We start from the raw sequence: 55,499 nt of genomic DNA on the forward strand, positions 1-55,499 counted from the left end.
GCCGAGACGAAGGAGGAGGAATCCATGGCCTTTCAGCATAGCCCTGGAACCGGTCCCCCTTGGAAGGGAAGGCCCTCCCTCAGACCGAGGAGACCTCGCGCTTCAACACCTTGGCAAACCACCAGCGGAGGCCCACCAGCAGGAATCGCCAGTCCTTGAAAAATTCCGGCGGCTTCCCTTCCACCGCATGCCCCAGGAACTGGAAGCACCAGCCCACGCCGAAGAAGAGCAGGCCGACCTTCCAGAAGCCCGGGCTCAGTGGAGCCGCCAGCAGCAGGAGGACCGACAGGGCCACCAGGGGGATCCCGACGGTATGGCAGGCCCGGTTGACGGGATGCTGGTGGCTTTGCGCATAGGCCTGGATCCATTCGGCCATGGGTCTGGTTCCGAGCATGGGTATCTCCTGGCACTGCGAGGCATCGTGCCCGGCGGGGCGGATCAGGTCACTTCAGTTCGAGTTCGAAGGGCAGCCGGGCGTAGACGCCCTGGGGATCGTTCAGCGAGGTCAGCAGGTCCAGCTGGTGCCGGAAGCCGTCCACGAGGCCGTCCACGGGACCCGGCTTCGCCAACTTGCGGGACTTCCCACCCAGGTTCTTCAGGAGCTCCTTGAGGGCGTCCGGCTCGCGCTCCGGCCCCACGACCTGGTAGTCATCCCCGGCCTTGATCCGCGAAGCCGCGTGCTTCACCGCCGCCTCGAGCCCCCCGATCTCGTCCACCAGCCCCAGCTTCACGGCCTCGTGACCGGACCACACGCGGCCCTGGGCGATCTCGTGGACCGCCTCCTTCTTCATCTTCCGGCTGTCGGCGACCTTGGCCACGAACTGCTCGTAGATGCGATCCACCAGGCCCTGGATGCGGGCCAGCTCCAGGTCGTTCTTGGGGCGGGCCAGGGTCATGGGGTTGGCCAGCTTGGCCGTCTGCACGCTGTCCCAGGTGATGCCGTGCTCGTTGGCCAGCTTCTTCACGTTGGGCAGCAGGCCGAAGACGCCGATGGAACCGGTGATGGTGCTGGGTTCCGCGAAGATGCGGTCGCCATAGGTGCTGATCCAGTAGCCGCCCGAGGCCGCCAGGTGGCCCATGGACACCACGAGGGGCTTCGCCTTCTTGGTGAGGATGACTTCGCGCTGGATGAGCTCCGAGGCCGCGGCGCTGCCGCCGGGGCTGTTCACGCGGAGCACCACCGCCTTGATGCGGTCATCCAGGCGCAGGCGGCGCAGCTCGCGGCTGAGGCGCTCCCCGCCCACCTGGTTGGCCTTCCCCTCGCCATCCACGATCTCGCCTTCGGCCACGACGACGGCGATGCGGGTCTTCCCGGTCCTCGCCTCGCCGGCGATGCCGGCGTAGGTGGCCAGGGTGATCTGGGGGAAGTCCTTGTCCTTGGGTTGCTTCCCGGCCAGCTTCTTCAGCTCGTCCAGCACCTCGTCATAGGGTGCGATGCGGTCCACCAGGCCCAGCTTCTTCGCCTCCTCGGCCTCCACGAGCCCCTTCTCGTCGGCGATGACCTGGAGGTCCGCGGGGGCCTTCTTGCGGTCCCTGGCGACGGTCTCCTTCCACTCGCCCCAGATGTCATCCAGCAGCTTCTGCACCTGCTCGCGGTTGGGGTCACTCATGCGGTCGGTAATGAAGGGCTCCACCGCGCTCTTGTACTTGCCCACGCGGGTGACCTGCACCTCCACGCCGTACTTCTTGAAGGCCTCGCCGAAGAACATGGGCTCGCTGGCCAGGCCGTTCACCTCCATCTCGCCGAAGGGGTTGATGAACACGGTGGTGGCGCCGGCGGCCAGGTAGTAGTCCCGCTTGGCCCAGCCCAGGTTGTAGGCCAGCACGGGCTTCTTGGCCTTGAACCGCTGGATGGCCTCCCGCAGCTCGCGCAGCTGGGCGGGGCCCGCCCCCTGGAGGCTGCCCGTGAGGAACAGCGCCGTGATGCGGCTGTCCGAAGCGGCCCGATCCAGGGCATCGATGGCCGCGGGCAGGGACTGGGTGCGCGCCCCGCCGCCGCTCAGGGCCTCGCTAAGGGCCTCGCTGGGCTCGGGATCGCGGTCCGCGTCGGACAGGCTGGTGTCCAGATCGAAGACCAAGACGGCCTTGCCCGGCACCGTGGGCTTCCCCGAGGATCCGATGGCCGCCAGCAGCCCGAAGAACAGGAAGATCGCCAGTCCGCCGGCCACCATCAGGGCCAGCAGCGCAGCGAAGAAACTCTTGAAGAAGTCCTTCATGACGGCTCCGGGAAGACGGTCCAGGATCGCATATCTCTGGGGCTACGAACGGAGCCGGGCTGCGAGGGCGAGAAAGCCGTCCAGGGTCTTCGGCACCGCCGCGGCGGTGCGGGGATCCGTCGGCACCCCCCGGGCGTCGAGCTGCTGGTCCGCGTGCGGGACCGTGATCGCGCCGGGGTAGGCCAGCGCGCCCATGTTCGCCAGCGTCGCCCGCCAGGCCACCAGGCCGCGGGCCCCGCCGAAGGCGCCGGGGCTGGCGGCGCACAGCAGCACCGGCAGGCCCTGCCAGGGGCTGGGGCCCATGGTGCTGAGCCAGTCCACCACGTTCTTCAGGTGGCCCGGGATGCCGGCGTTGTACTCCGGCGACACGATCAGCAGGCCCTGGGCCGCGTGGAGGGCGGCATGGAGGGCCTGCGCCTCCGCCGAGGGCGCCACGCCATCCTCGTAGAGCGGCAGGCGCAGGGCCGCTCCCGTGAAGGCGGAGACCTCGTGGCCCCTCGCCTCCAGCTCCGTCTCCAGGTGGCCCAGCAGGCGGGTGTTCAGGGACTCCGGGCGGAGACTTCCGCCCAGCAAGGCCATGCGCATGGTTCCTCCTCATCGGCCTGAATTGTGACCTGGATCAATCTTTACTTAATCGGTAAACTTTAAGCCCCGAGGAGGAAGTCGTGTCGAACTACCCCGAATACATGGTCGCCCCGATGCGTGAAGAACTGGTCCGGGAGGGCTTCCAGCAGCTCCTGACCCCGGCCCAGGTGGATGAGGCCCTCCAGCGCCCCGGCACCACCCTGCTGGTGGTGAACAGCGTCTGCGGCTGCGCCGCGGCGGGCGCCCGCCCCGGTGTCACCGAGGCCCTGCGCTCCCAGAACCTGCGCTTCGACCAGCTGGTGACCGTCTTCGCCGGCATGGAGAAGGACGCCACGGCCCAGGCCCGGGAGTACTTCGAGGGCGCCATGCCCACCAGCCCCCAGGCCGCCATCTTCAAGGACGGCCAGCTGGTCCACCTCATGCAGCGCCAGGATTTCCTGGCCCACAGCCCCGAGGAGATCGCCGCCACCCTCACCGAGGCCTACCGCCAGACCGTGGCCGCAGGCTGAGGAAGGCCCGCGGGACTTGAAGTAGGCTGGGTGTCGGAGAACCCGATGCCCAAGCCCCTGTCCCACTTCAGGATCGTGGATCTGTCCTGTGTGCTCGCAGGCCCCTTCTCGACCCAACTGCTGGCGGACTTCGGCGCCGAGGTGCAGAAGCTGGAACCTCCCGAGGGCGATCCCACCCGGGGCTGGGGCCCCCCCTTCGAAGACGCGGAATCCGGCGAAAGCGCCTACTTCCGCTGCGCCAACCGGGGCAAGCAGAGCCGCACCATCGACCTGCACACGGAAGAAGGACGGGCCGACCTCTTCGAGCTGCTGAAGGACGCCGATGTGCTGGTGGAGAACTTCCGCGCCGATTCCGCGGACCGCCTGGGCCTGGGCTGGAAGCGGCTCCACGCGAAATTCCCCAGGCTCATCCTGGCCTCCGTGCGGGGCTTCGCCTCGGATGTGACCGCCTCCCGCCGGGCCGGCTACGACTTCATCATCCAGGCGGAAAGCGGCTGGATGGCCATCACCGGTGAACCCGACGGCCGCCCCATGAAGATGGGCGTGGCCCTGGTGGACGTGCTGGCGGGCCTCTACTGCGCCAACGGCATCCAGGCCGCCCTGCTCCACCGGGAGCGCACCGGCGAGGCCATGCACATCGAGGTGCCCCTCATGGAAGCCGCCCTGGCGGGCCTCGTGAACGTCGCCGCCGGCGCCCTCATGACCGGCCAGCGGCCCGGACGCTGGGGCAACGCCCATCCCCAGATCGTCCCCTATCAGACCTTCTGCTGCACGGACGGCGACGTGGCCATCGCCGTGGGCAGCGACCGCCAGTTCGAGGTGCTGGCCATGTGGCTGAACCTGGACCTGGAGGCCCGCCCCGAGTGGCGGAAGAACCGGGGCCGCGTGCAGGACCGCGAGGAGCTGGTCGCCCTCATCGAGGCCCGCACCCAGGCCAGCACGGTCGAAGAAGTCCTCGCCTTCTGCGAAGCCAACGCCATCCCCGCCAGCCGGGTGCGGAGCGTGGACGAGGTGCTGTTCCGCCACGGCGGCGAACTCCACAACCTGCTCCAGCCCCTGTTCGAATCCGAGACCGGCGAGATGATCCCCACGCTGGCCACGCCCCTCCTGCTCAACGGGGAGCGCCCCTGCGCGCCCCTCCCTCCGCCCCGCTGGAACCCGTGAGGTCCAATCGCCGCCACGCCCCGCGCCTGGTGCCCCTGGGCGCCCGCCAGCCGGACCAGAAGGCCCTGGCCCGGCTCCGCCTGGCTTGGTCCTTCGTCGTCGGTCCCGCCCTGGCGGACCGCACCCGCCCTCTGCGTGTGGAGCGGAACGTGCTCGTGATGGGCTGCTGGGAGCTGACCCGCATCGGCCCCCTCCGCGACGCCGCCACCGCCGTGTGGCCCCAGATCCGCGACCGCATCCACCGGGCCCTGGATCTCAGCCTGACAGGCCTCCAGATCGTGCCCTGCGACCCTCCGCCGGAAACGCCCGCCCAGGCCCAGGATCCCGATCCCCTCCGCCGCGCCCTGCGCCTGCTCGAAGCCCGCCGCAAAGAGCGCGTCCGCCTCGGCCTGGAGAAGGAATAGCCCCAGACTGGACGCCCCCGGCCGTTTCCAGTACAGTCAAACCTTCGTCGGGGCGTGGCTCAGCCTGGTAGAGCGCTCGGTTCGGGACCGAGAGGTCGGAGGTTCGAATCCTCTCGCCCCGACCAATAAGAAAGGGGCCTGCGGGCCCCTTTCTTATTGGTCGGGAGCAGGCGAGAGGATTCGAACCTCCGAGTGGGACCGCCCGAGGCGTGCCTTGATGGCACGCCGAAGCGGGACCGGCGGCTGGCAGAGCCAGACGCAGTTCGAATCCGGGGCCTGGGTGGGTCGGAACCTCAGAAGGGTAAGCGGCCAACCTCCGAGTGGGATTTCGAAGGCGCCACTAGATGTGGCGCCGTAGAAAGACCGGCACACGGCGAAGCCGGGTGCGTTCGAATCCGGTGCCCTGGTGGGTCGGCGCCTGATACGGAGAATGGCCAACCTCCGAGTGGAATCCTGGAGCCGTCTTGCGGTCAGACCACCCAAATGCCCCAGGCAGGCCACCTGGCCTTTCGTGATCCGCCTTAGCCCCGCTCCCAAGCTACAATGACCGGTTCCGCCCGCCGGGCGGGGAGTCCACCCGATGAGCGACGCCTGCACCATCATGACCACCTGCGGCAGCGAGGAGACAGCCCTGACCATCGCCGCCGCCCTGGTGGATCAGGCCTATGCCGCCTGCGTGAACATCGTCCCCAGCATCAAGAGCTACTACTACTTCAAGGGCGAGACCCACCTCGATGAAGAGGTCATGCTCATCATCAAGACCACCCGGGAGCTCTTCCCGCAGGTATCGGAAGTGATCACCGACCTGCACACCTACGAAGTCCCCGAGATTCTTATGTTTCCCGTGGAGGCCGGTTCCGAGGGTTTCCTCGACTGGATCCACCAGAGCGTGAACCGGCTCGCCTGACCCTGCTTCGACCAGCCCCCGGGAGTCCCCCCATGGAACAGACCCTGTCCCTCGAATTCCTGCGCGTGGTCGAACAGGCGGCCATCGCCTGTTCCTCTTCCACCGGCCACGGTCGCCGCAAGCACAGCGACAAGCTGGCGGTGGAGGCCATGCGCCACGCCATGGAGACCGTCCGCATGGATGGCACCATCGTCATCGGCGAGGGGGAGCGCGACGAGGCGCCCATGCTGTTCATCGGCGAGAAGGTGGGCATGGGGGCTGACCTGGATGGCGACCATCCGGCCGTGGACATCGCCGTGGATCCCCTCGAGGGCACCAACCTGTGCGCCACCGGCGCCCCCAACGCCATCGCCGTGCTGGCGGCCACGGAAAAGGGCGGCCTGCTGCACGCGCCGGATCTCTATATGGAGAAGCTCGTCGTGGGGCCCTCCGCCAAGGGCAAGGTGAGCCTCGACGCCCCTGTGCAGGAGAATCTCGAGATCATCGCGAAATCCCTGGACCGCCAGGTGTCCGAGCTCACGGTCAGCGTCCTGGACCGGGACCGCCACGCCCAGCTCATCGCCGACATCCGCAAGGCCGGCGCCCGCATCCAGCTCATCGGCGACGGCGACCTCAGCGCCGCCATCAGCGCCGCCGTCAGCGGCACGGGCATCCACGCCGTCATGGGCACCGGCGGGGCCCCCGAGGGCGTCCTCTCCGCCGCCGCCCTGAAGTGCCTCAACGGCGAGATCCAGGGCCGCCTCAAGGTGGACACCAATACCGCCAGCCGCGAGAAGGCCGAGGCCATGGGCGTGGACTTCAACCGCATCTACTTCACGGATGACCTCTGCCCCGGCAAGCAGATCGTGTTCGCCGCCTGCGGCGTGACCCACGGCAACCTCCTGAAGGGCGTGCTGCACTTCGGGCACGGCGTCCGCACCTCCAGCCTCATCCTCACCTACGGCGCGCGCCAGGTCCGCTTCATCGACACCGTCCACATGAAGGAAGGCGAGAAGGTCACGGTCCGCTTCTAGGCATCGGCCTTGCGCGAATCCCTCCGCACCCGCCTCTTCCGCTGGGCATTCAACGTCTGGCCCTGCTTCCGGGGCACGGGCGCCCGGGTGGCCTTCATCGCCTCGGACTGGTCGGAGATCCGCGTGCGCCTGCCCCTCTCCTGGCGCACCCGGAACTACGTGGGCACCATCTTCGGCGGCAGCCTGTACGCCGGCGTGGACCCCTTCTACATGCTCATGCTGATCCACCTATTGGGGCCGGAGTACGTGGTATGGGACAAGGCCGCCTCCATCCGCTTCCGCAAGCCGGGCCGCAGCACCCTCTTCGCCACCTTCCGGGTGGATGAGGCCGAGGTGGCCGAGATCCGCCGCCTCCTCCGGGACCAGACCAAAGTGGACCGCACCTATCCCGTGGAGTTGCGCGACGGCCAGGGTGTCGTGCATGCGGAAGTGCAGAAGGTCATCCACATATCCCGTCGAATCCCTTCCTGATAGGCTTTTGGCATCATCTTACGAGGTTATTCATGGCTTCCCCCTTTCGCGCCTCACTCTGCCTCTGCCTGGGCTTGGCGGCCTTCTCCCTGGCCGCCCAGTCCAAGCCCGGCGTGGACCCGGCCAACCTCGACGCCACCGTGAAGCCCTGCGAGGACTTCTACCAGTACGCCAACGGCGGCTGGCTGAAGACCCACGGCATCCCCGCGGACAAGGCCCGCTACGGCGCCTTCGAGGAGCTGAACGAGCGGAATCGGGCCATCCTCCAGCAGATCCTGAACGAAACCAGCGCCAAGACCACCTGGGCCAAGGGCAGCGTCCAGCAGAAGGTGGGCGACTTCTACGCCTCCGGCATGAACGAGGCCGCCATCGAAAAGCGCGGCCTGTCGCCCCTCAAGCCCGTGTTCGCCACCATCGATGGACTGAAGGACGCGAAGCAGCTCCCCGCCCTGCTGGCCAAGCTGCACAACCAGGGCCTCTCCGGCGGCTTCGGGTTCTTCGTGGGCCAGGACATGAAGCAGTCCACCCGCTACATGGGCAACCTCTCGCAGGGCGGCACCGGGCTGCCCGACCGGGACTACTACCTGAAGGACGACGCCCGCAGCAAGGAGATCCGCGCCAAGTACGAAACCCACATCGCCAAGATGCTGGAGCTGGCGGGCGACGCGCCCGGGCTGGCCCGGGCTCGCGCGAAGGTGGTACTGGATCTGGAGACCCGCATGGCCCAGGCCCAGTGGAGTCGCGTGGAGATGCGGAATCCCCAGAAGCGATACAACAAGCGCACCCTGGACCAGCTCGTCGAGGAAGCGCCCGGCTTCGACTGGAAGGGCTATCTCAAGGCCCGCGGCGTGAAGCTGGCGGATCTCAACGTCAGCCAACCCTCCTTCTTCCAGGTCTTCGGCAAGCTGGCTTCCGAAGTGCCCGCTCCCCAGTGGCGCACCTACCTGCGCTGGCACGCCGTGAGCAGCTGCGCGAGCCTCCTGCCCAAGGCCTTCGGCGATGAATCCTTCGCCTTCCAGGGGAAGGTGCTGAACGGCACGCCTGAGCAGGAGCCCCGGGCCAAGCGCATCGAGGCGGCCACAGATCGCTCCCTGGGCGATGCCCTGGGCCAGCTCTACGTGAAGGTGGCCTTCCCGCCTGAATCGAAGAAGCGCGTGCTCGAGATGATCGAAAACATCCGCGTGGCCCTTCGGGAACGGATCACCGGGCTGGATTGGATGGGGTCCGAAACCAAGCAGCAAGCCATGAAGAAGCTCGATGCCATCGCCGTGAAGATCGGCTATCCCGACAAGTGGAAGTCCTACGCCTTCGACATCAAGCGCGACGACTACTTCGGGAATACCCGCCGGGCCGCCGCGTTCCGCGTCCAGGAGAACCTGGCCAAGCTGGGCAAGCCCCTCGACCGGAAGGAGTGGAACTGGACCCCGCCCACCGTCAACGCCTCGTACAACCCCTCCATGAACGACATCACCTTCCCCGCGGGCATCCTGCAGCCGCCCTTCTTCGATCCCAAGGCCGATGACGCGGTGAACTACGGCTCCCTGGGCTTCGTGATCGGCCACGAGATCACCCACGGCTTCGACGACAGCGGCAGCCAGTTCGACGCCGAGGGCAACCTGAAGAACTGGTGGTCCGAGGCGGACAAGAAGGCCTACCAGTCCCGCACGGACCTGGTGGTGAAGCAGTACGACGCCTACGAGCCCATCAAGGGCGAGCATGTGAACGGCAAGCTCACCTTGGGCGAGAACATCGCCGACATCGGCGGGCTGAAGATCGCCTTCGCCGCCTACCAGAACAGCCTCAAGGGCAAGCCGGTCCCGGCCCCCATCGACGGGTTCACCGGCCCCCAGCGCTTCTTCCTGGGCGCCGCCACCGTGTGGCGCAACCACATCCGCGAGGCGGCTCTCTCGCTGCGGCTCAAGACCGATCCCCACAGCCCCGGCCGGGAGCGCGTGAACGGGCCCCTCTCCAACCTGCCGGAATTCTACGATGCCTTCGGCTGCGCCGACGGCCAGCCCATGAAGCGCGACGCCAAGGTTCGTCCGACCATCTGGTGATCCATGCTCCGGAATGCTGCGCATTCCGGAGATAGAAAATAAGGAAATGGCATGAAGAACCGCTCCGTACTGCTCACCCTGGCGCTGATGGCGCCGCTCTCCGCCCAGGTGCCCTACAAGGGGTTCAATCCCGCGAACATTGACCCCACCGTGAAGCCCTGCCAGGACTTCTTCCAGTACGCCGTGGGCGGGTGGGCCAGGCGCACGGCCATCCCCGCCGAGTACGAGCGCTACGGCGTGGACCAGGAGATCGACACCCGCACCCACCAGATCCTGCGGGAGATCATGGCCTCTGCGGCGGCCGCCAAGGCCGCTCCCGGCTCTGAAGCCCAGAAGGTCGGGGACTTCTACGCCAGCGGCATGGACGAGGCCGGCATCGAGGCGGCGGGGCTCAAGCCCCTGGCTCCGCTGTTCGCCCGCATCGACAGCGTGAAGGATGCGGCCTCCCTGGCCGCGGTGCTGGCGGACCTCCACCGCCGGGGCGCCTTCGCGGGCTTCTATTTCGGCGTCGAGCAGGACGACAAGGAGAGCAGCCGCTACACCATGGTGCTGGCCCAGGGCGGCCTCGGTCTGCCGGACCGGGACTACTACCTGAAGGATGACGCCAAGTCGAAGGGACTCCTCGCCACCTACCGGGCCCACGTGGGGAAGATGCTCGCGCTGGCCGGTTCCGATCCCAGGGAGGCTGACCGCATCCTGGCCCTGGAGACGCGGCTCGCCAAGGCCAGCATGACCCGCGTGGAGCAGCGCGATCCCAATGCCATCTACCACGCGATGACCCCGGCCCAGGTCCGCGCCGCCGCGCCCGGCTTCCCCGCCGATCTCTACCTCAAGGCCCTGGGGGTCCCCGCCCCGGACCGCTTCGTGGTCCGCCAGCCCGCCTTCCTGGCGGAGCTGGGCCGCATGGTCCAGGAGATCCCAGCAGACCAGTGGCGCATCTACCTCCGCTGGACGCTGCTGCGCAACGCCGCCCCGGGCCTGCCTGCGGCCTTCGAGCAGGAGGCCTTCGCCTTCTACGGAACGCAGCTCCAGGGCACCACGGCCCAGCACCCCCGCTGGAAGCGGGTGATGTTCGCCGCGGACCGCGGCCTCGGCGAGGCGCTCGGCAAGCTCTACGTCCAGCGGGCCTTCCCCGCCACCAGCAAGGCCAAGGTCCTGGAGATGGTCGAGAACCTCCGCACGGCCCTGAGGGCCCGGATCGATGGCCTCGCCTGGATGACCGCCCCCACCAAGGTCAAGGCCCGGCAGAAGCTCGCCGCCATGCGCGTGAAGATCGGCTACCCGGACGCCTGGCGCGACTACGCGAAACTCGGGATCAAGCGCCAGCCTTACGTCCTGAACCTCCTGGAGACGCGGCGGTTCGAGTTCCAGCGGCGCCTGGCGAAGCTGGGGAAACCCATCGACCGGAACGAATGGGAGATGACCCCCCAGACCAACAACGCCTACTACAGCCCCACCATGAACGAGATCGTGTTCCCCGCGGGCATCCTCCAACCGCCCTATTTCGACGCAACGGCCGATGACGCCGTGAACTACGGGAACATCGGGGCCACCATCGGCCACGAGATGACCCACGGCTTCGATGACGAGGGCCGCCAGTACGACGCCGACGGCAACCTCAAGAGCTGGTGGACTCCCGAGGACGAGAAGGCCTACAACGTCCGCGCCGCCCTGGTGGTGAGCCAGTTTGATGCCTTCGAGCCCCTGCCCGGCCTCAAGCTCAACGGCAAGCTCACCCTGGGCGAGAACATCGCCGACCTGGGCGGCCTCAAGATCGCCTGGGACGCCTGGAAGCTGAGCCAGAAGGGCAAGGCCCCCGTGGGCCGGATCGAAGGTTTCACCCCCGAGCAGCGGTTCTTCCTGGGCTACGCTGAGACATGGCGGACCCTCACCCGGGAGGAGGCCACGCGCCTCCGTGTCGTCACCGACCCCCACAGCCCCGCCAAGTTCCGCGTCAACGGGCCCCTGGCCAACCTTCCCGAATTCTATGAAGCGTTCGACTGCAAGGACGGCGACCCACTGAAGCGGCCCCTCAACGAACGACCTTCCATCTGGTGACGCCATGACGCGATCCACCCTCTCCCTGATCCTCCTGTCCGCTCTGGCGCTGCCCCTCAGCGCCCAGAGCGATCCCGGCGGCGAACGCACCGGCATCGCCGTGTCCTACCTGGCCCCGGTGGACAACCTGGACTCGGTGTTCAACCCCGGGTTCCAGGTGGGCTTCCAGATCCACTTCAACCGCGAAAGCCGCCACCTGGGGCGCTTCCGCATGGACTACCTGCGCATGGATGCCAAGCGCCCCGTGGTGGCGGGCACGCTCCTCACGCTGAGCGGCACCACCTGGGTGACGTCTCCGCTGATGGCCGACAGCCGCATGGAGGCCTACAGCGTGGCCTACGAGTGGATGCCCCACGTGGAGGAGCCCGCCCGCCACGGCCTGTTCGGCATCTTCGGCGTGGGGGGCACCCTGTGGAACGAGACCATGCGGAACCCCGTGCTCTTCGGCGGCAGCCACACGGACACCAAGTGGGGGCTCACCCTCAGCGGCGGCGCGGGGTGGCGGTTCAACCCGGCCTTCTCCGTGGAGGCCCGCTATGTCTACAGCGACCTGGCCTTCCACGAGCATCGTGATGTCCGCTACGGTTCCACCCGGTCGTTCCTGACCTGTGGCGCCACCTTCCGATTCTGATGGACCTGTTTCGAGGACTTTCCATGCGTCTCCGCCCCATCGTCCTGCTCGCCACCCTCCTCGCCGCCGGCGCGGCCCTGGAGGCCTGCACCAACCTGCTCGTCACCAAGGGCGCGAGCAAGGACGGCTCGACCATGATCACCTACGCCGCTGACAGCCACACGCTCTACGGCGAGCTCTACTTCAAGCGCGGCGGGCGCCATCTGCCCGGCGAGATGCGCGAGATCCGCGAGTGGGACAGCGGCTACACCTTCGACACGGGCAAGAGCCTCGGGAGCATCCCCGAAGCGCCGGTGACCTACACCCGCGTGGGCAACATGAACGAGCACCAGCTCACCATCGCCGAGACCACCTTCGGCGGGCGGAAGGAGCTGCACGTGCCCAGCGGCATCGTGGACTACGGCAGCCTCATCTACATCGGGCTGGAGCGCGCCAGAACCGCCCGCGAGGCCATCGAGGTGATGACCAGCGTCGCCGAGACCTACGGCTACGCCTCCGAGGGCGAGAGCTTCTCCATCGCCGATCCGGATGAGGTGTGGATCCTCGAGATGATCGGCAAGGGCAAGGGCCAGAAGGGCGCCCTATGGGTGGCCTACAAGCTCCCCGACGGCACCATCAGCGCCCACGCCAACCAGGCCCGCATCCGCCAGTTCCCCCAGAACGACCCCAAGACCGCGCTCTTCAGCAAGGACCTCATCCCCTTCGCCCGGGAGAAGGGCTGGTTCAAGGGCGCGGACAAGGACTTCAGCTTCGCCGACACCTACGCGCCCCTCACCTTCGGCGCCCTGCGCGCCTGCGAGGCCCGCGTCTGGAGCCTGTTCCGCCGCGCCGCCCCCAGCCTGAACATCCCCATCGACTACGTGAAGGCGGAGAAGGGCGCCAAGCCCATGCCCCTCTTCATCAAGCCCGACCAGAAGCTGGACGTGCGAGACGTCATGCAGCTCATGCGCGACCACTACGAGGGCACCGAGTTCGACATGACCAAGGATGTGGGCGCCGGCCCCTACAAGCTGCCCTACCGCTGGCGGCCCATGGGCTTCAAGATCGACGGCCAGGACTACGTCCACGAGCGCGCCATCAGCACCCAGCAGACCGGCTTCTCCTTCGTGAGCCAGGCCCGCGGCTGGATGCCGGCTCCCGTGGGCGGCGTGCTCTGGTTCGGCGTGGATGACACCTACACCACCGTGTACGTTCCCATCTCCTGCGGCATCAAGGAACCGCCGAAAGCCTTCGCCATCGGCACCGGCAACTTCGATTCCTTCAGCTGGGACAGTGCCTTCTGGACCTTCAATTTCGTGAGCAACTACACCTACACCCGCTGGAGCGACATGATCGTCGACGTCCAGAAGGTGCAGCGCGAGTTCGAGGGCCGCTTCCTGGCCGACCAAGCCGAGGTGGACCACACGGCCCTGAACCTCTACAAGCAGGATCCCGGGCTCGCCAAAGACTACCTCACCCGGTACGCCGGCCAGCAGACCGAGCAGCTCATGGCCCGCTGGAAGAAGCTGGGCGAGTCCCTCATCTGGAAGTACCTGGATGGCAACGTCCGCAACGAGAAGGGCGAGGTCACCCACCCCAAGGCCCCCGAGGACTGGCTGCGCTGCATCGTCAAGGACCACGGAGATGTCATCAAGGTGAAGAAGGTGGATGGGTTGGCTCCCGACGAAGAGTAGTCCCGGGCTGGAAACCCGCGGTTCCCATATGGAAGGCCCCGCTTGCGGGGCCTTCCCAGTTGTGATCTCTGCTATTCCAGACCCTGTGGGATGATGGCGGGTTCCCCGAGGTTTTATGCACCGCCCTGATCCGCATTCCTACTACGATGCTGCCCAGCCCAAGGCCCGGCGCCTCCGTTTGAAGCTGGGCGTGGACTTCACCGCCAAGCGCATCGACGGGGAAGTGGTGCTGGAGTTCGACGACCCGGTTTCGGGCCCGCTCGACCTGGACACCAAGGGCCTGGAGATCCAGGCCGTGCAGGTACCGGGCCAGGGTCCCATCCCCTGGGAGCTGGGCGGGGCGGATCCCATCCTCGGCAGCCGCCTCCGGGTGACCGCGCCGGCTGGCACGAGGGAAGTCGTCATCCACTACCGTACCGCCCCGGACGCCATGGCCCTCCAGTGGCTGGATCCCGGGCAGACCGAGGGCAAGGTGGCGCCCTACCTCTTCAGCCAGTGCCAGCAGATCCACGCCCGCACCATGGTGCCCTGCCAGGACACGCCCATCGCGCGTGTCTCCTACCAGGCCGAGGTCACGGTGCCCGAGGGCCTCACGGCCGTCATGTCCGCGGGCCCCGATGGCGACGAGGCCACCGGGGACGGCCGCCACGTCTTCCGCTTCACCATGCCCCAGCCCATCCCCAGCTACCTGCTGGCCCTGGCCGTGGGACGCCTGGAATCCCGTGATCTGAGCCCTCGCAGCCGCGTCTGGGCCGAGCCGGAAACGGTCGCCGCCGCCGCCTGGGAGTTCGCGGGCGTGGAGGGCATGATCGCCAAGGCGGAGGGCCTCTTCGGGCCCTACCCCTGGGACCGCTACGACATGCTGGTGCTGCCGCCCTCCTTCCCCTACGGCGGCATGGAGAACCCCCGCATGACCTTCCTCACGCCCACGCTGCTGGCGGGGGACCGCAGCCTGGTGGACGTGGTGGCCCACGAGCTGGCCCACAGCTGGACCGGCAACCTCGTCACCAACGCCAGCATGGAGCACTTCTGGCTGAACGAGGGCTTCACCGTGTGGGCCGAGCGCAAGATCCTGCGCACCCTCCATGGCGACGACGCGGCCGCCCTGGGCTGGGCCATGGGCCAGAAGGCCCTGGAGGACAGCCTGGAGCGCTTCAAGAACGAGCCCCACCTCACCCTCCTGCGCCTGCACCTGGAGGGCATCGACCCCGACGACGCCTTCTCCAGCATCCCCTACGAGAAGGGCGCCCGCCTCGTGGCCGCCCTGGAGCGGCAGGTGGGCGAGGACCGCTTCCACCGCTTCCTCCGCGACTACATGGACGCCTTCCGCTTCACCTCCATCACCACCGAGCAGTTCTGCGCCTTCGTGGACGAGCAGCTGCCCGGCGCCCTGGCGGCGGTGAACGCCAAGGCCTACCTGGACGAGCCCGGGATCCCGGCCACCGCGCCCCAGTTCCGCAGCGCCCAGCTGGACGGCCTCACGACCCTGGCCGAAAGCTGGGCTGCGGGCGGACGGCCCACGCCCCAGCAGATCGCGGCCTGGACGCCTGCGGAGCTGCAGGTCTACCTCCAGAAGCTGCCCCGCCAGCTCAGCCAGGCCGACTGCGCGTGGCTGGACGCGCACCTCCAGCTGATGGACCGGGGCAACCACGAGATCCTGGTGGAGTGGCTCACCCTGGCCGCCGCCGCGGACTACGAGCCGGCCTTCGCCCGCATCCGCGAGGTGCTGATGCGCGTGGGCCGCATGAAGTACCTGCGGCCCCTCTACGGCGCCCTGGGCCAGCACGCCCGCACCCGCGCCCTGGCCCGCGAGATCTTCGCCGCCGCCAGCCCCGGCTACCACGGCCTGTCGCGCCGCGTGGTCCAGTCCGTCCTCGAGTCCTATCCCGCCTGAAGTCTCACCACCAAGACACCAAGAACTGAAAAAGATTTCTTTTCTGCCTTTCTTGGTGCCTTGGTGGTGATCAGTTTTCTCTAGTTCCAGGAGACCTCCATGTCCCAAGGATCCGAACCCCAGGAGATCAAGGGCCTGCCCTTGAATGCGCGTCGGCCGCTGAACCCCGGCGAAGCCTACGTTCCCCTGGTGCCCCAGGACGGCGTACCGGAAACCACGCCCCGGGCCATCACCATGGGTCTCATCTTCTGCGCCATCTTCAGCATGGCGGCCGCCTACCTGGCCCTGAAGCTGGGCCAGGGCATCGAGGCCGCCATCCCCATCGCCATCCTCGCCGTGGGCCTCAGCCGCTTCTTCCCCCGCAAGAACACGATCCTCGAAAACGTCATCGTCCAGTCCATCGGCGCCAACAGCAGCCACGTGGTAAGCGGCGCGGCCTTCACCATCCCCGCCCTCTACATCCTGGCCCAGACACCCGGCAGCGGCGTGCCCACGCCCACGCTCTGGCAGGTGGTGCTGGTGAGCTTCCTGGGCGGCTGCATCGGCATCCTATTCCTGGTGCCCCTGCGCCACCACTTCATGGTGGAGAACCACGGCATCTTCCCCTGGCCCGAAGCCACCGCCACCGCAGAGATCCTGGTGACGGGCGAGAAGGCCGGCAACCAGGCCAAGGAGCTGGCTGTCGCCGCCGGCATCGGCGCACTCTATGACGGCATCACCTCGATCTTCCGCGGCATGGGCGAGTACCTGCGGTTGGAGCATGTCTGGGTGGGTCGGGCCCTCCGCGACCGGTTCATGTCCTTCAACTTCCTGAACAGCGCCGCCACGCTGGGCATCGGCTACATCATCGGCCTGAAGTACTCCGCCGTGATCGCCGCCGGCTCGTTCTTCAGCATGTTCGTGCTGGTACCCCTCTTCCACGCCATCGGCCAGTACGTACCCCTGATCGTGGCCCCCGGCACCAAGCTCATCGCCGACATGACGCCGGAGCAGGTCTTCTTCTCCTACATCCGCATCGTGGGCGTGGGGGCCATCGCCGGCGCTGGCGTCATGGGCGTGCTGGCCTCCATGCCCAACATGATCCGCAGCATCATCAGCAACATGAAGGCCCTGATGAACCGCGATGCCGCTGCCGAATCCCCCAAGGCCGTGCGCACGGAACGAAGCCTTCCTGGCTCCATGATCGCCGTGGGCCTGGTCACCTGCACCGTCGGCACCATGGCCTTCCTCAGCTTCGGCGTGGGCATCCAGCACGCCCTGGTGCCCGCCCTGGTCGCCACCGTCGTGGTGATGGTCATCTCCTTCTTCTTCGCGCCTGTGGCGGCCCGCGCCATCGCCACCATCGGCACCAACCCCATCAGCGGCATGACCATGCTGACCCTTGTCATCACGGGCGTGCTGATGCTCAAGCTGAACTTCACGGGCGGCTACGGCATGTTCCTCACCATGATGGTGGGCGGCATCGTCTGCACGGCCCTGGCAGCCTCCGGCGCCTTCAGCACGGACCTCAAGATCGGCCACTGGATCGGCGCCACGCCCGCCCGGCAGATCGGCTGGAAGTTCGTGGGCACCTTCGTGGCGGCGCTCTTCACGGGCATCGCCATGTGGCTCATGGCCAAGCAGGTGAACCTGGACGGCACCATGGCCCTGGGCACCTCCATCCCTGCGCCCCAGGCCAGTGCCATGAAGGCCATCCTCGAAGGCATCTTCGGCACCGTGTCCATGCCCCTGCGCTGGTACGCCTTCGGCCTCGGCGTCATGCTCTCCGTCGTGCTGCGCATGGTGGAGCTGCCTGCCCTCGGCTTCGCCCTGGGCATGTATCTCCCCATCGAGCTGAACACCCCCCTGTTCCTGGGCGGCCTGCTGGCCCACTGGGTGAATCGGCCCAAGGCCGGCACCTCCGAAGCCGACGCCAAGGCCCGGGAGAACCGCGGCGTGCTCATCGCCAGCGGCCTCATGGCCGGCGGCGCCATCATGGGCGTGGTGGCCAGCTTCGTGAAGCTCAAGTGGACCGAGGGTTTCCCCATCCTCACGACCCACCAGGCCGAAGGCGCCCTGGGCGAATGGCTCGGCCTCACCGCCCTAGTGGCCCTGTGTCTCTACGTCGTCGTCTACAGCCGACGGGCCAGGGGCGAGGCGTAGCCGCCGCACACGGTGCTTCATCCGGACCGACGGATGTACCTGATGAAAGAGCCTAAGCAGCACGGTTGAACCGCAGGGCTGATGGTCAGCGTGGGCGCATTGACGACGAGGGCATCTTTTCCCTTGAAAAAGGCGACCTATCGCTGAACCATTTATCTGCTTAATCCACCCCATCCTCCTGATCCGGCTCGCGAAGCACCAAGGGAGGCAGCATGTTGTCCCCGCGGTCCGTCAGCTACTTGATCCCTCTTCTGCTGATCGCCGGCCCGCCGCTGCGGGGGCAGACGTCCACCACTGGGGCTGTCACCGGTCTGGTGTGTGACACCAGAGGCACACCCCTGGCGGGCGCCAGGGTTCGGGCGACCTCATCGCAAATCCAGCGAACGACCACCTCGGACCAGAAGGGCGGATTCCATCTCCCCCTGCTCAACCCCGGCGACTGGATCCTGGAGATCACGCTGGCGGGCCACTCCACGCTGTCCCTGCCCCTCACCGTCACCACCAACAATGTCCACCCTGTGAAAGTGAAGATGGCACCGTTGGGACAGGCGCGGGTTGAGGTTTTAGCCGCGACCCTGCAGGTGGACCTGAGCGCGAACACCCAGGGCTCCAGCTTTACCGCCCCCGACCTTGAGCGGTTGCCCACCGGCCGGGACTTGAGCGACATGCTCATGCTCGGGCCCGGGGTGGAGGATTCGGGCTTCACGAACACTGGCGCCACCAACTGGAATGGCAATCCCTCGGTGAGCGGCGCGTCTTCCCTGGAAAACCAGTACCTGCTCGATGGACTGCTGACGAACGACTTCCGCACCGGCTTCCAGGGCGCGGTCGTGCCGAAGGATTGGATCGAGCAGGTGGAGGTACAAACTGGCGGCTTCGCCCCGGAGTACTCGGCGCTCGGCGGTATCGTGGTGGCGGTCACCAAGCAGGGCACCAACACCTTCGCCGGTTCCCTGGCATACACCTCGACCATTCCGCAGTTGCAGGCACGCGCGAACTACAACCCGGCCGAGGGTCAGCTGAAGCCCAACGACCCGCAGCGGACCTGGGACTCCACCTTCACGGTCGGCGGGCCCCTGCTCAAGGGCCGCCTGTATTTCTTCCTCGGCGGTTATTTCAACCGGGTGGAGCCCGACCCGGCCTCCGTGACCCCCAACAACCAAGGTTTCAGGTCCGACCCACCGAAGGATGACACCCGCAACCTGTACGGCAAGGTGAACTGGTTCCCGCACCTGGACCATCAACTGATCCTCGTGCTCCAGGACCGCAACCGCGATCAGAGCCAGGACCACCGCTATCCCTCACCGAACGGCACCGCCCAGCTCGGCCGGTCGATCCATGACCGCACCCGAAACGTGAACCTCAACTGGGACTGGAGCATCAGCCCCTCGATGGTGCTGGCGGTGAAGGCTGGACGTTCCCAGTTCGACCTGAAGCGAAGGCCGACGGATGGCACCGAGGTGCGGGTAAACGACCTGATGTACTACAGCCCCTTGGGGCCCTGGGGCTCCCAGCCACTGCCCCCGTCCACCCTTCCCGGAAGCGGTTTCCAGTACGGTGGATTTGGGCCGTACAACCTGAATAACGCAATCACCACTCGTCAGGTGCGCGCCGATTTCACCTGGCTGCTGGACGGCCACGCCATCAAAGCCGGAGTGAGCCGAGTCATGCCGGAGTGGATCAGCCAGGGACAGACCACGGGCGGTTATGCCGTCAACATCTATCAATTCAACTCCGGACCCAATCAGTACCAATTCCGGGGTCTGCGGCGGATCTTCTCCTCCGGGGATTCGCGGGCCACCGGCGACTACTCCGCCCTCTACCTCCAGGACACCTGGGAGATCCGGCCGGGTTTCCACCTGATGTACGGGCTCCGCTACGAGGGCCAAGAGCAGCGCGACAACCAGGGGAGCACCTTCTTCAAGTTCACCCGGGCCAAGGATGTCACCCAGCCGCGCATCGGCTTCACCTGGGACCTGCAGGGCGACGGCCGAAGCAAGCTGAGCGGAAGCTACGGCCGCTACTACGAGCAGATCCCCCTGAACCCAGTGATGTCCACTGGGGGGGGCGGCGTGAACCTCTGGGAGAACTACAGCCCCGCCAGCGCCAGCTACGACCTCACGACCCGCGCCTGGGCCATTACAGGTCCTCCGGACGGCATCCCCGGGTTCGACCCGCGTCCGACCTTCGACATCGGCGCATTCTGGGGTACGCGTCCGCCCATCGCCGAGGGCATCCAGCTTCCGCAACGGGACGAGTACACCTTCGGCTACGACCACCAGTTCGCCAGCGGATGGCTGACCGGCGTCCACCTCCGCTGGCGCAAGCTGACCCATGTCATCGAGGATTCGGTCCCCACCGACCGCGACGGCAAACCCATCGACGGTAAAGGGTTCTCTATCCTCTGGAATCCCAAGTCCGGCGCCACCGTGCGCTGGCGGAACAATGCCCTGCACCGTGATCCCGGCGCGCTCAATGTGTGGGTGAACGATGTCTTCCCCACCGCCTACAACCTCTACCGGGCCATCGACTTCACCCTGGCCAAGCGCGGCCCCGACTACAGCCTCGAGCTCAGCTACACCCGCAGCCGCTTCGAGGGCTCCTACGAAGGCTTGGCCGTGCAGTTCCAGGCCAGTGCCAACCTGTCAGTCACCTACGACTATTGGCCCTATGTGGGCGTGGGCCTCCTGCCCCTCGACCACACCCACAGCCTGAAGCTGCTCGCCACCAAGAGCCTCCCGCTCTTTGGCCACACCTTCACCGTCGGTACCTTCACTCGGCTGGTGAGCGGTATCCCCAGTACCGATTGGGACGACACCAACAACTTCGGCGGCTACAACGGGGCGGTACACCCCATCGACGGCAGGTACGGCAACCACGGCCGCATGCCCACCCAGGTGGTATGCGACCTCATTCTGCGTTATGAGCTGCGCTTCAGCCGGGTCAAGGTCACGCCCTCCTTGAACGTGTTCAACTTGTTCAACCAGCGGACGGTTGTCGGCGTGGACGAGAGCAAAGCCTGGGGGGAGTATTCCTACCCGGAAGGCAACCCCAACTGGCGCCAACCCTGGGCCTGGCTCACCGGCCGCAACCTGAGCTGGGGCCTGTCCCTGACCTTCTGAGGCGAAGGCAATGCCTGCTCAAAATCTTCCCATCGGCACCTCCCTCGGTCCGTACCGCGTGCTCGCGCTGCTGGGCAAGGGCGGGATGGGCGAGGTGTACCGCGCCCATGACCCGAAGCTCGGGCGAGAAGTGGCCATCAAGGTCCTCCCGGCGGCCTTCGCCGAGAACGCAGAGCGGTTGCACCGCTTCGAGCGGGAGGCCCGGGCGGCGAGTGCGCTGAACCACCCGAATATCCTCACAGTCTATGAGCTCGGTACCCACGAGGGCTCGCCCTTCCTGGTCATGGAGCTGCTCCAGGGGTTGACCCTGCGCGAGCTGATGAACCAGGGCCCGCTGACAGTGGCGCGCATCGCGGAACTGGGGCGGCAAATCGCCGCAGGGCTGGCGGCGGCGCACGAGCGAGGCATCATCCACCGGGACCTCAAGCCCGAGAACCTCTTCCTCACCCAGCGCGATGTGGTGAAGATCCTGGATTTCGGCTTGGCCAAGCGCAGCTGCGCGGGGGAGGAACCCACGTCGGTGATGACCCTCGCTACCAGCACCGGGATGGTGGTGGGAACCTCGTTCTACATGAGCCCCGAGCAGGCGACCGGGAAGACCGTGGGGTTCGCGTCCGATCAGTTCAGCCTCGGCGTGGTGCTCTACGAGATGCTTGCCGGGAGCCGCCCCTTCTCCGGCGATTCGATTGCGGAGACGCTGGCGGCGATCGTACGGGATGAGCCGGTGCCGCTGGAACACCTGGCGACCGGCATCCCGGCGGGTCTCACCGCGATCGTCCACCGCTGCCTGGCGAAGGATCCAGCCAAGCGCTACGGGAGCGACGGCGAGCTCGAGGCGGCACTGGCGGCTCTGACGACCGAGGAGGGCACGCCGGTCCCCCGGCCCCCGTCCAGGCTGCGGGCCCGCCTGCGGCTGCCCCGCAGAAGGCTGCTGCCCGCCGCCGGAGTGGCCCTGGCCGCAGCTCTCGGCCTTCTTCTGTGGTGGCACCCCTGGGAGCCGGCTGCGCCCAGGTGGGACGACCACCTCGCGCTGGTCCTGCCCCTGGAGAACCGGACGGGGGACCCCTCCCTGGACGAGCTGGGCCAGCAGGCTGCAGACCTGGTCCGCCAGGACCTGGAGAAGGTGGGGAGCCTGAAGCTGGCCGTGAACCCTGGGGGACGCGACCTGCAACGCCTGGCGGAGACCACGCACGCGCGGCTGGTCGCGACCGGCAGCTACGCACGGCGCGGCCGGGACCTGGTGTTCCAGGCCCGGCTCGAGGATCCGTGGACAGGCACGACCATCTATTCCCTCGGGCCATGGCAGGCACCGGCGGAGGACCCCACTGCCGCGCTGAAGGAGCTCCGGCAGTACCTGGCCGGGGCGCTGGCCGTGTCCCTCTGCGACAACGGCGGCACGAGGCTCGGCACCTGGCGGGCGCCCCGCCTGGACACCTGGCTGCAGTCGAAGAAGTACTACGAGCAGTTCAATGCCGATCCCGAAGGTACAATCGCTGGATTGCGCAAGCTTCTGGAAAGCGACCCAGACGGATTCGACGCCATCCAGGTGCTCCTCGCCTACCTCGCCACGCCCAAGCGCGCTGAGGAGGCGAGGGCCCTGCTCGACGCGATCGAGCCCCGCAGCTCCGCCTACACGTTCGCGGAGCGCGGCTACCTGCGCTACTTCCGGGCGAAAACCGAGAACCGGCCCGCGGAGGGCGTCAAGGCCCTGTTGGATGTCCGTGCGACCTGTGGCGATTTCGATGCGCTCCACTACGACCTGGGGAACCTGTACCTGCGTATGCACCGGGATGGCAGCGCGCTCCGGGAATTCCGGCCGATCCTGGATTCCTCGCTGAACTGGGAGGGCTGGTTCGCGGGATGGATCGCCCTCCCCATGGGGAGGATCCTGCACCAGCGGGGAGAGTACGAGGAGGAGCTACAACTGGCTCGCAAAGGCATGGCGGTGGTGCCGGACAACATCGTCTTCCGCGTACGAGAAATTGGGGCGCTCGCAGCCATGGGCCGGGTGGCAGAGGTGGAGCAGGCGGTGCTGGCCGGCGACCTCGTCAAGCCGAGCCGCGGGCTAGCTGGCCCACCCCGGGCCCTGGAGGCCGCGGCCGCCGTGGAGTTCCATGCCCACGGCCGGGAGGATGAGGGCCGGCGCTGGGCGGCGCGGTTCCTGGATCGCCATCCGCCTTCATCGGACCCGCGGCTGTGGTTCCACACCACCCACATGCTCCGCATGCTCGGGCGGCGGAGGGAGGCGCTGGCCCTGGCGGACGCCCGGCTGGCAAGCGACCCCGGCAATCCGGATCCGCTCTCCGATCGGGGGATCCTCCTGGCGGAACTGGGCGAGACCGCCGAGGCCCGGGCGGTGGAAGTGCAGCTGGCTGCCCTTCCGTCGCGGCCAGGCGCGATACCCGGTCATCCGTTTGAATGCGCCTGTGTCCTGGCCGCGCTCGGGGAGAAGGAGAGGATGGTCGAATGCCTGCGCCAGGTCATTCTGGATGGCCAGAACCTCACCTACGTCCTGACTCACGACGAGGCCTTCCGCAAGTTCCGCGGGTATCCGCCTTTCGAGGACCTGATCAAGCCGGTTGACTAGGACGGGTGCAAACAGGCCCGCAACGCTTGCTGCACTCCGGGATTCCCCACCACCAGGCTCCCGCTCTCGAACCACTCCTGCCCGCCTTCCCAGTCGGTGATGATGCCGCCGGCCTCCTGCACCAGCAGGGCGCCTGCGGCGATGTCCCAGGGCTTGAGGCCCAGCTCGAAATAGCCGTCGAAGATGCCGCAGGCGACATGGGCCAGGTCCAGGGCGGCGCTGCCGGCGCGGCGGATGCCCTTGGCGCGGGGGAAGACGCGGCCGAGGGCGGCGTTGAAGGCCGGCCAGCGCTCGCCCAGCTGGAAGGCGAAGCCCGTGGCCAGGAAGGCCCCGTCCAGCCCCGCCTGCCGGGAGACGCGCATGGGCTGGCCGTTCCAGGTGGCGCCCATCCCCCGCACCGCCAGGAAGCAGTCCTCCCGCAGGGGATCCAGCACGCAGCCCACCACGGGACCGTCCGCGTCCCACAGGGCCACGGACACGCACCAGTGGGGGAAGCCCTGGACGAAGTTGAGCGTGCCGTCCAGCGGATCGACAATCCAGCGGCGCTCGGTGTCTCCCGAGGCTCCGCCCTCCTCGCCCACGAAGCCGTACTGGGGGAAGCGGAAATCCAGCTCAGCGCGGATGGCCGCTTCGGCAGCGCGATCGGCGTCGCTCACGAAGTCGTTCTTGGTCTTCTCGGTGATGGCGGCCGGGTCGAGCTTCCGGAAGTACCCGAGGAGCACCTTCCCCCCAGCCTGGGCCGCAGCCAGGCAGGCATCGCGTTGCGCATCGTACATGTCAGGCTCCCGGCCTCGATTCTGTCACGGCGGCTTCGGCCCGTCGCTTGAGCGCCCGGATCATGCCCGGGAACACAAAGAGGTGGAAGGGGAGCATCGAATACCAGTAGATGAGCCCGAGAACGCCGTGGGGCTCGAAGAAGGCCAGCTGTTCCAGCCGCGAGCCCGCCCCTTCGGGCCGCACCGTGAACTGGAGCCAGGCATGGCCGTCCAGCTTCATCTCGGACCGGAGCCGGAGGAGGCGGTCCTCCTCCAGGGCCTCCACCCGCCAGAAGTCCACGGGGTCGCCCACGCGCAGCTGCCTCGGGTGGCGGCGGCCCCGCCGCATGCCCATGCCCCGGAAGGCCCGGTCCAGGAGGCCCCGGATCTGCCACAGCCAGTTGCCGGCGGGCCAGCCGTTCTCCCCGCCCAGGGCGCAGAATGTGTCGAACACCACGTGGGGCGGCGCCTTGACGTGCCGGTGGTGGCGCTCCAGGAACATGCCCTCGTGGGAACCCAGGACCTGCTCCTCCTGCTCGCGGGAGAGGCTCGTGGCCCAGGTGGTCTCCACGGCATCCTCGTCCAGGCGTTCGAGGGCCAGGGCCAGGGCCTCCTTGTAGGCCATGGGCCGCACCCGGAAGACCTCCAGGGCCCGGGGATCGCGGACCACCACCTCGGTGGTCATCCCTTCGATCAGGGGCTTCACGAGCTCCAGCGGGATCGGCGTGACCAGGTCCACCCACAGCGCCGACAGGATCGGCAGCGGCACGCGCATGGGGATGATGAGGCGGCGCAGGCCCCGGGCCTCGGCGTAGCCCAGCATCATCCGCCGGTAGTCCAGGATGTCCCGGCCGCCGATCTCGAAGATGCCCGAGACCTCGGGATGTTCCAGCGCCTCGGTGAGGTAGCCCAGCACGTTGCGCACGCCGATGGGCTGGCAGCGCGTGTTCACCCAGCGCGGGGTGATCATGATGGGCAGGCGCTCCGTGAGGTGGCGGAGCATCTCGAAGCTGGCGCTGCCGCTGCCCACGATGACGGCCGCCCGGAACTCCAGCACCGGCACGCCGGTGGACCCCAGGGCCGCGCCCACCTCCTGCCGGCTGGCCAGGTGCTCGCTGCGCTGCCGCGCGGGATCCCCCAGGCCGCCCAGGTAGATGATCCGCTGCACACCGGCCTTGGCGCAGGCCGCCGCGAAGACCAGGGCGTGGCCCAGGTCACGGTCGCGGAAATCCGGCCGGTCCTCGCTCATGGCATGGACCAGGTAGTAGGCCTGCGACACGCCCTCCAGGGCCACCGCCAGGGAGGCCGGATCGCTCACGTCCCCCTTCACCGCCTCCGCCCCGGGCCAGCTGCGCCCGGCCAGGCGGTCGGGGTTGCGGGCCATGCAGCGGACGCGGTGGCCCGCAGCGAGCAGGCGGGGCACCAGGCGTCCCCCGATGTAGCCCGTGGCGCCAGTCACGAGGATGAGCGGCCTGCCGGGATCCATCAGGCTGGCGCCCGTGGCCTGGGGCGTCATGCGGGCACCAGGTCCGCGAACACGAACCCGTCCCGTTCCACGACTTCGCCGCGCCGGACTGGCACGGGATGGTGGAACATGGGCCCGTCCCAGACGAAGGTGTGGAACTCGCCCCGCTCCCCGCAGGGATCCACCGAGGCCGGCAGGTCCGCCAGCAGCTGGGCGTCGAAGGCCCGGCCGGCGAAGGAGGCCTCCAGGGCCCGGGGATCCACGCAGGTCAGGGTGGCCTTCAGGCCCGCGGCCACCATGGCCTGGGCCAGGGCGGCCGTGTCGGGGTTCCAGATGGGGAAAAGGGGGGCCAGGCCCGTGCCCGCCAGCTTCTGGATGCGGTAGTCCCGCACATCCTCCAGGAACAGGTCGCCGAAGGCCATGACCTCGATCCCCTCGGCCACGGCCCGGGCGCAGGCCTGGGCCATGAGGGCCTCATAGGCCTCGTTGGGGCAGGGCCAGGGCAGCGGCACCTTCCAGAGGGGCAGGCCCGCGGCCTCGGCCTGGGCCTCCAGCAGGGCGGCCCGCACCCCGTGCATGGCCACCCGGTCGAAGGCGGCGTTCGTGGTGGTGAGCAGGCCCACCACCTCCACCTCGGCCGCCTGACGGAGGGTGTGCAGGGTCCAGGCGGCGTCCTTGCCGCTGGACCAGCTCAGGAGAGCCTTGGGTCGGATCATGCCCAAAAGGATACGGCTCGAAAATCCTGACGAATTTGGTAAACTTTATTGGGAGTCTGCCATGCCCAAGGTCATCAACATCGAGCCCACCCCCAATCCCGACGCTCTGAAGTTCCTGGTGCATCCGGCCATCCTCAAGGCCGGCTCGCGGTCCTTCAAGGATTTCGGCGCGGCCGTGGGCGATCCGCTGGGCTCGGCCCTCTTCGCCCTGGGCAAGGTGACCTCCGTGTTCTACATGGACCGCTTCGTCACGGTGAACAAGGAGCCGTCGGCCGAGTGGACCGACCTCATCGATCCCATCTGCGAATCCATCGAGGACCTGAAGCTCCCGGAGAACGACACGGGCGACGCGGCGGGGCTGACGCCCGGTGGCGACGCGGACGCCACGCTGGAGCGCATCAACCAGCTGCTGGACTCCCGCATCCGGCCCGGCCTGGCCGGGGATGGCGGCGGCCTGGAGGTGATCTCCTTCGACGGCCAGACCCTCCAGATCAGCTACCACGGCGCCTGCGGCTCCTGCCCCTCCTCCACCAGCGGCACCCTGCGCTACATCGAGGGGCTGCTCCAGGAGGAAGTGAGTCCCAGCATTCGCGTTGTGAGCTGGTGAAATGCCCGTGGGAGGACTGGCCCCACCCCCTACACGGCACCTCGGTCACGGCCGCAGGCCGTGCCGAGTGGAGATCAGTCCCAGCCTCCGTGTGGTGAGCTGGTAGATCCATTCGAGCCCACCCCTTGCGCTATGGGAAAAGCCCGGCACCCTAGGGATACCTTCTGGAGACACGAGTGAGCCCTGGAAAGGCGGTCAAGCGTCGCAGCGCCAAGGGGAACCACCTCGCCGCGCTGGCGGATCTGCTCAATGCCAGCCGGACGGATCCGGCCCGCCTCTTCGAACACGGCCTGGCTCTGCTGGTGGATCGGCTCAGCGTGGATCGCGCCCTGCTCACCCGGGTCACGGGGCTGGGCTATGAGGTCTTCTGGTGGGCCGTGGCGGACGACGCGAGCATGGACGACGTGTTCGCCGCGCCGGAGAAGGGGTTCTGCCCCTGGGTCATGGCCCATCCGGACCGCCCCCTCACCATCCGCGACGCGGCCCTGGAACCACGGTGGCGGAAGAGCGCGGGGCACCTGCAGCTCGGCATCCGGGCCTACTCCGGCGTGGCCCTGAAGGAAGGCGAGAACGTGATCGGGACCCTGTGCGTGCAGCACCGCGCCCCCAAGGCCTTCGACCGCAGCGAGACGGAGCTGATCCGCGCCATGGGCCACCTCATGGCCCGCACCCTGGAATCGGAGAGCATGAAGCAGGAGCTGCATGGCGCACTGGATGCCCTGGAGCTCAGCGGTGCCATCGTGGAGGACAGCGCCCTCCAGAGCGCCCGCTCGGGCCTGCCCAACCGCCGCTACCTCGACATCTGGCTGCGCGCCTCGCTGTTCATGGCCCGCCGCCGCAAGGAGCCCATCGCCCTGGCCCTCTGGTCCCAGCCCCTGGTCACGGGCACCCGGGGCCGCCTTGCCGCCGCCGCGTCCCGCCTGCGGGGCGAGGATCTGCTCATCGAGCTGTCGGCGGACCAGTACCTGCTGATCATGCCCCACACCAGCGAGGAGGGCGCGGAGGTCCTGATCACGCGGCTTCGCGGAACCCTTGGGGAGCATCCCACCGGCGCCACGCTGTGGTTCCCGGGGGAAGACGACATGACCTTGAAGTCGGCTTTGACGCGCGCCGCCAAAGCCTTTACTGAAGCCAATCGCCAGGGCGCGGCGCTGATCTGGAACAGCCGGCGGGGATGAGCCGCCGCCTGCGCGCTGGCCCGTGGGGCGGGTCCATGGGAAGATGAAAGGCTCTGGTACAGCCGGTGGAACCCGGCCTCGTGGAGGTGGATGTTGGAAACTCCGACCCTGGTGAAAGCGGCCCTGAACGCGCTGGAGGCTCCGGCAGCCCCCAACCGCGAGGACCTCTGCCACTGGTATGAACTGATGCACCTCGGACGCCTGCTGGACGACAAGGCGCCCAACTATCTCAAGCAGGCCATCGGCTGGTCGTACCACGCGCCCTGCGCCGGCCACGACGGCATCCAGCTGGCCGCGGGCCTGGCCTTCCGGGCCGGGCAGGATTTCCTGTTCCCGTACTACCGCGACATGATGACCTGCCTCGCCGCGGGCCTCACGCCCGAGGAGATCATCCTCAACGGCATCTCCAAGGCCACGGACGTCGCCAGCGGCGGCCGCCACATGAGCAACCACTTCGCGAAGCCGTCCATCGGCATCCAGAACGTGTCCAGCCTCACGGGCAACCACACCCAGCACGCCGTGGGCCTGGCCCGTGCCGTCAAGTACTACGGCCGCGACAGCATCGTGTTCTGCAGCCAGGGCGAGTCCTCGCTGTCCGAAGGCTACTGCTCGGAGAGCATCAACGGTGCCGACCGCGAGCAGCTGCCCGTGGTCTTCGTCGTCCAGGACAACGGCTACGGCATCTCCGTGCCCAAGCACGACCAGAGCGCGAACGACTACATCTGCGACAACTTCAGCGGCTTCTCCAACCTGAAGATCATCAAGTGCGACGGGCTGGACCTCCTGGACTCCATGCGCGCCATGGCCGAGGCCATCGCCCACATCCGCACGGGGAAGGGGCCCGCCATGGTCTACGCCATGTGCGTGCGCATCGGCAGCCACTCCAACTCGGACCGCCACGAGCTCTACCGGGACGACGCCGAGCGGGCCGACGCCAAGGCCAAGGATCCCCTGCCCCGCTTCCGCGCCTACTGCCTGGCGCACGGCCTCAGCGAGGACGAGCTCAAGGCCATCGAGACCGAGAACCAGGCCCGCTACCTGGCCGCCCACGACCAGGCCATGGCCGCGCCGAACCCCGATCCCGCCACCATCTACGACTTCGTCATCCCCGAGGGCTGGGTCTCGGCCCAGTACCCGGACGGCACCCACCACGCCGAGGGCACGCCCATCAGTGTGATCACGGCCCTCAACCAGACCCTGAAGGAGGAGTTCCGCCTCAACCCCGACACCTTCATCTGGGGCCAGGACATGGCCAACAAGGAGAAGGGCGGCATCTTCAACGTCTCCAAGGGCCTGCAGCAGGAGTTCGGCGAGAAGCGCGTGTTCAACGCCCCCATCGCCGAGGACTTCATCGTCGGCACCGCCAACGGCTTCTCCCGCCTGGACGACAAGATCCGCGTGGTGGTGGAGGGCGCCGAGTTCGCCGACTACATCTGGCCCGCCGCCGAGCAGATCGTGGAGTGCAGCCACGACTACTGGCGCAGCAACGGCCAGTTCTCCCCCAACATCACCATCCGCCTGGCCTCCGGCGGCTACATCGGTGGCGGCCTCTACCACTCGCAGAACGTCGAAGGCTGGCTCACCACCCTGCCCGGCATCCGCGTGGTGGTGCCCGCCTTCGCCGATGACGCCGCGGGCCTGCTGCGCACGGCCCTCCGCAGCCGCGGGACGACACTCTACCTCGAGCCGAAGTTCCTCTACAACGCCAAGATGGCCCACGCCGTGGTGGCGCCGGACTTCGCCGTGCCCTTCGGCAAGGCCCGCGTCCGCCGCGAGGGCACCGACCTCACCATCCTCGCCTACGGCACGCCGGTCCACTTCGCCCTGGAGGCCGCCGCCAAGCTGGAGAAGGAAGGCAAGTCCGCCGAGGTCATCGACCTCCGCAGTCTCAGCCCCCTGGACACGCCCGCCATCATCAAGTCCGTGAAGAAGACCCACCGCGTGCTCATCGCCCATGAGGACAAGGTCTTCGGCGGCTTCGGCGGTGAGCTGGCGGCCATCTGCGCCTCCGAGTGCTTCGTCTGGCTGGATGCCCCCGTGGAGCGCGTGGGCTCCGAGTTCACGCCCGTGGGCTTCAACCGCGTCCTCGAGCGCGCCACCCTCCCCAACGCCGACAAGGTCCTGGCGGCGGCCCGCAAGGTGTTGGCCTTCTGATCTTTTCGAAAAGCAGACAGCGCTCGCGGAGGGTCGCAGAGGGAACAGAGGACGCAGAGAAGAAGCAAGAACCGTTTCCTTCTCCGCATCCTCCGCCATCTCCGCGATCCTCTGCGAGTGTTTTTCAAAGAGGAGCGTTCATGCAGTTCGGTCCCTGGGATGTCCAGATCGTCAGCGGCGGCACCTTCCGGCTGGATGGCGGCGCCATGTTCGGCACGGTGCCCAAGGTGGTGTGGAACAAGCTCTATCCGGCCGACGAGGAGAACCAGATCCTCATGGCCACCAACTGCCTGCTGATCCGCGGCGAGGTGGACGGGAAGAAGCACGTCATCCTCGTGGACAACGGCAACGGCGACAAGGAGAGCGACGACTTCATGGCCCGCTTCAAGTTCGAGGGCCGGGGCGTGCTGGATGCCAACCTCGCCCGCCATGGCGTGAAGCCCGGGGACATCACCCTCTGCATCCTCACCCACCTGCACTTCGACCACGCGGGCGGCAGCACGCGCTTCGGCGCTGATGGCCAGCCGGTGCCCAGCTTCCCCAACGCCCGCTACGTGGTGCAGGCCAAGGATCTCGCGGACGCGAAGCATCCCCACCTGCGCGTGAAGGCCAGCTACCTGCCCCAGAACTGGGAGCCGCTGGAGGCCGCGGGTCTCCTCGACACCGTGGACGGCAGCACCGAGCTCCTGCCGGGCATCTCCGTGCGCCCCGCGCCGGGCCACATCGAGGGCCTGCAGAACGTGGTCGTCGAAGGCGGTGGCAGGCGCCTGGTCTACCTGGCGGACCTCATTCCCACCGCCCGCCACATCCAGCCGGCCTGGGTCATGGGTTACGACCTGGACGTGGTCACCTGCGTGAACGAGCGCCAGAAGCTGCTGGATGAAGTGACCGGCTCCGGCACCGTCTGCGTCTTCGAGCACGATCCCGACTTCCCCGCCGGCACCGTCAGCCGCGATGCGAAGGGGAAGTACAGCGTGGCCCCCGTTCAGGTCTAGCCGCCTCCCGCCGGGCCTAGAGGCGGGTCGGGAAAAAACGTCATCCGGAACCAAATGTCCGATGGCGGTGGCCGGCGAAATGGCACACAATCCTGCCAGCCGCCATGACCCCCCTGACGCTCCTCCTCCCAGGCCGTCCGCCTCTGCTCCTCCGGGGCGAGGAGGGCCGGGCCTGGCACTTCGGGCGTTCGCACGAGAACGAGGTGGTCTTCCTCGACGGCGGCCTCAGCCGCAGGCATGCCCGCATCGTGCTCCAGGATGGGACCGCCCGCCTGGAGGATCTCGGCTCCCGGAACGGCACCTTCGTCAACGATGAGCAGATCCAGGCCCCGCGCGCGCTGCAGGGCGGCGACGACATCCGCATGGGTTCGGTGCGGATCCATGTGACCCACGGATCCCAGGGGCCCGACGTGCGGATCCAGGCCCGGGACCGTCCGGACTCCCAGCAGAGCCTCATCATGTCCCTGGCCCAGGCGCGGAAGGCCTGGACGCCCGCCCAGGACCGGGACCGGACCGGAGCGGTCATCCGGGCCCTCCAGGCGCTGAGCCTCGAGCTCATCAAGGACGTGCCCGCGGATGCCCTGCTCGCCCAGGTGCTGGACCAGCTCTGGACGCTCCTCGGCCCCTGGCGGGCGGCGATCCTGATGAAGGAGCCCTCGGGCGAGCTCCGCCTGGTGGTCTCCCGCGCCAGTGAAGGGCAGGCGACCATCCTGCTCCCCCGCAGCCTGGTGGAAGCCGCCCTGGAGCGACAGGAGGCGGTGCTCTTCCGGGAACTCGGCCTGGACCTGGCAAGTCCCTCCATCCTGCTCAGCGGCATCACGTCGGCCATCGTGACCCCCCTGGAATACGAGGGGACCGTGCTGGGCCTGCTCTACCTCGACGCCCGCCCCCCGCGGGACTCCTTCAGCGAGCAGGACCTGGGTCTCGCCACCACCTTCGCCCACCTGGCCTCCGCCAAGCTGGAGCAGGCGCGCCTGCGCGAGGCGGAACTGAGCCGGCGGAAGGTGGACCACGAGCTGGGCCTCGCCCGCCAGATCCAGCAGGGGCTGCTGCCCGGCTTCCCTCCGGAGATCCCCGGCTACCAGCTCTACGGCAACAACCTGCCGAGCCGCCAGGTGAGCGGCGACCTGTTCGGGTGGTGGCCCCGCGGCGATGGCCGCTGGCTCATCGCCCTGGCCGACGTGAGCGGAAAGGGCCTGGGGCCGGGGCTGGTGATGGCAAGCCTCGCCGCCTTCCTGGAGGCCTGGGCCGGCCGGGATCTCTCCACGGACACACTGGCGTTCCACCTCTCCAAGGCCCTGGCCCGGCACACCGACGGCCGGCGCTTCGTGACCGCCTTCCTCGTCCTGCTGGACCCGGCCACCGGCGCCGTGACCTACACCAATGCCGGCCATAACCCGGCGTTCCTCCTCAGTCCGGAGGGGGCCTGCCTTGAGCTGGAAGCCCAGGGCCTCCCCCTGGCCATGCTGCCCGGCCGGCCCTATGGCTCCGCCACCATCACCCTTCCGCCGGGCGGCCTCCTCGCGCTCTACACGGATGGCATCACCGAGGCGGCCAACGCCAAGGATGAGGAATACACCCCGGAACGGCTCAAGGCCTTCCTCCAGGCGAAGGCGGCGGCCCCCCTCGAAGCCGTGGATGCCGAGCTCATGGCCGAGCTGGACGCCCATGCCCAGGGCACGCCCTTCGCCGACGATCGCACGCTGCTCCTGCTGCGGCGGTCCTGAACCGGACCATGGAAACGCGCCCAGCGCTTCGGACCGCCGCGGCCTATCGCATCGATGGATAAAGAAACTTTTTTATTAAACAATTGCGGTTTATTCCATGACGCGACTAGGCTATGAGGCCACTCCCGATCTGCCAGGGTCCGATCTGGGCCTCTGGCTTCCACCCCACGCCCTTCTCTGGAGGCCCCATGGCCACCAAGCAGATGAACGTCAAATCCGACGGGTTCAACCCGAAGGACCTGTCGGTGAACAAGAACCAGGACTCTGTGCACTTCGTGCAGAGCGGCCCGGACGCGCCCAGTTCGGTGACCCTCAGCAGCTCCGCGCTCTTCGGCGTGACCACCTGCGTGGTGGACGCCAGCACGAGCGGAACGAACGTGTACCAGGTCCTGGGCACGGCCACCGTTGGGGACTACACCGTGTCGCTGCCCCCATCCCCCAGGCTGACCAAGGACAGCGGCACGATCAAAGTCACCGGCTGAGACCCACCTGACTCGGCGGCAGGAGCGGCGGGGCGTCCCCGCGCTCCAGCCGCCGGGCCCGCTCCATCCAGGGCGCCAACGTCCGCGCGAGGTGCGGGTTGGCGCTTCCGCAGGCGGCGAGTTCCCTCGACGCTTCCCGCCCCTTCTCGCGGCGCGTCTCCCGGGGTTCCGCCTCGGCCTCGAGCAGGCGCAGCGTGGCTTTCAAGGCCAGGGCCTCGGCCCACTGGGGACGGGCCTGGAGGAGGGTCCCGGCCCGGGCGCTCCCTTCCGCCAGGGCCTTGCCTGCCTTGCGTCCCTGGGCCTGCTCCCACTCGGCCTGGGCACACCAGAGCTGCCCGAGGGCGAGCAGCGATTCCTGGGAGGCCGGATCCGCCGCCAGCGCCTGGTCGAAGGCCTCCCGGGCGGTGCCGAAATCCGCCTCCGTCGCCTGGGACCAGGCGGCCTTCCAACGGGCATGGGCGGCCCGGAGCATCCCCAGGTACTGCCAGGTGTCGTGATTCTTGGCATCCAGGGCCAGCGACTGGGCCAGGAGGGCCTCGCCCGCGCGCACCTGGGCGCGGGGGTCCGCCCCTGAGACCACCGCCCATGCCACCCGGACCGCGCTGCAATGACCGGCATTGTCCAGGAGCCCCTGGTCTCCCGGGGCGACCTGGCGGCCCTGCCGCAGCACGGCCTCGGCCTCGGCCAGGATCCGGGGGGCGGAGAACCACTGGCTCTCCGTGATGAGCTGATCGGAGAGGTTCAGGTAGCCGTAGGACTGGGCCGGGGCCGCCAGGATGGCCCGCCGGTAGCAGGCCTTGGCCTCGCTGCTCCACGGAGCCGGATCCTCGCCCCGCCCCCAGGCCTCCCGGGCCAGTTCGGACAGGGCCATGCCCTCCCCGTTGTGGAGATGGGGACTGGCGGCATTGATGGCCAGCCCCTGATGGTTCAGGTCGCGGGAACGCAGCAGGGCCGGCCGGGGATCCTCACCCTTGGCCCGGGCCCGGAGGGCCTGGGTGTAGTACACCTTGCCGAGCATGAAGTAGGGGACGAAGTGCTGCGGGTTCAGGCTGCGGGCTCGTTCCAGGGCTTCGGCCGCGGCCTGGAGGTCGGCCTCGGGCTGGGCGGCCCTGGGCAGCCTCGCCCGCTGTTCAAGGCAGGCGCCGAGGTTGATCCAGGCGGGGAGGAGGTGGGGCTCCATCCGCGTGGCCGTCCCGAAGCTCTCGATGGCCGCACTGAAATAGACGGAGGGATCCTGCCCCCGGCCGCCTTCGAACTGGGCCAGGGACTGGTTCACCATGCCCAGGTGATTCCAGACCGCGTAGTCGCGCTTCTCCACAGACAGCCCGCCGAAGGCTGCGAGCCCCCGCGACAGGGGGTCCGTGGGGTCCAGGTTGCGCAGGAGGCGGACATTCCCCAGCGTGTAGTAGGCCTTGCCGAGGGCCACCCGGGCATCCGCGCGGGTGGGGCCCGCCGCCACGGCCTGCCTGGCGGAAGCCACCGCTTCCGCCGCGAGTTCCTGGGCGTCCTCCCCCCGGAGGGCCCGCGTGTCCGCGAGGTTCCCCTGCAGGCCTGCAGCGAGGATCAGCGACGGGGCGTGGTCCGGCTGGAGGCGGAGGGCCGCCGCCAGGGCCCGCATCCCACGGTCGAAGGGCCCCTGGACATCCCCCTGCCCGTACTTCTCCATGAAGAACGCGTTGTTCTCCAGATCGGCGGCCGCGGCGTACACCGCGGGCACGCTGCGGCCCGTGATGGCGGCAGCTTGCAGGGCCTGGCGTCCCTCCTCGAAATCCTGGCGGGCGCCCTCGCGGTCACCCTGGTTCCACTTCTGCCAGGCCCGGGCCTGGAGCAGGGAGCCGCGCAGCAGGGGCGCCTCGTAGAACCAGGGCAGCTCGGTGCCCAGCGCCTTGAGCCGGACCAGGGCCTCGTCCAGCCGCCCCTCGTAGAAGGCCAGCAGCGCCTCCAGGTAGGCGGGCGAGGGCACGTCCGCGCCCCGGGCCTGGCGGAGGTAGGCGAGGGCCGGGTCCCGCAGGGTGCGCTCCACCTCCCGCAGGCGGGCCTCCCGCTGGTCCTTGGAGACGATGCGCTCCGCCTCCAGGAACCGGTCCCGGAACTGCTGGCCCAGGGCGAGGCTCAGGGCGTACGCCACGCGCGGCTCGCGGTAGCCGGCGTCCCAGGCCATCTGCAGGTGCTCCCGGGCCTGCTCGGTGTCGTCCAGGGTCCAGTGGCCCCGGCCCAGCGCGTAGTGGCCGGGCCCGTTGGCGATGGCCCCGGCCCGGGCCATGTCGGCCTGGAGCCGGGTCATCTGCTCCCGCACGGCCTGCAGGTCGGGCCGGATGTCGTGGGGCGGCGCCAGCGCCGAGTAGCGGGCCATGGAATCGATGCGGACCGCGGCCTCGGTGAACTGCTGGGCGAGCCGCTCCCGGCGCCCCGCGTCGCGCCGGGTCTTCACCGCCACGCCCAGGGCCACCAGCACCGCCAGCAGGGCCACGGCGGCCACGGCGGTGAGCTGCCGGTGCTTGCGGGCCTTGCGCTGGAGCCGGTACCAGAGCCCCGTGGGCCGGGCCAGCACGGGATCCGCCGCCAGGAACCGGTCCAGGTCATCGGCCAGGGCGCGCGCCGAGTCGTAGCGCCGCGCACGGTCCTTCTCGAGGCACTTGAGCGTGATGGCCTCCAGATCCCGGGGGATGTCCAGGCCGGGCCCGCGCATGGGCTGGATGTCCTCGGAGCCGATGGCGCCCAGGATCTCCAGGGCGTTGGCGCCGGAGACCGGCGGGCGGCCCGTGGCCATGTGGTAGAGCGTGGCGCCCAGGCTGTAGATGTCCGTGCGGCGGTCCAGGCGCGAGACCTCGCCCCGGGCCTGCTCCGGCGACATGTAGGCCGGCGTGCCCAGCACCGAGCCCGTCTCCGTGAGGTCCTGGTTCCACTCCCGCGCCAGGCCGAAGTCCATGACGAAGGTGCGGAGGGAGCCGTCCGCCACCCGCTCCACCATGATGTTGGAGGGCTTGAGATCCCGGTGGATGATGCCCACACGATGCGCTTCCTGGACGCCCAGCGCCGCGTCCCGCAGCACCAGCACCTTCTGCTCCAGCGACAGCTCCTGGGCCGCGGCGTCGAAGGGCAGGCCCGCCACGTACTGCATGGCGATGAAGACCCGGCCCTCCACCTCGCCCACCTCGAAGACCTTGCACACGTGGTCGTGGTCCACGCGGGCCTGGGCCCGGGCCTCCAGCATGAAGCGCGTGACGTAGCGGTCGTCGTCGAGGCGCACGAACTTGAGGGCCACCTCGCGGCCCAGGCGCCGGTCGCGGCCGTGGAACACCTTGCCCATGCCGCCCTGCCCCAGGAAGCCCAGGCACTCGTAGCGGTCCCAGCCGGGCACGGGAAAGTCCGGATCACCGGCCCGGGGCCGCGGAGGGACGGTCGCATCCAGCGTGGAACCGCTGCCATCGGCGCCCGGGCCACTGTCCAGGGTCTCCGCCCCGGACAGCATGAGGTCCATGTCGCGCGCCCTCGGATCTGCTTCCATCGGCTCAGCTCCCACGGGGCGAGGTTGGCTTCGGAGATCGCTATTCAGAAATGGATCATGGCACGGTAGATCCATAGATCATCATCAGTCAATTTGTTAATTTACGATCAATCAGTAAGCTACGGTGTTTTTGAGAAACGGGCAGGTCGCGGGGAAGAAAGGCGCCACCCGGAGCATCCAAGAGGTCGTTCCCGGAGGCCCCCATGCCTGGCTGGATCTCCTTCGTGGCGTTGGCCACCCTCGTCGCCTGCGGACATGGAGGCGGCAGCGTCCCCCCATCCCAGCCACCAGCGGGTGGGACCTTCACCACCACCACGGTGGTCGCGGGGCTCACCCAGCCCACCGCCATGGCCCTCGTGCCGGATGGCCGCATCTTCGTCTGCGAGCAGGGCGGCGCCCTGCGGGTCGTCAAGGCGGGCGCCCTCCTGGCCACCCCCTTCCTGAGCGTGCCCGTGGACGCCACCGGCGAGCGCGGCCTGATCGGTGTCACGGTGGACCCCGCCTTCGCGGCCAACGGCTTCGTGTATGTCCACTACACCGCCACCTCGCCGAATCTGCACAACCGGGTGAGCCGGTTCACGGCCGCGGGAGACCAGGCGGTACCGGGCAGCGAAACTGTGCTCCTGGACCTGGATGACCTGAGCACGGCCACCAACCACAACGGCGGCGCCCTGCACTTCGGCCCGGACGGCAAGCTCTACGTCGCCGCGGGCGACAACGCCAACGGCAGCAACGCCCAGAGCCTCACCAACCTCCTGGGGAAACTGCTCCGGCTCAACCCGGACGGCAGCGTCCCTCCGGACAACCCCCTGCTGGCGCAGACTTCGGGAAAGAACCGGCTCATCTGGGCCCTGGGTTTGAGGAACCCCTTCACCTTCGCCTTCCAGCCCGGCACCGGCCGCCTGCTGATCAATGATGTGGGGCAGAACACCTGGGAGGAGATCAATGGCGGTCAGGCAGGCGCCAACTACGGGTGGCCCGCCACCGAGGGCGCCACCTCCAACCCGGCCTACCTCTCCCCGATCTACGCCTATCCCCACAGCGGCGGTCCGGTGACCGGCTGCTCCATCGTGGGCGCCGCGTTCTATGACCCGGCGACGCCCACCTTCCCGGCCGCGTTCCTCCACAAGTATCTCTTCATGGATTACTGCGGGGGCTGGATCCGCACCCTGGATCCCGCCACGGGGACCGTGGGCGACTGGCTGACGGGTCTCTCCAGTCCCGTGGATCTGCGGGTCGCGGGAGATGGCTCGGTCCTCGTGCTGTCCCGCGGCGGCGGGAGGCTGCAGCGCGTGACCTACACGGCGCCCTGAGCCCGTCCCGCCTGCCCCGTCCGCGCACGCGCTAAACTGGAACCTCTTCGTTCGAGGTGCCCGTGTCATTCACCCCAGGCAGCAGGCGCGGCGCCATGGCCGACATCAACATGACGCCGCTCATCGACGTGATGCTGGTGCTGCTGATCATCTTCATGATCGCGGCGCCCATGATGATGACGGGCGTGGACGTGAAGCTGCCGGAGAGCCGCACGGGCCGCAACCTGGAGAGCGAGGCCCTCACGGTCTCCATCACCTTCGACGGCCGCCTCCAGTTCGACCAGGCCTTCATGGCCCTGCCCGTGCTCGCCAACCAGCTCAAGGCCAAGGCCCAGTCCGGCGGCAAGCGCCCCGTGCTGGTGCGGGCCGACCACAACGTGCCCTACGGCCGCGTCATCCAGGTGGTGGACGCCATCCGCGAGGCGGGCTTCACCCAGGTGGGCTTCGTCACCGCCGCCGCGCCCATCGCCGCCCCGCCTGCCGAAGCGAAATGAGCCAGGACCTGCAGGCCTACCTCCGCACGCGCGCCCACCTGGGCGAGCTCCGCTGGGGGCCGGGCCTGGCCCTGAGCCTGGCCCTGCACTTGACCGTCGGCGTGGCCTTCTTCTGGCCCCGGAGCGGCGGCGCGGAGAAGGCCGAGGAGCTCAAGGTCACCTGGGTGAACCTGCCCGCGGCCATGGGCGGCACCTCCGGCGGCTCCGATGCCATGGAGGTGGGCAAGACCGGCGAGCGCCTGCGGCGCGTGGAGGAGGTGGCGCCGGTGCGGGACACCACGCCCTCCGCCACAGCCCCGGATCCCTTCGCCACGAAGACCACCAAATCCGCGGCCAAGGGCGACAGCAAGGACACCGCCAGCCAGGGCACGGGCACCACCGCCGCCAAGGGCAAGACCGCCTCGCCCAACCCCGTGGCCGGGGCCGTGGGCTCGGGCAACGGCGCGGCCTTCGGCGCGGGCTCGGGCATCCCGGGCCTGAACCCCACCTCCGGCGTCCAGGGCGGCGTGGGCCTGGTGGGCGGGGTGGATGGCAACTTCCCCTTCGTGTGGTACCTGCAGCAGGTCCAGGCCCGCATCACGTCCAACTGGAACCGGGTCTCCAGCACCCAGGGCCGCGTGCAGATCTACTTCCGCATCGCCCGGGACGGCAGCCTCGACCGCGTGCGCGTGGAGATCCCCAGCGGCAACGCCGCCATGGACGAGAGCGCCCGCATGGCCGTCCTGCGCGCCGCCCCCCTCCAGCGCCTGCCGGAGGGCTACGACGGCTCGTACCTGGGCGTGCGCTTCTGGTTCACGTACCTGGGGAACTGAGCAGCACGGACCCGCCTGCGCTCACTCCACCAGACCGCCCCCGCCCGGATCCGGGTCGATGACGGCCACGGCCAAGTTCACGGAGTGCATGGGGAAATCGAGGGTGAACTCGCCTGCCGGCAAGGGGATCCGGACCATGACGCCGGTGGCATCGAAGCCCGTCAGCTCCCACGCCTCATCCGCCCGGAGGTGGATGGCCCGACTCACTTTCGGATCTGAGAAGGTCCAGCCCCGGACGCCCGGAGGCAGGTGTTTGGCTGCGAATTTCAGGCTGTGCATGGTTCCTCCTGTTCATGGGGCGTTGGGGATGCAGGGCCCGATGGCGCGGCCCGGGAAAGAGCTGTTCAGGAACGCTTCCGCCAGCTGGAAACCAGCGAAAGGACTTCCTCATGGTGTTCGGAGTCCTCGCTGCGGGGGCTGGCCAGGGCCGAGGCCAGGGCATCCAGGGCCTCCTTGTCCCGCCCCCGCAGGTGCAGCACCCAGGCCCGGGCGCGCCAGATCTGGGGGCGGTCGCCCGCGAGCCCCCGGGCCTCGTCCAGCAGGCGCTCGGCTTCCGCCAGGTCGCGCTGCCGGGCCTTGCACTCGGCGAGGGCGGCGAGGGCCTCGGCCCGGTTCTGCGCCGTCCCCTTCTTCGCCAGCAGCGCCGAGGCCTCCATCAGGCGGATGGTGGCGGCCGGGAGCCTCCCCCGCGCCCGCAGGAGATCCCCCAGCCGGTAGAGGGCCCGCCCCTGGATCAGGAGGAAGTCGTGTTTCCGCGCCTCCTCCAGGACGGCGTCGTACCGGGCGGCCGCCTGGTCGAAGTCGCCCTTCATGTGGGCGGCGATGCCCAGCAGCAGCAGCGTCCGGCACTCGCCCTCGGCATCCCCCAGGTCCCGGCGCAGGCGGAGCACCTCCAGGAAGGTCTTCTCCGCCGGCCCGGGCCGCCCCTCCTCCAGGTCGAGGATGGCCAGGTTGTTCTGCGTGAGGGCCGTGTACAGAGGGCTCTCGGCCACGCCCGCGTCGGCCAGGGCATCCTGGTAGAAGCCGCGGGCCTCCTGGGTCCGGCCCAGGTACTTGGCCCGGTTGCCCAGGTTCACCAGGATGTCGGTCCTCAGCCCCCGGTTCCCTGTGGCGGTCACCATCTCGAGGGCGGGCGTGAGCGACCGTTCCGCCGCCGTCCAGTCCTCCTTGTGGATCCAGTGGGTGCCGAGCTCGTTCAGGATCTTGGCCTGGAGGTCCGTGTCCCGCGTGGCCCGGCCCAGCTCCAGGGCCTGCTCCAGCAGGGGGACCTCCTCATCGGACTTCCGGTCCGTCCTCCGGGCGAGGAGCGCCAGCCCGATCAGCCCTTCGGCTTCGGAGTACCGGTCCCGCGACTCGCGGGCGGTGGCCACGGCCCACATGAGCGTGGGCAGGGCCTTCGCGTCCCCCCGGCTGTACAGCACCGAGCCATAGACCCGCACCCCCGGAGCGAAGCGCGGCGCCAGCAGCGCGGCCCGCTCCAGGAAGGGAAGGGCCCGCATCCGGTCCCCGTGCCGGAGCAGGTCGAGGCCTGTGCCGTAGGCCTCGAGGGCCTCCTTCGGGGGCATGGCCGGGAACTCGGGGGACCGGCCCAGCGGCGACAGGGTCCGGTTCAGCTCCTTCAGCACCGAAGGCACCGCCAGGTTGGGTTCATAGTCGGGGGTGGCGGCGGCAGATTCCCGGCTGGCCCGCAGGCGGCCCTCGCGGTCCACCAGCCTCAGCCGCAGCACGGGAGCGCCCGAGCCGGGAACCGGGGCCAGCTCCCCCAGCATCACCAGGTCCGCGCCGGTCCGGGCCACCAGGCGGCGGATGAGCGCCGCCTCATCGCCTGCCGTCGCCGCCATGGCCGCGGCCCGGGGCCGGTCGTCTCCGGGATCGCGATCCTGCACGACCTTCACCTGGGGGAAGCTGCGGAGGATGTGCTCCAGCAGGTCCGTGGTGGTGATCTCCGCCTCGGGCGTGCGCCCGGGATCCGGCGTGAGGTTCCGGACCGGCGCCACCACCAGCCGGGCCTGGCGCGAGGCCGAGAACTCGGGGATCACGCCCCGGCCGTAGGCCCATGTGCCCAGCCCCGTCAGGGCGAGCGTCACGGCCGCCGCGGCGGCCGCCCACCACACAGGGGAGGTGGGCGCCTGGATCTGGTCCAGCGCCTCGACCACTTCCTGCGCCGTGGGGCGGGCCGACGGATCCAGGCAGAGCAGGCGGTCCACCAGGTTCCGGAGGGCGTGCGGCCCGGCGGCGTGCCCATGGGGATGCGGCCCCGACCCTGAGCGCCACTTGAGCACCCTCCGGGTCCAGGGGACCGGGGTCCGCTCCGTCCCCGGCGGCGGATCGCCCGCCAGGGCCAGGGAGGCGACCACGCCGAGCGCATACAGGTCCGTGGCCGCCGTGGCACTCTCCCCCAGCAGCAGCTCCGGGGCGATGAAGCCGCGGGTGCCCATGACCGTCCCGGGCTGGGTGAGCGGCTCATCGGAACCCGGGCAGGTCGCCGTCGTGCCTTCCTCCCCAGGCGGGGCGGGCCAGGTGTCCCCGCGGTCCCCCGGTCCCGCCACTTCGAAGTCCTTCGCCAGGCCGAAATCCAGGAGCTTGGCCGAGCCCTCCGGCGTGATCAGGATGTTCGACGGCTTCAGGTCCCGGTGGATGACGCCCTTGGCGTGGGCCGCCGCCAGGGCCAGGGCCACCTCGCGGAGCAGCCGGAGCGCTTTCGGGAGCGGCAGCGGCCCCTGCTCCAGCAGCTTCGAGAGGGGGGTCCCCTCCACCCACTCCATGGCCATGACCAGGGTCCCGTGGTGGTCCAGCCAGTCGTACACGTGGCAGATGCCCGCGTGGTCGAGCTTCGCGAGGATCTGGGCCTCCCGCTGGAAACGGCTCAGGGCGGCCCGCTGGCTGGCATGGTCCGCGCGGATGGTCTTCAGGGCGACGTGGCGCTCCAGCGAGCCGTCCCAGCCCCTGTATACCCGCCCCATGCCGCCCTCGGCGACAAACGCCTCCACCTGGTAACGGCCGACCACGTCACCGGGCTGGAGCGGGCTGGCAGTCTGAGTCGCCATGGGAGTCGCTGGAACAGGACACCATCAGGAGCCGACCATCCACTCGGGCCGCACATCCGTCCTTCGAGGAAGCCGGGGCATTCGCAAAAAGTCTACATCTCCTGTCCACCACCTCTGATTTCAACCGATCTCCGACCCGGCCCCTTCACCGGCCCGTCCGGCGGTACACTCCCGTCATGCTTCCGCTTCTGCCCCTGGTGGCCCTCTACGCCCAGGCTCCGGCCTCCCCCGCCCTCGCGACCGTGACCGCCGAGCCCAGGGAGGTGCGCCCCGGCGAGTCGGTGCTGCTGACCTGGGCCTGCCCCAGGTCCACCCAGGTGCGGCTGGAACCCGGCGGCATGATCCTGCCGGGCCGCTCCCAGGTGACGCTGCGGCCCGCCTACACCACGACCTACCGCCTCTTCGACGCCAGCCCCGGGGCGGAATCTGGCGGCGCGGAGCTGGGCCACGCGGAGGTGCGCGTCACCCCCGGCCTGCCCCTGGGCGAGGCCGCCCGCATCTGCGCCTTCGACGCCAGCGCCAAGGCCGTGCTGCCCGGCGATCCCGTGGTGCTGAAGTGGGAATGCGCGGGCAGCGCCAAGGTGCGCCTGGAGCCCGGCGGCCTCGAGCTCGACGGCAAGAGCGAAGTCACCGTCACACCCCTGGAGAGCACCCGCTACACCATCACCGCCAACAACGCCGCTGGCGGCCAGAGCCGCACGCTGGAGGTGTCCGTGCTGGGCCACCAGGCCCTGGCCCTCGCCAAGGCCGCCCGGACCCCCACGGCCAGCGTCTGCAGCTTCGAGGCCAGCCGCACGGTGGTGAAGCCCGGCGAGCAGGTGGACCTGAAGTGGGTGTGCCAGGGCGACGCCAAGGTGCGCCTGGAGCCCGGCGGCCTGGAGCTGGACGGCCAGTCCAGCATCGCCGTGGTCCCGGACAGGACCACGGTCTACACGCTGAGCGTCAGCAACCTCATGGGCGGCTCCTCGCGCAGCGTCGAGGTGCAGGTGGAGGCCCCGCGCCGGGTGCTCACCGAAAAGGATCTGGCTGATCCGGAAGAGGCCGTGAAGCCCCTGGAGCACATGGACCTCCAGGAGGCCCTGCACCGGGGCGCCGCCCTGCGGGCCGCCGCGCCGGAAGGCGCCTGGACGCTCCGGCTGGTGGTCTCCGGCCGCGCCGACGGCCTCAAGCAGGTGGCCCGGGCTGCCGGCCCCAAGGCCCCGGGCGTGCTGGTGCTGCCCTACGTGCGCCCCGACGGCTTCCGCTGGTGGCAGGCCTGCTACGGCGCCTACCCCACCCGCGCCGCCGCCCTGAAGGCCTGGCGCAGCGCGCCGGAGGCCCTGAAGAAGGCCTTCCACGACGCCCTGCCCCTCCGCCTCCAGAGGCTGCCGGGCGATCCGCCGAAGGTCGAGCCTAGCCGCGGATGACGTCGATGGTGTAGGGCTCGCCGATCATGTTGGCGTCCTGCGTGTCCACGATGAAGTAGATGGTGCGCGTCGCCTTCGTGGGGTTCTCGTAGGTGGCCTGGGGTTCGCCGGTGGGGATGCGGTTCTGGAGCAGGCCGGGCTCATCCTGGCCCCAGGCGTTCACCGCCAGCACCCGGAACCAGGCCTTGCGGCCCTCCACCACCTGCACCTTCACCTTGCCGCCCGCGGGCACCTCGATGGCATAGGCCCGCCGGCCGCTCATGTCGGGGATCTTGTCCGTCACCCGGACGCTGCCCGCCGGCAGCTGCAGGGCCGGAATGGAGGGCCCCTTGCGGGCCCCCTGCCGGGTCTCGCCCAGGATGCCGGCCTCCGCCCCCGGATCCGGGCGGTGGGGCACCATGGGCCCCCGCGGAGCCTTGGGCAGGTCCTTGGCGTCCACCACCGGCAGGGGCGCCGGGGCCTGGAGGACCATCATGGGAAGCAGCAACAGACTGGGCAGCATGGGCACCTCCGCGCACATCCACTCCTAGGATGCTCCCAAACCGGAATGGGTTTACCCCGGGAAGGAAGGTCGGGCCATGCCTCGGATTACTACCTGTTGAAACAGGCATGGCGAATGACTATCTTCAGACAGCCCAATGCGGGCTTTATCCAAGGAGGACACATGAAGATCAATCCCTTCCGGTCGGTTGCGCTTCCCGTGGCCCTGGCGGCCTGCGCGCTCGCCCCTGCCCACGCCGGCGAAACGCCCGGCAAGGCCGTGGCCTTGGCCGCCGACCAGCTTTCCTGGGAGGACCTGGCGGCCAAGGGGGCCGGCGTCATGATCTCCGACGTCGAGGGCCACCACGCCAAGGGGGCCTGGCACGGCTTCGTCAAGTTCCCCGTGGCCAGCAAGAGCGGCGTCCACGCCCACTCCAGCGCCCTGAGGCTCGTGGTGGTGTCGGGCACCTTCCGCTACGGAAGCGACCCCGACCACGAGCAGCCCTATGGGCCCGGCTCGTACGTCTTCATCCCGGCGAACCACCCCCACTCCAACAGCCAGCCGGACGGGGCCGTGGTCTACGTCGAGCAGTCGGGCAAGTACGACAACAAGCCGGCGGGGCACTAGTTCAGATGGGACGGAGCCACCCGGTCAGTGGAGCACCTCGTACTCGCTCTGGACCAGTCCGCTCGGGAAGGACCGGGTGGCGACGTGATGCAGGCGCACATCGTGAGGCAGGGTGCTGAAGAGCGGGATGCCCTCGCCGATCAGCACGGGGACCCGGGTGATGATGAGGCGGTCCACCAGCCCCGCCCGCAGGAACCGCTGGATGGTGATGCCGCCGTCCACGTAGAGCCTCGTGGCCCCGCGCTCCGCCAGCCGGGCCACGATCTCCGCCGGCGAGCCGGCCATCTGCTCGACAGTGCTGCCGATGGCGCTCGGCAGCTGGAGCGGGCGGCCGCTCAGCACCACCACCCGCTTGGCGCCGTAGGGCCAGGGATCGAAGGTCAGCACCTTCTTGAAGGTCTTGCGACCAATGACCAGGGCATCGATGCCCGCCAGAAATTCCTCGAAACCGTGGGGCTCCCCACCCTCCTCCGGCAGCCAATCCAGGTCATGGTTCGGGCGCGCCATGAACCCGTCCACGCTCACACCCACAAAGACGGACACCGTCATCCGGCCCTCCCCACCTTTGGGTGGCGTGGGGAGGGTGAAAGTGACCGAAACTGCCTACCCCGAGGCGCTAAAACGAACCTTGGAAGCAAGGGCTATCGGGGGTGGAAGGCAATGAAGGCCGGGTCCGAGTTGAGCAGGAGGTTAGGCATGGAGGGAAACGCGCTTACATTGATCCCCGAGAATCGAAGACGAACACCTCACCGGGAACCAGGTTGAAGTTGCAGTCTTCTGCAGGAAGTCCTCGACTCTTCAGTGTATTGATGACTTTCCCCTTTTCGATTAGGTCCATGAGCATCCTGTGTTCAAGGTTTTCTACATGCGACAGCATGTGCACAAAACCATTGAGCACTTCTTGACTGTCTTGCATGAGTTGTAACTTGGACTCCGCAATAGACCTGATGTTAAGTTTCTGGACTCCCGCGTGTGCGGCTTCTGAATTCCGAAGTCGGTTCACTAGGTCCATGTGGTCCATAGCGCAATGCTCAAACTCCATGCATAAATGGAACGGGTGTGCCAGCGTGCCGACCAAAGAGACCAGATGAGGCTCTTTGCCACTTTGCCGTTTGCAATCTGGACACGGAGACTCTAGCAGCGCGCCTAAAGCCATGCGCCTGTAACGAGACTCTGGAATCTGGGTGCAGTATATGAGTTGCTTGATCGCAACCTCGCAGAATCGCGCCGAATACATGAGCACTTCGTTGTATAGACGGATGCGTTCCACCTCTGCGTCAACCTCGTTGTGATCCGGTGTGTCGGTGGTCGCGTACTCGTGAAAGGCATTGATGATCCTGCCCATGAGGAGTTGCATTGTGACGCCGCTTGCCGTGTAGGGGTTCGTGAACCCACCGTTTGTAGGGGGTTCTGATGCCGGCATGAGAGACAGTCGACCACATTGCAGCATCCACGCCCGCATTTCACCTGCTAGCGGCAGGAGATTCACCCCTGCAATTCGCTCTCCTGCCCAGCGGAATGCGTGCGGACGGTAGCTCCACGAGTGATGGGTGCCGTGCCACTCACGTTTTGATGGGCGCATAGTCGTGTTGGTCATCGTTGAAGTGTTGGGGTGGTTTACTTTGAAGCCTAATGAATGAAGCTAACCGGCCCCGCCTGTACCGAGGCGATGAGCGGAGCCGAGGAAGCGAGTAACTGAGAGAGAACGAAGGGCAATGCAGGCGGAGCCCGAGTTGAGCGGAGGGTTAGGTGCTGTATCTGTAGCTAAACTAGGCGAATGGTATCGAAGTGAAGCTTGGCCCAGGTGATGAGCTTGAGTGCCATTTCTGACATGGCTTCAGGAGGGAAATGTTTCAACTTGTTGCCATATCGAATTCGGTTTGGATACTTGGAGGCCCCGTATTTTTCGCCCTCAATCAAGGTTCCAATCGTTCCATTCCCAAAAGCTGGATCTACGGTTACACCGCGTACCTCGGATGCAGAAATCCAATGTGGAACTCCTGGAGCAATCTCTTTGTATATTTCACACGCGGATAGATCCATTAGCAACTGTGATAAATTGTGGGATCTTGCTCGAATCTGCCCGATGGGCTTTCCTGCTTTTTCGAGCAGGGCCTTAAGAGATATCTCGGCTGATAAGAGGCTTAGATAGAGTACGGTTTGTCTCGTAGCAAAATTCTTGAGTCCGCTTGTTACGAGGGACTGCGCTGTTTCAGCAAGTTTTTCACTAAACTCAAGGCTGTATTCGGTCATTTGGGACCTCGTGCATCTAACGATGAAGCTAACCGGCCCCGCCTGCACCGAGGCGCCGAGCGGAGCCGAGGAAGCGGGACGAAGAGAAAGAGCGGAAGGCAATGCAGGCGGGGTCCGAGTTGAGCGGAGGGTTAGGCCTTGAAGAGACCTAGAAGTTACTGATGAGAATTGGACCATATGATTGGACATTGCCAGGTAAACATAAAGGGAGGGCGGTATGTTTGCCAGTCGAACCTTGATTTGTTATCTGGTACATTGTTTTGATGAAATTCGGATTTAAGCCAGAGATTGTATTCGAACTCAGCTAGTGAAATGAATTTTAAACAAATATCAATGAAATAATCCAAATCTTCTTTTTTATTACTCCAGGTTGTATCGCCGAATTGATAACTGCTATCAGAAATACCAACAGAAAAGGAATCACCAGCCTTTTCCATACCTGGCAATCTCTCTGCAAAATGCGCAAATGTATAGCGTGCATTTTCTAATTTTCCAAAATAATCGATATTGTTTTTGTATAAATTGGCCGCATTACTACACTGAGGGAATCCGGAAATAAAATTTATTAAATATACAGATTTGTATATGGTCTCCCAGTATACTTCCCACTCCATCAATGGAGCCTGCATTCGTAAAATCGATTCTTCCGGGCTTATCGAAGTAATTCGCCCAATACGCAATTGGCCAAGTTGCTTAAAATCAGGTTCTTTTGTTAGATCTAAATCATTTTTGGATTGAGATTCCAATGCTCGGGTGTGTTGAGTGGGCAAAAAGCGAAGGTATAGCTTTAAGCGATCCATGGCTAAGCCAATAGTTCCCCAATCTTTTTTGTGAAGTGTTTTTGGCTTAATTTTGATTTTTCCCAAGGTGATTTCCTAAAAAATGTGGCCTAACTTTGAATTAGACGACCAAACCCACCCTGAGCCCGCCGTCTAATGTGGATGAAAACGATACCGGCATTGTAGATCACTGGGTCCCTTCCCCGCCGAACGGGGCAAACCAAGGGGCGAACGGTAAGGCCCCTCCCCCCCTGGGTGGGAGAAGCAGGGATCGGCCGAGCGCTACCGCCTCCTTAGGCTCACCTGGCCACGCCCCTCAGGCCTGGAGCTTCCCCAGCAGATCCTCGGCCACGCGCCCCGCGGCTCCCGGCTCCCCCAGGTGCCCGCGCACTTCACTCAGCTCGGCGCGCACGCGCCGAGCGACCTCGGAGTCCAGCAGGTGCGTCAGCTCCAGGCCCAGCCGCTCGGGGTTCACCTCACCCTGGAGCAGCTCGGGGGCCACTTCGCGGCGGGCGACGACGTTGGCGAGGCCGAAGTGGGGGACCTTCACGATGCGGCGGGCCATCTGATAGGTGAGGGCGTTCAGCTTGTAGACGATGGCGAAGGGGGTGCCCAGCAGGGCGGTCTCCAGGGTGGCGGTGCCGGAGGCCACCAGGGCCGCGTCCGCGTAGGCCCGGGCCGCGTAGGGGTGGTCGCGCACCAGGGTCACGGGGGCGTCCCCCAGGTGGGCGCGCACGAAGGCCGAGTCCAGCGTGGGTGCCACGGGCAGCACCCACTGCACCTCGGGCCGGGCCGTGCGCCAGCGCCGGGCCAGCTCGGCCATGGGCGGCAGCAGCCGCTCGATCTCGCCCCTGCGGCTGCCCGGCAGCAGGGCCACCAGGGGCCGCGCGGGATCGAGGCCCGTCTCCGTGAAGAAGGCGGCGCGGTCGCACTCGGCCTTCACCACCTCCACCAGGGGATGGCCCACGAAGCGGGCATCCACGGGGTAGCCGCGGAACAGCTCCGGCTCGAAATCGAAGAGGCAGTAGAGGGTATCCAGCACCGTGCCCAGCTCGGGAATGCGGCCCTTCTTCCAGGCCCACACCTGGGGGCACACGTACTGGTGCAGCGTCACGGCGGGCAACTGCTTCCGCAGGGCCTTGGCCATGCGCAGGTTGAAGCCCGGGTAGTCGATGAGCAAGGCGCCCGTGATCTTCTCCTCCGCCGCCGCGGCCAGGATCTGCTTGAAGAGGCGGTTGAGGCGCGGCAGGTGCTTGATGACCTCCACGAAGCCCACCACCGCCAGGTCCTTCACGTCCGCCAGCTTGCGGTCCAGGAAGGGCGTCATGCGCGGGCCGCCCACGCCGATGATGCGCAGCTCGGGACGCCGGGCCTTCAGCTCGCGCAGCAGCTCCGCGCCGTGCAGGTCGCCGGAGTCCTCGCCCGCGAGGACGAGCAGGGTCTGGGTCACGCGTGGCCCCCCTCGCGCTCCAGGTGCCGGCCGAACACCACGCTGTCATCGGGCACCACCGGGCGGCCCAGGGCCGTGGCGGGCATCTCCGCGGGGAAGAGCACGGCCGGATGGGCGGCTTCCAGCGCCGCGGCCTGGGCGCGGAAGAGGTCGGGCTCCGTGGCGGGCAGGGCCATGTCCCAGCGGTAGCCGAGCTTCTGGAGGGCCTGCAGATCGGAGCCGGGTTCGCAGACGCCGCACCAGAGGCGGTCCGCCAGCGCTTCGGCATCGGCGGTGCCCGGGTGCCAGCAGTAGCCCACGGCCTCGGCCCGGGCCTGCCGGAGCAGCTCCACCACCTCGGCCTCGGCCCCGCCCTCGATCCGCAGGGCCAGCTTCACGCCCCGGCCGCTGGTGGCCTCCAGCAGGGTCTCCAGCTGGCCCAGCAGGCGGAAGCCCCCTTCCCGGTTCTGGGGGCGGGCCGCGGGCAGGATGAGGAAGTCCGGGGCCAGGGCCGCGTGGAGGGCCGCCAGGGCCTCTTCCACCGGGGCCTCGCCCGGCAGGTCGATGGCGTGGACCGCCAGCCCGCGGCGGACGGCGGCCGGCCACTCCGGATGCAGCCGGCCCTCCCACCGCAGGGTCACGGGGGCGAAGGGGAACCAGGACCCGGGAGCAAAACTGGATGGAATCTGGGGCACGAACCGCATCGGCTTATCATGGAGCAATGGAGGCGCCATGGGCCGCATTTTCACCCTCGACGAAGCCCGGGCCCTGATGCCCCAGGTGAAGGCGGTGACGGAACCTGTCTACACACTGGCCGCGAGCCTCGCCGAGGAACTCACCCACGCCGAGGAGGCGCAGGACGAGCGCCGGGCCGAGGAGCTCCGCGACCGCCTGCAGACCCTGGTCAAGTCCTGGCAGCAGAGCATGCAGGACCTGGAGGCCGACGTGAAGGGCCTGTGGCTCGTGGATTTCGATTCCGGCGACGGCTACTGGTGCTGGGCCTATCCCGAGGAGGCCCTCGACCACTGGCACAGCTACGAAGGCGGCTTCCGCTCCCGCGTGCCCGCGGATCAGCGGCCGGGCGTGCAGGCCTAGGGGATGCCGAAGCCCCTGCCTGCGAAGCGCATCGAGCCCACGGCCCCGCCCGGCGATTTCCGCGTGGCGGTGCTGGCGGTGGTGGCGCAGATCCCGGAGGGGTGTCTGGCTTCGTACGGCCAGGTGGCCCTGCTCGCGGGTTTCCCCCAGCGCCCGCGCCAGGTGGGCATGGTGCTGTCGGGCCTGCCGGAAGGCACCGACCTGCCCTGGCATCGCGTGGTGAACACGCGGGGCTACGTGCCCAGCCGGGGCCGCTGGTGGGGCGCCTTCGAGCAGATCGGCCGCCTGCGCGACGAGGGCATCGAGGTGGACGACCAGGGCAACCTGGACCTGGAGGCCCATCGGTGGGACGGGGTGGAGCGCAAGCCGAAGGTCGCCGCCAAACGCCCCGGTGCCCGGAAAAAAGCCTGATTCCGGCGCCCCCCGGGCCGCCCTTCCCGCGCCAGGCCCGGGCCCGCTCAGGTACACTGGGGGGGCGGAGGGCTCCATGAAGGTGCGTGTGTCGGTGCAGTTGAAGCCGGGGATCCTGGATCCCCAGGGCAAAGCGGTGGAGCAGGGCCTGCACGGTTTCGGCTTCGAGGTGGAGCATGTCCGCATCGGCCGGCTCATCGAGCTGGACGTCCCGGGGACCGACGTCGCCGAGGTGAAGGCCAAGGCCCAGGCCATGTGCGACAAGCTGCTGGTCAATCCCGTGATGGAGAAGGCCTCCATCGAGGTGTTGTGATGCGCGTGGCCGTCCCGGTCTTCCCGGGCTCCAACTGCGACCACGACGCCCTCCACGCCTGCGGCACGGTGATGGGCTGGGAGACGATCCCCGTCTGGCACCAGGAAACGCGGCTGCCCGAGCACACCGACCTGGTCTTCGTGCCCGGCGGCTTCAGCTACGGCGACTACCTGCGCTGCGGCGCCATCGCGGCCCTGGCCCCCATCATGGCGGATGTGAAGCGCCACGCGGACAACGGCGGCCTGGTGCTGGGGGTGTGCAACGGCTTCCAGATCCTCTGCGAGGCCCAGCTGCTGCCCGGCGCCCTGCTGCGGAACGAGTCCCTGCGCTTCATCCACGCGGACGTCCACCTGCGCGTGGAGCGGACGGACCTGCCCTTCACCCGCGCCATGAAGGCCGGCGAGGTGTTCCGGGTGCCCATCGCCCACGCCGAGGGCAACTTCACGCTGGACCCCGCAGACCTGACGGACCTGGAGGCCCGGGGCGGCGTGGCCCTGCGGTACTGCTCGGCCCAGGGCGAGATCGGCGCGGACCACGTGCCCAACGGCGCCATGAACGGCATCGCCGGCATCGTGAACGTCCGGGGTAACGTGCTGGGCATGATGCCGCACCCCGAGCGGGCCGTGGACCCCAAGCTGGGCCCCACGGGCGGCCTGGGCATGTTCCGGAGCCTGGAGGCGGCCTTCAGCAGGGCCTGAGCCGGGGCCTTGCGGGTGCCATGGAAAAAAATCAGCCTTGGCTTGTGAAAATTTCATGCCTTGGAAAAAGTTTTCCTGTCATCCTTCCGGATAGCCCCGATGGGCATGCCTGTTTATTCCTGAGCCATGAGCGAATCAGAAGCCAAGAACCTCCAGACCTACACCAGCGGGCCCCTCCGCCTGGCCGTCCTCAAGCGGGATCCCGTGCCCGCCAAGCTCCTGCCCGCGCGGGATGCGTGGACGCTGCTCCAGCCCACGCATGCGGTGCGCGTCTGCACCAGCGAGGACCGTGAGGAGGGCGTCATCCGCTCCGGCGACCTGGCCCTGCTGCTGCCGGGCTTCGGCCACACCCTGAAGCGCCACCACGCGAACGCGCCCTTCGGCTTCACGGCGCTGTTCATGGAAGGCCCCTTCCCCGAGCCGCTGCTGTCCTCCCTCCAGAACCCGCCACGGAAGTGGCAGGAATCCAGCTTCGCCGTGCTGCGCAGCCTCAGCCTCAAGCAGCTGTTCAGCATCTTCTCCCAGGAGCTGGCGAATCCCGATGGCGTGCAGCTCATGACCCGGGAGCTCTTCCTCATCCTGCTGGGCGCGGAGCTCTCCCGCCTGACGGAGAAGGAGGACCGGGGCCGCTTCCCCTACCGCCTGAACCGCTCAACCCTCCAGCTGGTGCTGGACCACATGGAAGTCCACATCGGCTCCAAGAACAGCGTGCCCGAGCTGGCCACCATGGCCCGCTGCACGCCGGACCACTTCATCCGCCTCTTCCGCGAGGCCACCAGCACCACCCCCCACCAGTACCTCATCGAGCGCCGCCTCCAGCGGGCCGTGACGCTGCTGGCCAACGGCGAGCGCCCCAGCGACGTGGCGAAGATCCTGGGCTTCTACGACGCCAGCGCCTTCACCCGCGCCTTCAAGCGCCGCTTCGGCGTCCCCCCCAGCGAGTACGCGCAGGAAGCCTACGACCGGCAGTTCCCCAAGAAGTAGGGCGAAGCCCCTGCTGAGAAAAAGGGCGCCGGATGGCGCCCTTTTTCTCAGCTAGGACAAAAGCCTACTTGGCGACCTTTTCCGTCACGGTCTTGGCCTTCTGGGCGCCCTTGGTGGTGCCCTTCTTAGACTTGGCCTTGGCCTTGTCGGCGCCGGTCTTGGCGGCGCCCTCGCCCTTGGCGGTGGCGGCCTTCACGTGTTCGCCGGCCACGGGCACCGCCCCGGCCTTGGCATCCGCCTTGGCCTTGGCGTCCGCAGCCTTCTTGTCGGCCTTGGCCTTGGCCTCGTCAGCCTTGGTGTCCACCTTGGCCTGGCCCTTGTCCACCGCGGCATTCGCGGCGCCCTTCAGATCGTCCTTGCCGGGAACCTGCGCCACGAGCGCCAGCGAAGCACCCAGCATCAATGACAGAACCACTCTCATAGAAACCTCCACTGAGGACTTAGGACCGAGGACTGCCCCCTAGGGCTTGCACACTTTGCAGGCCTTGTAGCCGGCCTTGTCGGCTTCCGCCGCGGAGGCGAAGGAGGTCTTGTTCGCTTCCTTCATCTTCGAGGCGAGCTTGCAGTCGGCGCGGTGGTAGATCTTGGAATCCTTGTTGGCGATGATGGCAGTGGAGGTCGCCGCGGCCTTGGGGGTGGCGGCCTTCGCAGCGGCGGCCGCAGCGGGGGCGGCCATGGGAGCGGGCTTCGCGGCGGCGGGGGTCGGCGCGGGAGCGGGAGCCGGCTTCGCGGCAGGCGCAGGGGCGGGCTTGGCCGCAGGCGTGGGAGCGGGCTTGGCGGCCGCAGCCTTGGCCTCGGCAGCCTTCTTCTCGGCTTCCGCCTTCTTGGCTTCCTTCTCGGCCTTCTTCTCCGCCTTCTTCTCGGCCTTCAGCTCGGCAGCGGTCTTGGCGGCGGCGGGCTTCGCAGCGGCGGCGGCCTTGGTATCCGCGGCCTTCTTCTCGGCTTCCGCCTTCTTGGCCTTCTTCTCGGCCTTCTTCTCCGCCTTCAGTTCGGCGGCGGTCTTGGGTTCGGCGGGCTTGGCCTTGGGCTCCTGGGCCACGGCCACCATGGAGGCAGCCAGCAGGAGGGCGAGCAGGGCGCGGTTCATGAGTTCTCCTTGAAAGGGTGCCCAAGCGTGCGCTTCGGGTCTTTGGCTGTCAACGAGATGCCAGGCAGGACGGCGCGAAGCGGGGCGGACGGCGGGCCTTGGAGGCCTGCTCGAAGGCATAGGCCAGCTTCAGCAGCGTGCCCTCCTGCCAGGGCGCGCTCACGAAGGACAGGCCCACGGGCAGGCCCGAGGCGAACCCCGCCGGCACGGTGATGTGCGGGCAGCCCGCCACGGCGGCGGGGCTGGAGAAGCTGAGGCTGGAGCTGTCGCCGTTGAGGTGGTCGATGAGCCAGGCGGGCCCGCCCGTGGGCGCCACGATGGCCTGGGCCGCATGCTTCTCCAGCAGGCCCAGGATGTCCTTCCGGGCCTGGGCGCAGGTCTCGAGGGCCTTCCGGTAGGCGGGATCCGTGAGGGGTCCCTTGGCCTGGGCCTGGACGAGGATCTCCTGGCCGAAGAAGGGCATCTCCCGCGCCTTCTCGCGCTCGTCGAAGGCCATCAGCGTGGCCAGATCCCTCACCGCCCCGCCCCGGCCGCCCAGGTAGGCGCTGAGACCCGCCTTGAACTCGTAGAGCAGCACCTCGAACTCGGCGTCATCGTAGGCGGCGGACTTCAGCTCCACCTCCACGAGCACGGCCCCGCGGGCCTTCAGCAGGCCGAGGGCGGGCTGGAGGACGGCATCCACGTGGGCATGGACGCCCAGGAGGTTCTTTGCCACCAGCAGGCGCGCCCCCTTCAACCCCTCATCGGCGAGGAACTGGGTGTAGTCCTTCTCCCGGCGGGCGCCGGGATCCCCGGTGGCCGCGTCCTTCGGATCGGCGCCGACCAGCGCGTTCAGCAGGAGGGCCGCGTCGCGCACGGTCCGCGCCATGGGCCCGGCCGTATCCTGCGTGGCGGAGATGGGGATGATGCCGCTGCGGCTCACCAGGCCCACGGTGGGCTTCAGGCCCACGAGGCCGTTGGCATTGCTGGGGCTCACGATGGAGCCATCGGTCTCGGTGCCCACGGCCACGGCACAGAGGCTGGCCGCCGCCGCCGCGCCCGAACCCGAGCTGGAGCCGCTGGGGCTGCGGTCCAGGGCGTAGGGGTTCCGCGTCTGCCCGCCCCGCCCACTCCAGCCGCTGCTGCTGCGGGTGGAGCGGAAGTTCGCCCACTCGCTGAGGTTCGTCTTGCCCAGGATCACGGCTCCGGCCTCGCGCAGCCGCTTGACCACGAAGGCGTCCTCCTTCGGCGGAGGTGCGTCCGCCAGGGCC

Annotated in this window: 50 protein-coding genes and 1 tRNA gene (2 of these 51 cut by a window edge); 31 read left to right on the forward strand and 20 right to left on the reverse strand. The window is 68.1% G+C overall.

What is annotated here, in order from left to right; all coding sequences use genetic code 11:
* The 4 genes in view from QSJ30_RS11295 to QSJ30_RS11310 are tightly spaced (at most 53 nt apart) and all read right to left on the reverse strand, a layout consistent with a single transcriptional unit that may run on beyond the window.
* On the reverse strand, positions 1 to 26 hold the 5' portion of the coding sequence (locus tag QSJ30_RS11295; RefSeq protein WP_285609303.1) for a MarC family protein. 583 nt of this gene lie to the left of the window's left edge; the window shows 26 of its 609 coding nt (coding positions 1–26); the start codon lies at positions 24 to 26; its stop codon lies off the left edge, out of view.
* Positions 27 to 79: 53 nt separating this feature from the next.
* Positions 80 to 394 (reverse strand): Mpo1-like protein, encoded by a 315-nt coding sequence (locus QSJ30_RS11300; RefSeq protein ID WP_285609304.1) that lies wholly within the window; start codon positions 392 to 394, stop codon positions 80 to 82.
* A gap of 49 nt (positions 395 to 443) precedes the next feature.
* Complete coding sequence (gene sppA / locus QSJ30_RS11305; protein WP_285609306.1) at positions 444 to 2,216, reverse strand: signal peptide peptidase SppA; 1,773 nt, start codon at positions 2,214 to 2,216, stop codon at positions 444 to 446.
* Between the two features lie 42 nt (positions 2,217 to 2,258).
* Positions 2,259 to 2,801, reverse strand: a complete 543-nt coding sequence (locus QSJ30_RS11310) for an NADPH-dependent FMN reductase (RefSeq protein WP_285609307.1) — start codon at positions 2,799 to 2,801, stop codon at positions 2,259 to 2,261.
* A gap of 80 nt (positions 2,802 to 2,881) precedes the next feature.
* On the opposite strand from QSJ30_RS11310, the gene QSJ30_RS11315 reads away from it, so the two are divergent.
* From QSJ30_RS11315 to QSJ30_RS11385, 15 genes are all read left to right on the forward strand, one after another.
* A complete protein-coding gene (locus QSJ30_RS11315; RefSeq protein ID WP_285609308.1) occupies positions 2,882 to 3,310 on the forward strand; it encodes a BrxA/BrxB family bacilliredoxin in 429 nt (142 codons plus the stop codon).
* A gap of 45 nt (positions 3,311 to 3,355) precedes the next feature.
* Positions 3,356 to 4,474, forward strand: coding sequence for a CaiB/BaiF CoA transferase family protein (locus tag QSJ30_RS11320; RefSeq protein ID WP_285609309.1), 1,119 nt, complete (start codon positions 3,356 to 3,358; stop codon positions 4,472 to 4,474).
* Positions 4,471 to 4,878, forward strand: coding sequence for a DciA family protein (locus QSJ30_RS11325; RefSeq protein ID WP_285609310.1), 408 nt, complete (start codon positions 4,471 to 4,473; stop codon positions 4,876 to 4,878). Before QSJ30_RS11320 ends, QSJ30_RS11325 begins: the two co-directional genes overlap by 4 nt.
* A gap of 48 nt (positions 4,879 to 4,926) precedes the next feature.
* Positions 4,927 to 5,003: transfer RNA gene (locus tag QSJ30_RS11330), tRNA-Pro, on the forward strand.
* A gap of 455 nt (positions 5,004 to 5,458) precedes the next feature.
* Positions 5,459 to 5,785 (forward strand): divalent-cation tolerance protein CutA, encoded by a 327-nt coding sequence (cutA, locus tag QSJ30_RS11335; protein ID WP_285609311.1) that lies wholly within the window; start codon positions 5,459 to 5,461, stop codon positions 5,783 to 5,785.
* A gap of 32 nt (positions 5,786 to 5,817) precedes the next feature.
* On the forward strand, positions 5,818 to 6,798 hold the full coding sequence (gene glpX / locus QSJ30_RS11340) for a class II fructose-bisphosphatase (RefSeq protein ID WP_285609312.1): 981 nt from the start codon (positions 5,818 to 5,820) through the stop codon (positions 6,796 to 6,798).
* Between the two features lie 9 nt (positions 6,799 to 6,807).
* Positions 6,808 to 7,269: a DUF4442 domain-containing protein gene (locus QSJ30_RS11345; protein WP_285609313.1), complete on the forward strand. Its 462-nt coding sequence runs from the start codon at positions 6,808 to 6,810 to the stop codon at positions 7,267 to 7,269.
* A 32-nt stretch (positions 7,270 to 7,301) separates the two neighbouring features.
* Positions 7,302 to 9,326 carry a M13 family metallopeptidase gene (locus QSJ30_RS11350; protein ID WP_285609316.1) on the forward strand — a complete coding sequence of 675 codons (2,025 nt, stop codon included), beginning with the start codon at positions 7,302 to 7,304 and terminating at the stop codon, positions 9,324 to 9,326.
* A gap of 51 nt (positions 9,327 to 9,377) precedes the next feature.
* The gene (locus QSJ30_RS11355; protein WP_285609318.1) at positions 9,378 to 11,384 is read left to right on the forward strand and encodes a M13 family metallopeptidase; all 2,007 of its coding nucleotides are present in this window, start codon (positions 9,378 to 9,380) and stop codon (positions 11,382 to 11,384) included.
* Between the two features lie 4 nt (positions 11,385 to 11,388).
* Positions 11,389 to 12,015, forward strand: a complete 627-nt coding sequence (locus tag QSJ30_RS11360) for an outer membrane beta-barrel protein (protein WP_285609320.1) — start codon at positions 11,389 to 11,391, stop codon at positions 12,013 to 12,015.
* 23 nt (positions 12,016 to 12,038) lie between these two features.
* Positions 12,039 to 13,688 carry a dipeptidase gene (locus tag QSJ30_RS11365; protein WP_285609322.1) on the forward strand — a complete coding sequence of 550 codons (1,650 nt, stop codon included), beginning with the start codon at positions 12,039 to 12,041 and terminating at the stop codon, positions 13,686 to 13,688.
* A 115-nt stretch (positions 13,689 to 13,803) separates the two neighbouring features.
* The gene (locus QSJ30_RS11370) at positions 13,804 to 15,582 is read left to right on the forward strand and encodes a M1 family metallopeptidase (protein ID WP_285609324.1); all 1,779 of its coding nucleotides are present in this window, start codon (positions 13,804 to 13,806) and stop codon (positions 15,580 to 15,582) included.
* Positions 15,583 to 15,681: 99 nt separating this feature from the next.
* Positions 15,682 to 17,724 carry an OPT family oligopeptide transporter gene (locus QSJ30_RS11375; RefSeq protein ID WP_285609326.1) on the forward strand — a complete coding sequence of 681 codons (2,043 nt, stop codon included), beginning with the start codon at positions 15,682 to 15,684 and terminating at the stop codon, positions 17,722 to 17,724.
* 212 nt (positions 17,725 to 17,936) lie between these two features.
* A complete protein-coding gene (locus QSJ30_RS11380; protein ID WP_285609328.1) occupies positions 17,937 to 20,846 on the forward strand; it encodes a TonB-dependent receptor in 2,910 nt (969 codons plus the stop codon).
* A 10-nt stretch (positions 20,847 to 20,856) separates the two neighbouring features.
* Positions 20,857 to 23,433: a serine/threonine-protein kinase gene (locus QSJ30_RS11385; RefSeq protein ID WP_285609329.1), complete on the forward strand. Its 2,577-nt coding sequence runs from the start codon at positions 20,857 to 20,859 to the stop codon at positions 23,431 to 23,433.
* Here the strand turns inward: QSJ30_RS11385 and QSJ30_RS11390 are convergent.
* The 3 genes from QSJ30_RS11390 to QSJ30_RS11400 are packed head-to-tail and all read right to left on the reverse strand — an operon-like array spanning position 23,430 to position 26,369.
* A complete protein-coding gene (locus tag QSJ30_RS11390; protein WP_285609331.1) occupies positions 23,430 to 24,209 on the reverse strand; it encodes an inositol monophosphatase family protein in 780 nt (259 codons plus the stop codon). The two genes, QSJ30_RS11385 and QSJ30_RS11390, sit on opposite strands and share 4 nt — an antisense overlap.
* Before the next feature lies 1 nt (position 24,210).
* On the reverse strand, positions 24,211 to 25,704 hold the full coding sequence (locus QSJ30_RS11395; protein WP_285609333.1) for an SDR family oxidoreductase: 1,494 nt from the start codon (positions 25,702 to 25,704) through the stop codon (positions 24,211 to 24,213).
* A complete protein-coding gene (locus QSJ30_RS11400) occupies positions 25,701 to 26,369 on the reverse strand; it encodes a Dph6-related ATP pyrophosphatase (protein ID WP_285609335.1) in 669 nt (222 codons plus the stop codon). Before QSJ30_RS11400 ends, QSJ30_RS11395 begins: the two co-directional genes overlap by 4 nt.
* Before the next feature lie 61 nt (positions 26,370 to 26,430).
* Here QSJ30_RS11400 and QSJ30_RS11405 point away from each other — a divergent pair, with 61 nt between their 5' ends.
* From QSJ30_RS11405 to QSJ30_RS11430, 6 genes are all read left to right on the forward strand, one after another.
* Entirely contained in the window at positions 26,431 to 26,976 is a 546-nt protein-coding gene (locus QSJ30_RS11405; protein ID WP_285609337.1) for a NifU family protein, read from the forward strand.
* A 176-nt stretch (positions 26,977 to 27,152) separates the two neighbouring features.
* Positions 27,153 to 28,154, forward strand: a complete 1,002-nt coding sequence (locus QSJ30_RS11410; protein WP_285609339.1) for a GAF domain-containing protein — start codon at positions 27,153 to 27,155, stop codon at positions 28,152 to 28,154.
* A 186-nt stretch (positions 28,155 to 28,340) separates the two neighbouring features.
* Positions 28,341 to 30,308, forward strand: coding sequence for an alpha-ketoacid dehydrogenase subunit alpha/beta (locus QSJ30_RS11415; protein ID WP_420798792.1), 1,968 nt, complete (start codon positions 28,341 to 28,343; stop codon positions 30,306 to 30,308).
* A gap of 140 nt (positions 30,309 to 30,448) precedes the next feature.
* Complete coding sequence (locus tag QSJ30_RS11420; protein ID WP_285609343.1) at positions 30,449 to 31,303, forward strand: MBL fold metallo-hydrolase; 855 nt, start codon at positions 30,449 to 30,451, stop codon at positions 31,301 to 31,303.
* Positions 31,304 to 31,407: 104 nt separating this feature from the next.
* Complete coding sequence (locus QSJ30_RS11425; RefSeq protein WP_285609345.1) at positions 31,408 to 33,030, forward strand: SpoIIE family protein phosphatase; 1,623 nt, start codon at positions 31,408 to 31,410, stop codon at positions 33,028 to 33,030.
* 188 nt (positions 33,031 to 33,218) lie between these two features.
* A complete protein-coding gene (locus tag QSJ30_RS11430; RefSeq protein WP_285609346.1) occupies positions 33,219 to 33,512 on the forward strand; it encodes a hypothetical protein in 294 nt (97 codons plus the stop codon).
* On the opposite strand, the gene QSJ30_RS11435 is transcribed toward QSJ30_RS11430, so the two are convergent.
* Entirely contained in the window at positions 33,502 to 37,020 is a 3,519-nt protein-coding gene (locus QSJ30_RS11435) for a serine/threonine-protein kinase (RefSeq protein WP_285609348.1), read from the reverse strand. The two genes, QSJ30_RS11430 and QSJ30_RS11435, sit on opposite strands and share 11 nt — an antisense overlap.
* A gap of 203 nt (positions 37,021 to 37,223) precedes the next feature.
* Here QSJ30_RS11435 and QSJ30_RS11440 point away from each other — a divergent pair, with 203 nt between their 5' ends.
* From QSJ30_RS11440 to QSJ30_RS11450, 3 genes are all read left to right on the forward strand, one after another.
* The gene (locus QSJ30_RS11440; RefSeq protein WP_285609350.1) at positions 37,224 to 38,333 is read left to right on the forward strand and encodes a PQQ-dependent sugar dehydrogenase; all 1,110 of its coding nucleotides are present in this window, start codon (positions 37,224 to 37,226) and stop codon (positions 38,331 to 38,333) included.
* Positions 38,334 to 38,395: 62 nt separating this feature from the next.
* Positions 38,396 to 38,827, forward strand: coding sequence for an ExbD/TolR family protein (locus tag QSJ30_RS11445; RefSeq protein WP_285609351.1), 432 nt, complete (start codon positions 38,396 to 38,398; stop codon positions 38,825 to 38,827).
* Complete coding sequence (locus QSJ30_RS11450) at positions 38,824 to 39,639, forward strand: energy transducer TonB (protein WP_285609352.1); 816 nt, start codon at positions 38,824 to 38,826, stop codon at positions 39,637 to 39,639. Before QSJ30_RS11445 ends, QSJ30_RS11450 begins: the two co-directional genes overlap by 4 nt.
* A 21-nt stretch (positions 39,640 to 39,660) precedes the next feature.
* Here the strand turns inward: QSJ30_RS11450 and QSJ30_RS11455 are convergent, their stop codons facing one another.
* A complete protein-coding gene (locus QSJ30_RS11455) occupies positions 39,661 to 39,918 on the reverse strand; it encodes a hypothetical protein (RefSeq protein ID WP_285609353.1) in 258 nt (85 codons plus the stop codon).
* Positions 39,919 to 39,983: 65 nt separating this feature from the next.
* Positions 39,984 to 42,686: a serine/threonine-protein kinase gene (locus QSJ30_RS11460; protein ID WP_285609354.1), complete on the reverse strand. Its 2,703-nt coding sequence runs from the start codon at positions 42,684 to 42,686 to the stop codon at positions 39,984 to 39,986.
* A 176-nt stretch (positions 42,687 to 42,862) separates the two neighbouring features.
* On the opposite strand from QSJ30_RS11460, the gene QSJ30_RS11465 reads away from it, so the two are divergent.
* Entirely contained in the window at positions 42,863 to 44,092 is a 1,230-nt protein-coding gene (locus QSJ30_RS11465; RefSeq protein ID WP_285609355.1) for a hypothetical protein, read from the forward strand.
* Here QSJ30_RS11465 and QSJ30_RS11470 read toward each other — a convergent pair.
* Positions 44,079 to 44,594 (reverse strand): hypothetical protein, encoded by a 516-nt coding sequence (locus QSJ30_RS11470; RefSeq protein ID WP_285609356.1) that lies wholly within the window; start codon positions 44,592 to 44,594, stop codon positions 44,079 to 44,081. The genes QSJ30_RS11465 and QSJ30_RS11470 overlap by 14 nt on opposite strands.
* A gap of 162 nt (positions 44,595 to 44,756) precedes the next feature.
* Between QSJ30_RS11470 and QSJ30_RS11475 the strand changes: the two genes are divergently transcribed.
* Positions 44,757 to 45,200, forward strand: coding sequence for a DUF4437 domain-containing protein (locus tag QSJ30_RS11475; protein WP_285609357.1), 444 nt, complete (start codon positions 44,757 to 44,759; stop codon positions 45,198 to 45,200).
* Between the two features lie 24 nt (positions 45,201 to 45,224).
* Here the strand turns inward: QSJ30_RS11475 and QSJ30_RS11480 are convergent, their stop codons facing one another.
* The 6 genes from QSJ30_RS11480 to QSJ30_RS11505 form a co-directional block, all read right to left on the reverse strand.
* Positions 45,225 to 45,749 (reverse strand): dihydrofolate reductase family protein, encoded by a 525-nt coding sequence (locus tag QSJ30_RS11480; RefSeq protein ID WP_285609358.1) that lies wholly within the window; start codon positions 45,747 to 45,749, stop codon positions 45,225 to 45,227.
* A gap of 163 nt (positions 45,750 to 45,912) precedes the next feature.
* Entirely contained in the window at positions 45,913 to 46,557 is a 645-nt protein-coding gene (locus tag QSJ30_RS11485) for a hypothetical protein (protein WP_285609359.1), read from the reverse strand.
* A 407-nt stretch (positions 46,558 to 46,964) separates the two neighbouring features.
* Positions 46,965 to 47,453, reverse strand: coding sequence for a hypothetical protein (locus tag QSJ30_RS11490; RefSeq protein ID WP_285609360.1), 489 nt, complete (start codon positions 47,451 to 47,453; stop codon positions 46,965 to 46,967).
* A 155-nt stretch (positions 47,454 to 47,608) separates the two neighbouring features.
* Complete coding sequence (locus QSJ30_RS11495; protein ID WP_285609361.1) at positions 47,609 to 48,319, reverse strand: hypothetical protein; 711 nt, start codon at positions 48,317 to 48,319, stop codon at positions 47,609 to 47,611.
* Positions 48,320 to 48,548: 229 nt separating this feature from the next.
* The gene (gene lpxB / locus QSJ30_RS11500) at positions 48,549 to 49,682 is read right to left on the reverse strand and encodes a lipid-A-disaccharide synthase (RefSeq protein ID WP_285609362.1); all 1,134 of its coding nucleotides are present in this window, start codon (positions 49,680 to 49,682) and stop codon (positions 48,549 to 48,551) included.
* Positions 49,679 to 50,302: a hypothetical protein gene (locus QSJ30_RS11505; RefSeq protein WP_285609363.1), complete on the reverse strand. Its 624-nt coding sequence runs from the start codon at positions 50,300 to 50,302 to the stop codon at positions 49,679 to 49,681. Before QSJ30_RS11505 ends, lpxB begins: the two co-directional genes overlap by 4 nt.
* Before the next feature lie 91 nt (positions 50,303 to 50,393).
* On the opposite strand from QSJ30_RS11505, the gene QSJ30_RS11510 reads away from it, so the two are divergent.
* The 5 genes from QSJ30_RS11510 (at position 50,394) to QSJ30_RS11530 (ending at position 53,162) form a co-directional block, all read left to right on the forward strand.
* Positions 50,394 to 50,756, forward strand: a complete 363-nt coding sequence (locus QSJ30_RS11510; protein WP_285609364.1) for a DUF2203 domain-containing protein — start codon at positions 50,394 to 50,396, stop codon at positions 50,754 to 50,756.
* A 3-nt stretch (positions 50,757 to 50,759) separates the two neighbouring features.
* Positions 50,760 to 51,167, forward strand: coding sequence for an MGMT family protein (locus QSJ30_RS11515; protein WP_285609365.1), 408 nt, complete (start codon positions 50,760 to 50,762; stop codon positions 51,165 to 51,167).
* Positions 51,168 to 51,243: 76 nt separating this feature from the next.
* Positions 51,244 to 51,480 carry a phosphoribosylformylglycinamidine synthase subunit PurS gene (gene purS / locus QSJ30_RS11520; protein WP_285609366.1) on the forward strand — a complete coding sequence of 79 codons (237 nt, stop codon included), beginning with the start codon at positions 51,244 to 51,246 and terminating at the stop codon, positions 51,478 to 51,480.
* On the forward strand, positions 51,480 to 52,178 hold the full coding sequence (gene purQ, locus QSJ30_RS11525; RefSeq protein ID WP_285609367.1) for a phosphoribosylformylglycinamidine synthase subunit PurQ: 699 nt from the start codon (positions 51,480 to 51,482) through the stop codon (positions 52,176 to 52,178). Before purS ends, purQ begins: the two co-directional genes overlap by 1 nt.
* 126 nt (positions 52,179 to 52,304) lie before the next feature.
* Entirely contained in the window at positions 52,305 to 53,162 is an 858-nt protein-coding gene (locus QSJ30_RS11530) for an AraC family transcriptional regulator (protein WP_285609368.1), read from the forward strand.
* 64 nt (positions 53,163 to 53,226) lie between these two features.
* Here QSJ30_RS11530 and QSJ30_RS11535 read toward each other — a convergent pair whose 3' ends face one another.
* The 3 genes in view from QSJ30_RS11535 to QSJ30_RS11545 are tightly spaced (at most 49 nt apart) and all read right to left on the reverse strand, a layout consistent with a single transcriptional unit that may run on beyond the window.
* Positions 53,227 to 53,583 carry a hypothetical protein gene (locus QSJ30_RS11535; protein WP_285609370.1) on the reverse strand — a complete coding sequence of 119 codons (357 nt, stop codon included), beginning with the start codon at positions 53,581 to 53,583 and terminating at the stop codon, positions 53,227 to 53,229.
* 39 nt (positions 53,584 to 53,622) lie between these two features.
* Positions 53,623 to 54,249: an Ada metal-binding domain-containing protein gene (locus QSJ30_RS11540; protein WP_285609372.1), complete on the reverse strand. Its 627-nt coding sequence runs from the start codon at positions 54,247 to 54,249 to the stop codon at positions 53,623 to 53,625.
* A gap of 49 nt (positions 54,250 to 54,298) precedes the next feature.
* On the reverse strand, positions 54,299 to 55,499 hold the 3' portion of the coding sequence (locus QSJ30_RS11545; protein ID WP_285609374.1) for an amidase. 410 nt of this gene lie beyond the right edge of the window; 1,201 of the gene's 1,611 nt are visible here — the last part of the coding sequence; the start codon falls outside the window, past its right edge; the stop codon is at positions 54,299 to 54,301.

This window comes from Geothrix edaphica (genome assembly GCF_030268045.1).
Lineage (GTDB): Bacteria > Acidobacteriota > Holophagae > Holophagales > Holophagaceae > Geothrix > Geothrix edaphica.

Excerpts from the sequence above, each read along its gene's own strand:
- QSJ30_RS11300 (WP_285609304.1), bottom strand. The coding sequence starts at position 394 with ATGCTCGGAACCAGACCCATGGCCGAATGGATCCAGGCCTATGCGCAA.
- sppA (WP_285609306.1), bottom strand. The coding sequence starts at position 2,216 with ATGAAGGACTTCTTCAAGAGTTTCTTCGCTGCGCTGCTGGCCCTGATG.
- QSJ30_RS11310 (WP_285609307.1), bottom strand. The coding sequence starts at position 2,801 with ATGCGCATGGCCTTGCTGGGCGGAAGTCTCCGCCCGGAGTCCCTGAAC.
- QSJ30_RS11320 (WP_285609309.1), top strand. The coding sequence starts at position 3,356 with ATGCCCAAGCCCCTGTCCCACTTCAGGATCGTGGATCTGTCCTGTGTG.
- cutA (WP_285609311.1), top strand. The coding sequence starts at position 5,459 with ATGAGCGACGCCTGCACCATCATGACCACCTGCGGCAGCGAGGAGACA.
- glpX (WP_285609312.1), top strand. The coding sequence starts at position 5,818 with ATGGAACAGACCCTGTCCCTCGAATTCCTGCGCGTGGTCGAACAGGCG.
- QSJ30_RS11350 (WP_285609316.1), top strand. The coding sequence starts at position 7,302 with ATGGCTTCCCCCTTTCGCGCCTCACTCTGCCTCTGCCTGGGCTTGGCG.
- QSJ30_RS11355 (WP_285609318.1), top strand. The coding sequence starts at position 9,378 with ATGAAGAACCGCTCCGTACTGCTCACCCTGGCGCTGATGGCGCCGCTC.
- QSJ30_RS11360 (WP_285609320.1), top strand. The coding sequence starts at position 11,389 with ATGACGCGATCCACCCTCTCCCTGATCCTCCTGTCCGCTCTGGCGCTG.
- QSJ30_RS11365 (WP_285609322.1), top strand. The coding sequence starts at position 12,039 with ATGCGTCTCCGCCCCATCGTCCTGCTCGCCACCCTCCTCGCCGCCGGC.
- QSJ30_RS11370 (WP_285609324.1), top strand. The coding sequence starts at position 13,804 with ATGCACCGCCCTGATCCGCATTCCTACTACGATGCTGCCCAGCCCAAG.
- QSJ30_RS11375 (WP_285609326.1), top strand. The coding sequence starts at position 15,682 with ATGTCCCAAGGATCCGAACCCCAGGAGATCAAGGGCCTGCCCTTGAAT.
- QSJ30_RS11380 (WP_285609328.1), top strand. The coding sequence starts at position 17,937 with ATGTTGTCCCCGCGGTCCGTCAGCTACTTGATCCCTCTTCTGCTGATC.
- QSJ30_RS11385 (WP_285609329.1), top strand. The coding sequence starts at position 20,857 with ATGCCTGCTCAAAATCTTCCCATCGGCACCTCCCTCGGTCCGTACCGC.
- QSJ30_RS11390 (WP_285609331.1), bottom strand. The coding sequence starts at position 24,209 with ATGTACGATGCGCAACGCGATGCCTGCCTGGCTGCGGCCCAGGCTGGG.
- QSJ30_RS11395 (WP_285609333.1), bottom strand. The coding sequence starts at position 25,704 with ATGACGCCCCAGGCCACGGGCGCCAGCCTGATGGATCCCGGCAGGCCG.
- QSJ30_RS11400 (WP_285609335.1), bottom strand. The coding sequence starts at position 26,369 with ATGATCCGACCCAAGGCTCTCCTGAGCTGGTCCAGCGGCAAGGACGCC.
- QSJ30_RS11405 (WP_285609337.1), top strand. The coding sequence starts at position 26,431 with ATGCCCAAGGTCATCAACATCGAGCCCACCCCCAATCCCGACGCTCTG.
- QSJ30_RS11415 (WP_420798792.1), top strand. The coding sequence starts at position 28,341 with ATGCACCTCGGACGCCTGCTGGACGACAAGGCGCCCAACTATCTCAAG.
- QSJ30_RS11420 (WP_285609343.1), top strand. The coding sequence starts at position 30,449 with ATGCAGTTCGGTCCCTGGGATGTCCAGATCGTCAGCGGCGGCACCTTC.
- QSJ30_RS11425 (WP_285609345.1), top strand. The coding sequence starts at position 31,408 with ATGACCCCCCTGACGCTCCTCCTCCCAGGCCGTCCGCCTCTGCTCCTC.
- QSJ30_RS11430 (WP_285609346.1), top strand. The coding sequence starts at position 33,219 with ATGGCCACCAAGCAGATGAACGTCAAATCCGACGGGTTCAACCCGAAG.
- QSJ30_RS11435 (WP_285609348.1), bottom strand. The coding sequence starts at position 37,020 with ATGGAAGCAGATCCGAGGGCGCGCGACATGGACCTCATGCTGTCCGGG.
- QSJ30_RS11440 (WP_285609350.1), top strand. The coding sequence starts at position 37,224 with ATGCCTGGCTGGATCTCCTTCGTGGCGTTGGCCACCCTCGTCGCCTGC.
- QSJ30_RS11450 (WP_285609352.1), top strand. The coding sequence starts at position 38,824 with ATGAGCCAGGACCTGCAGGCCTACCTCCGCACGCGCGCCCACCTGGGC.
- QSJ30_RS11455 (WP_285609353.1), bottom strand. The coding sequence starts at position 39,918 with ATGCACAGCCTGAAATTCGCAGCCAAACACCTGCCTCCGGGCGTCCGG.
- QSJ30_RS11460 (WP_285609354.1), bottom strand. The coding sequence starts at position 42,686 with ATGGCGACTCAGACTGCCAGCCCGCTCCAGCCCGGTGACGTGGTCGGC.
- QSJ30_RS11465 (WP_285609355.1), top strand. The coding sequence starts at position 42,863 with ATGCTTCCGCTTCTGCCCCTGGTGGCCCTCTACGCCCAGGCTCCGGCC.
- QSJ30_RS11470 (WP_285609356.1), bottom strand. The coding sequence starts at position 44,594 with ATGCTGCCCAGTCTGTTGCTGCTTCCCATGATGGTCCTCCAGGCCCCG.
- QSJ30_RS11475 (WP_285609357.1), top strand. The coding sequence starts at position 44,757 with ATGAAGATCAATCCCTTCCGGTCGGTTGCGCTTCCCGTGGCCCTGGCG.
- QSJ30_RS11480 (WP_285609358.1), bottom strand. The coding sequence starts at position 45,749 with ATGACGGTGTCCGTCTTTGTGGGTGTGAGCGTGGACGGGTTCATGGCG.
- QSJ30_RS11485 (WP_285609359.1), bottom strand. The coding sequence starts at position 46,557 with ATGCAACTCCTCATGGGCAGGATCATCAATGCCTTTCACGAGTACGCG.
- QSJ30_RS11490 (WP_285609360.1), bottom strand. The coding sequence starts at position 47,453 with ATGACCGAATACAGCCTTGAGTTTAGTGAAAAACTTGCTGAAACAGCG.
- QSJ30_RS11510 (WP_285609364.1), top strand. The coding sequence starts at position 50,394 with ATGGGCCGCATTTTCACCCTCGACGAAGCCCGGGCCCTGATGCCCCAG.
- QSJ30_RS11515 (WP_285609365.1), top strand. The coding sequence starts at position 50,760 with ATGCCGAAGCCCCTGCCTGCGAAGCGCATCGAGCCCACGGCCCCGCCC.
- purS (WP_285609366.1), top strand. The coding sequence starts at position 51,244 with ATGAAGGTGCGTGTGTCGGTGCAGTTGAAGCCGGGGATCCTGGATCCC.
- purQ (WP_285609367.1), top strand. The coding sequence starts at position 51,480 with ATGCGCGTGGCCGTCCCGGTCTTCCCGGGCTCCAACTGCGACCACGAC.
- QSJ30_RS11530 (WP_285609368.1), top strand. The coding sequence starts at position 52,305 with ATGAGCGAATCAGAAGCCAAGAACCTCCAGACCTACACCAGCGGGCCC.
- QSJ30_RS11535 (WP_285609370.1), bottom strand. The coding sequence starts at position 53,583 with ATGAGAGTGGTTCTGTCATTGATGCTGGGTGCTTCGCTGGCGCTCGTG.
- QSJ30_RS11540 (WP_285609372.1), bottom strand. The coding sequence starts at position 54,249 with ATGAACCGCGCCCTGCTCGCCCTCCTGCTGGCTGCCTCCATGGTGGCC.